General features: G+C 47.9%; 50 protein-coding genes, 1 riboswitch and 1 other annotated feature (2 of these 52 cut by a window edge). Of the genes, 28 read left to right on the top strand and 22 right to left on the bottom strand.

Annotation, left to right across the window (positions count from 1 at the left end; genetic code table 11):
* The 5 genes from tyrA to K0H59_RS15195 all read left to right on the top strand — a co-directional run.
* On the top strand, window positions 1-531 hold the final stretch of the coding sequence (tyrA, locus tag K0H59_RS15215; RefSeq protein ID WP_086903310.1) for a bifunctional chorismate mutase/prephenate dehydrogenase. It extends 609 nt beyond the left edge of the window; only the last 531 of its 1,140 coding nucleotides appear in the window; the start codon falls outside the window, past its left edge; it ends in the stop codon at window positions 529-531.
* A 216-nt stretch (window positions 532-747) separates the two neighbouring features.
* A complete protein-coding gene (hcp, locus tag K0H59_RS15210) occupies window positions 748-2,412 on the top strand; it encodes a hydroxylamine reductase (RefSeq protein ID WP_220053610.1) in 1,665 nt (554 codons plus the stop codon).
* A 50-nt stretch (window positions 2,413-2,462) separates the two neighbouring features.
* Complete coding sequence (locus tag K0H59_RS15205; RefSeq protein WP_220053609.1) at window positions 2,463-3,605, top strand: hybrid-cluster NAD(P)-dependent oxidoreductase; 1,143 nt, start codon at window positions 2,463-2,465, stop codon at window positions 3,603-3,605.
* A gap of 161 nt (window positions 3,606-3,766) precedes the next feature.
* Window positions 3,767-4,102 (top strand): hypothetical protein, encoded by a 336-nt coding sequence (locus tag K0H59_RS15200; protein WP_011623581.1) that lies wholly within the window; start codon window positions 3,767-3,769, stop codon window positions 4,100-4,102.
* A 45-nt stretch (window positions 4,103-4,147) separates the two neighbouring features.
* Window positions 4,148-5,452 (top strand): sodium:proton antiporter, encoded by a 1,305-nt coding sequence (locus K0H59_RS15195; protein WP_220053608.1) that lies wholly within the window; start codon window positions 4,148-4,150, stop codon window positions 5,450-5,452.
* Between the two features lie 146 nt (window positions 5,453-5,598).
* Here K0H59_RS15195 and K0H59_RS15190 read toward each other — a convergent pair whose 3' ends face one another.
* The gene (locus tag K0H59_RS15190) at window positions 5,599-7,599 is read right to left on the bottom strand and encodes a chorismate mutase (RefSeq protein WP_220053607.1); all 2,001 of its coding nucleotides are present in this window, start codon (window positions 7,597-7,599) and stop codon (window positions 5,599-5,601) included.
* 37 nt (window positions 7,600-7,636) lie between these two features.
* Window positions 7,637-7,755 (bottom strand) — a sequence feature (Phe leader region).
* A gap of 176 nt (window positions 7,756-7,931) precedes the next feature.
* Window positions 7,932-9,440 (bottom strand): leucyl aminopeptidase, encoded by a 1,509-nt coding sequence (pepA, locus tag K0H59_RS15185; RefSeq protein ID WP_088210512.1) that lies wholly within the window; start codon window positions 9,438-9,440, stop codon window positions 7,932-7,934.
* A gap of 255 nt (window positions 9,441-9,695) precedes the next feature.
* On the opposite strand from pepA, the gene lptF reads away from it, so the two are divergent.
* Window positions 9,696-10,808: an LPS export ABC transporter permease LptF gene (gene lptF / locus K0H59_RS15180; RefSeq protein WP_011623577.1), complete on the top strand. Its 1,113-nt coding sequence runs from the start codon at window positions 9,696-9,698 to the stop codon at window positions 10,806-10,808.
* Window positions 10,805-11,863, top strand: a complete 1,059-nt coding sequence (gene lptG / locus K0H59_RS15175; protein ID WP_220053606.1) for an LPS export ABC transporter permease LptG — start codon at window positions 10,805-10,807, stop codon at window positions 11,861-11,863. Before lptF ends, lptG begins: the two co-directional genes overlap by 4 nt.
* A 134-nt stretch (window positions 11,864-11,997) precedes the next feature.
* Here lptG and K0H59_RS15170 read toward each other — a convergent pair whose 3' ends face one another.
* From K0H59_RS15170 to K0H59_RS15150, 5 genes are all read right to left on the bottom strand, one after another.
* Window positions 11,998-12,507, bottom strand: a complete 510-nt coding sequence (locus K0H59_RS15170) for an RDD family protein (protein WP_011717856.1) — start codon at window positions 12,505-12,507, stop codon at window positions 11,998-12,000.
* Window positions 12,508-12,546: 39 nt separating this feature from the next.
* Entirely contained in the window at window positions 12,547-12,804 is a 258-nt protein-coding gene (locus tag K0H59_RS15165) for a DUF2960 domain-containing protein (RefSeq protein ID WP_011626864.1), read from the bottom strand.
* Between the two features lie 37 nt (window positions 12,805-12,841).
* Window positions 12,842-13,192, bottom strand: a complete 351-nt coding sequence (locus K0H59_RS15160) for a DMT family protein (protein WP_037415674.1) — start codon at window positions 13,190-13,192, stop codon at window positions 12,842-12,844.
* Window positions 13,192-13,686: a GNAT family N-acetyltransferase gene (locus K0H59_RS15155; protein ID WP_220053605.1), complete on the bottom strand. Its 495-nt coding sequence runs from the start codon at window positions 13,684-13,686 to the stop codon at window positions 13,192-13,194. Before K0H59_RS15155 ends, K0H59_RS15160 begins: the two co-directional genes overlap by 1 nt.
* Before the next feature lie 118 nt (window positions 13,687-13,804).
* Window positions 13,805-15,298, bottom strand: a complete 1,494-nt coding sequence (locus K0H59_RS15150; RefSeq protein WP_392447210.1) for a carboxypeptidase M32 — start codon at window positions 15,296-15,298, stop codon at window positions 13,805-13,807.
* Window positions 15,299-15,379: 81 nt separating this feature from the next.
* On the opposite strand from K0H59_RS15150, the gene K0H59_RS15145 reads away from it, so the two are divergent.
* From K0H59_RS15145 to K0H59_RS15125, 5 genes are all read left to right on the top strand, one after another.
* Window positions 15,380-15,946, top strand: a complete 567-nt coding sequence (locus K0H59_RS15145) for a DsrE family protein (RefSeq protein ID WP_011717853.1) — start codon at window positions 15,380-15,382, stop codon at window positions 15,944-15,946.
* 122 nt (window positions 15,947-16,068) lie between these two features.
* Entirely contained in the window at window positions 16,069-16,704 is a 636-nt protein-coding gene (locus K0H59_RS15140; RefSeq protein WP_088210518.1) for a YqiJ family protein, read from the top strand.
* Between the two features lie 33 nt (window positions 16,705-16,737).
* A complete protein-coding gene (locus K0H59_RS15135; RefSeq protein WP_088210519.1) occupies window positions 16,738-18,516 on the top strand; it encodes a flotillin family protein in 1,779 nt (592 codons plus the stop codon).
* A 156-nt stretch (window positions 18,517-18,672) separates the two neighbouring features.
* Entirely contained in the window at window positions 18,673-19,233 is a 561-nt protein-coding gene (locus tag K0H59_RS15130) for a DJ-1/PfpI family protein (RefSeq protein WP_088210520.1), read from the top strand.
* Window positions 19,234-19,358: 125 nt separating this feature from the next.
* A complete protein-coding gene (locus K0H59_RS15125) occupies window positions 19,359-19,667 on the top strand; it encodes a ribbon-helix-helix domain-containing protein (protein ID WP_088210521.1) in 309 nt (102 codons plus the stop codon).
* Between the two features lie 98 nt (window positions 19,668-19,765).
* Here K0H59_RS15125 and K0H59_RS15120 read toward each other — a convergent pair whose 3' ends face one another.
* The 3 genes from K0H59_RS15120 to K0H59_RS15110 all read right to left on the bottom strand — a co-directional run bounded on the left by K0H59_RS15120 (window position 19,766) and on the right by K0H59_RS15110 (window position 22,045).
* A complete protein-coding gene (locus K0H59_RS15120; RefSeq protein ID WP_220053603.1) occupies window positions 19,766-20,515 on the bottom strand; it encodes an ABC transporter substrate-binding protein in 750 nt (249 codons plus the stop codon).
* A gap of 118 nt (window positions 20,516-20,633) precedes the next feature.
* The gene (locus K0H59_RS15115; RefSeq protein WP_088210523.1) at window positions 20,634-21,269 is read right to left on the bottom strand and encodes a DUF2913 family protein; all 636 of its coding nucleotides are present in this window, start codon (window positions 21,267-21,269) and stop codon (window positions 20,634-20,636) included.
* A 128-nt stretch (window positions 21,270-21,397) separates the two neighbouring features.
* On the bottom strand, window positions 21,398-22,045 hold the full coding sequence (locus tag K0H59_RS15110) for a peroxiredoxin-like family protein (protein WP_220053602.1): 648 nt from the start codon (window positions 22,043-22,045) through the stop codon (window positions 21,398-21,400).
* 287 nt (window positions 22,046-22,332) lie between these two features.
* Here K0H59_RS15110 and K0H59_RS15105 point away from each other — a divergent pair, with 287 nt between their 5' ends.
* Window positions 22,333-23,220, top strand: a complete 888-nt coding sequence (locus K0H59_RS15105) for a hypothetical protein (RefSeq protein ID WP_220053601.1) — start codon at window positions 22,333-22,335, stop codon at window positions 23,218-23,220.
* 309 nt (window positions 23,221-23,529) lie between these two features.
* Entirely contained in the window at window positions 23,530-24,825 is a 1,296-nt protein-coding gene (locus K0H59_RS15100) for a DUF1254 domain-containing protein (RefSeq protein ID WP_088210526.1), read from the top strand.
* 80 nt (window positions 24,826-24,905) lie between these two features.
* Here K0H59_RS15100 and K0H59_RS15095 read toward each other — a convergent pair whose 3' ends face one another.
* The 3 genes from K0H59_RS15095 to K0H59_RS15085 all read right to left on the bottom strand — a co-directional run bounded on the left by K0H59_RS15095 (window position 24,906) and on the right by K0H59_RS15085 (window position 30,413).
* Window positions 24,906-26,207, bottom strand: coding sequence for a DEAD/DEAH box helicase (locus K0H59_RS15095; protein ID WP_011717843.1), 1,302 nt, complete (start codon window positions 26,205-26,207; stop codon window positions 24,906-24,908).
* Window positions 26,208-26,556: 349 nt separating this feature from the next.
* Window positions 26,557-28,125, bottom strand: coding sequence for a PAS domain-containing methyl-accepting chemotaxis protein (locus tag K0H59_RS15090; RefSeq protein ID WP_088210527.1), 1,569 nt, complete (start codon window positions 28,123-28,125; stop codon window positions 26,557-26,559).
* A 473-nt stretch (window positions 28,126-28,598) separates the two neighbouring features.
* Window positions 28,599-30,413 carry an aminopeptidase P family protein gene (locus tag K0H59_RS15085; protein ID WP_220053600.1) on the bottom strand — a complete coding sequence of 605 codons (1,815 nt, stop codon included), beginning with the start codon at window positions 30,411-30,413 and terminating at the stop codon, window positions 28,599-28,601.
* Between the two features lie 361 nt (window positions 30,414-30,774).
* Between K0H59_RS15085 and K0H59_RS15080 the strand changes: the two genes are divergently transcribed.
* A complete protein-coding gene (locus K0H59_RS15080) occupies window positions 30,775-31,566 on the top strand; it encodes an ROK family protein (protein ID WP_011717840.1) in 792 nt (263 codons plus the stop codon).
* Between the two features lie 492 nt (window positions 31,567-32,058).
* A riboswitch (cyclic di-GMP riboswitch) is annotated at window positions 32,059-32,147 on the top strand.
* 108 nt (window positions 32,148-32,255) lie between these two features.
* Window positions 32,256-34,862 carry a glycosyl hydrolase family 18 protein gene (locus K0H59_RS15075; protein WP_220053599.1) on the top strand — a complete coding sequence of 869 codons (2,607 nt, stop codon included), beginning with the start codon at window positions 32,256-32,258 and terminating at the stop codon, window positions 34,860-34,862.
* 70 nt (window positions 34,863-34,932) lie between these two features.
* Here K0H59_RS15075 and K0H59_RS15070 read toward each other — a convergent pair whose 3' ends face one another.
* On the bottom strand, window positions 34,933-35,403 hold the full coding sequence (locus K0H59_RS15070) for an FKBP-type peptidyl-prolyl cis-trans isomerase (protein WP_220053598.1): 471 nt from the start codon (window positions 35,401-35,403) through the stop codon (window positions 34,933-34,935).
* Window positions 35,404-35,624: 221 nt separating this feature from the next.
* On the opposite strand from K0H59_RS15070, the gene K0H59_RS15065 reads away from it, so the two are divergent.
* Complete coding sequence (locus K0H59_RS15065; RefSeq protein ID WP_220053597.1) at window positions 35,625-36,953, top strand: short-chain fatty acid transporter; 1,329 nt, start codon at window positions 35,625-35,627, stop codon at window positions 36,951-36,953.
* Window positions 36,954-37,085: 132 nt separating this feature from the next.
* Here the strand turns inward: K0H59_RS15065 and K0H59_RS15060 are convergent, their stop codons facing one another.
* A complete protein-coding gene (locus K0H59_RS15060) occupies window positions 37,086-37,565 on the bottom strand; it encodes an HPP family protein (protein ID WP_220053596.1) in 480 nt (159 codons plus the stop codon).
* Window positions 37,566-37,816: 251 nt separating this feature from the next.
* Between K0H59_RS15060 and K0H59_RS15055 the strand changes: the two genes are divergently transcribed.
* Window positions 37,817-38,425 (top strand): TetR/AcrR family transcriptional regulator, encoded by a 609-nt coding sequence (locus K0H59_RS15055; RefSeq protein WP_220053595.1) that lies wholly within the window; start codon window positions 37,817-37,819, stop codon window positions 38,423-38,425.
* An 8-nt stretch (window positions 38,426-38,433) separates the two neighbouring features.
* Here the strand turns inward: K0H59_RS15055 and K0H59_RS15050 are convergent, their stop codons facing one another.
* The 4 genes from K0H59_RS15050 to K0H59_RS15035 form a co-directional block, all read right to left on the bottom strand.
* The gene (locus K0H59_RS15050) at window positions 38,434-38,952 is read right to left on the bottom strand and encodes a DUF1294 domain-containing protein (RefSeq protein ID WP_220053594.1); all 519 of its coding nucleotides are present in this window, start codon (window positions 38,950-38,952) and stop codon (window positions 38,434-38,436) included.
* A complete protein-coding gene (locus tag K0H59_RS15045) occupies window positions 38,930-40,174 on the bottom strand; it encodes a DUF418 domain-containing protein (RefSeq protein WP_220053593.1) in 1,245 nt (414 codons plus the stop codon). Before K0H59_RS15045 ends, K0H59_RS15050 begins: the two co-directional genes overlap by 23 nt.
* A 143-nt stretch (window positions 40,175-40,317) precedes the next feature.
* Window positions 40,318-40,755, bottom strand: a complete 438-nt coding sequence (locus tag K0H59_RS15040; protein ID WP_220053592.1) for a nucleoside deaminase — start codon at window positions 40,753-40,755, stop codon at window positions 40,318-40,320.
* 114 nt (window positions 40,756-40,869) lie between these two features.
* A complete protein-coding gene (locus tag K0H59_RS15035) occupies window positions 40,870-41,364 on the bottom strand; it encodes a hotdog fold domain-containing protein (protein WP_220053591.1) in 495 nt (164 codons plus the stop codon).
* A gap of 237 nt (window positions 41,365-41,601) precedes the next feature.
* On the opposite strand from K0H59_RS15035, the gene K0H59_RS15030 reads away from it, so the two are divergent.
* Complete coding sequence (locus K0H59_RS15030) at window positions 41,602-42,516, top strand: DUF368 domain-containing protein (RefSeq protein ID WP_220053590.1); 915 nt, start codon at window positions 41,602-41,604, stop codon at window positions 42,514-42,516.
* Window positions 42,517-42,716: 200 nt separating this feature from the next.
* Window positions 42,717-44,315, top strand: a complete 1,599-nt coding sequence (locus K0H59_RS15025) for a hypothetical protein (protein WP_220053589.1) — start codon at window positions 42,717-42,719, stop codon at window positions 44,313-44,315.
* 77 nt (window positions 44,316-44,392) lie between these two features.
* On the opposite strand, the gene K0H59_RS15020 is transcribed toward K0H59_RS15025, so the two are convergent.
* Genes K0H59_RS15020 through K0H59_RS15010 form a run of 3 tightly spaced genes read right to left on the bottom strand, consistent with a single transcriptional unit; the run spans window position 44,393 to window position 46,792 of the window.
* A complete protein-coding gene (locus K0H59_RS15020) occupies window positions 44,393-45,073 on the bottom strand; it encodes a transcriptional regulator (RefSeq protein WP_088210539.1) in 681 nt (226 codons plus the stop codon).
* A gap of 40 nt (window positions 45,074-45,113) precedes the next feature.
* A complete protein-coding gene (locus tag K0H59_RS15015; RefSeq protein ID WP_220053588.1) occupies window positions 45,114-46,388 on the bottom strand; it encodes a serine dehydratase subunit alpha family protein in 1,275 nt (424 codons plus the stop codon).
* 20 nt (window positions 46,389-46,408) lie between these two features.
* Complete coding sequence (locus K0H59_RS15010) at window positions 46,409-46,792, bottom strand: Rid family detoxifying hydrolase (RefSeq protein ID WP_220053587.1); 384 nt, start codon at window positions 46,790-46,792, stop codon at window positions 46,409-46,411.
* A gap of 256 nt (window positions 46,793-47,048) precedes the next feature.
* Here K0H59_RS15010 and K0H59_RS15005 point away from each other — a divergent pair, with 256 nt between their 5' ends.
* The 8 genes from K0H59_RS15005 to queC all read left to right on the top strand — a co-directional run.
* Entirely contained in the window at window positions 47,049-48,320 is a 1,272-nt protein-coding gene (locus K0H59_RS15005; protein WP_220053586.1) for an amino acid permease, read from the top strand.
* A 248-nt stretch (window positions 48,321-48,568) separates the two neighbouring features.
* Entirely contained in the window at window positions 48,569-49,708 is a 1,140-nt protein-coding gene (locus K0H59_RS15000; RefSeq protein ID WP_220053585.1) for a transglutaminase domain-containing protein, read from the top strand.
* Between the two features lie 16 nt (window positions 49,709-49,724).
* Window positions 49,725-50,042 carry a hypothetical protein gene (locus K0H59_RS14995; protein ID WP_220055616.1) on the top strand — a complete coding sequence of 106 codons (318 nt, stop codon included), beginning with the start codon at window positions 49,725-49,727 and terminating at the stop codon, window positions 50,040-50,042.
* The gene (locus tag K0H59_RS14990) at window positions 50,039-50,338 is read left to right on the top strand and encodes a heavy-metal-associated domain-containing protein (RefSeq protein WP_220053584.1); all 300 of its coding nucleotides are present in this window, start codon (window positions 50,039-50,041) and stop codon (window positions 50,336-50,338) included. Before K0H59_RS14995 ends, K0H59_RS14990 begins: the two co-directional genes overlap by 4 nt.
* 768 nt (window positions 50,339-51,106) lie before the next feature.
* Window positions 51,107-53,344 carry a hypothetical protein gene (locus K0H59_RS14985; protein WP_220053583.1) on the top strand — a complete coding sequence of 746 codons (2,238 nt, stop codon included), beginning with the start codon at window positions 51,107-51,109 and terminating at the stop codon, window positions 53,342-53,344.
* 9 nt (window positions 53,345-53,353) lie between these two features.
* A complete protein-coding gene (locus K0H59_RS14980; protein ID WP_220053582.1) occupies window positions 53,354-55,054 on the top strand; it encodes a toxin-antitoxin system YwqK family antitoxin in 1,701 nt (566 codons plus the stop codon).
* Window positions 55,055-56,232: 1,178 nt separating this feature from the next.
* Window positions 56,233-57,114 (top strand): 6-carboxytetrahydropterin synthase, encoded by an 882-nt coding sequence (locus tag K0H59_RS14975; RefSeq protein ID WP_220053581.1) that lies wholly within the window; start codon window positions 56,233-56,235, stop codon window positions 57,112-57,114.
* 64 nt (window positions 57,115-57,178) lie between these two features.
* On the top strand, window positions 57,179-57,671 hold the 5' portion of the coding sequence (gene queC / locus K0H59_RS14970; protein WP_220055615.1) for a 7-cyano-7-deazaguanine synthase QueC. 170 nt of this gene lie beyond the right edge of the window; the window shows 493 of its 663 coding nt (coding positions 1-493); its start codon is at window positions 57,179-57,181; the stop codon falls past the right edge of the window.

Genomic DNA, 57,671 nt, shown 5'->3' with positions numbered 1-57,671 from the left:
ATGTTTGGCCCCGATGTCGGCAGTTTGGCTAAACAGGTTGTGGTGGTGTGCCATGGCCGCGAAGCCGATAAATACCAATGGCTGCTAGAACAAATTGGGATTTGGGGCGCACGGATTGTCGAAGCTGAGCCAGAGCGTCACGACAATGCGATGCAGCTGGTACAGGCGATGCGCCACTTCTCGACCTTTGTGTATGGCTTGAATCTTTGCAAAGAAGAGGCGGATATAGAAACCCTGCTGCAATTTAGCTCACCTATCTATCGCTTAGAGCTCGCCATGGTCGGGCGTTTGTTTGCCCAAAGCCCAGAACTCTATGCCGATATTATTTTTGCCCAGCAGGATAGCCAGCATGCGATTGGCGATTATTTGGATAACTATCGCGAAGCATTAGAACTGTTAAAGCGGGGCGATAGGGACGCGTTTATCAGCCAGTTCCAAACGGTGGCAAAATGGTTTGGTGATTTTGCACCTCAGTTTCAGCGTGAAAGCCGCATGATGCTGCAATCGGTCAGTGATATGAAAACAAACTGATAATGAATGAGTTAGCCATAAAAATGCCCATCTTTGATGGGTATTTTTTTAGGTTTTTCAGGCGGGCGTTATTGTGTTAATTAGCAATTACTGAAGGTGATCTCTCTCTAAGATTTCGCATTCGAGCCAAGAAAAGGCTATCGCTTATTTACGGTTTCGGTAGACTTATTTTAAACATGCAAAAATAAAGCATGAATTTAAATTAGGAGTCTATCCATGTTTTGTATTCAGTGTGAGCAAACTATTCGTACCCCAGCTGGCAACGGTTGTAGCTATGCCCAGGGCATGTGCGGCAAATTGGCCGCGACCTCGGATCTGCAAGACTTGTTAATCTATATGCTGCAAGGTGTTTCAGTGTATGCGACTAAGGCGCGTGAACTGGGCGTCATTAACTCTGAGGTGGATACCTTTGTTCCTAAAGCTTTTTTCTCGACCCTAACCAACGTCAACTTCGATGACGAACGCATCATCGCCTATGCCAAGCAGGCGGCTGAGTACCGTGAAAGTTTAAAAAATGCCTATGAAGCGGCGTGTGAAGCTGCGGGTAAACAGGCAGAATCGCTCCCCCCTGTGGCGCAATTTGTGTTGGGCACCAGCAAGCCTGAAATGTTGTCTCAAGCACCAGTCGCCTTACTCAATAAAGATAAAAATGAAGTCCACGAAGATATCCTTGGGCTGAGACTACTGTGCTTATATGGCCTTAAAGGGGCGGCGGCTTACATGGAGCACGCCCGTGTTTTAGGTAAAACCGATGCTGAGATTGCTGGTCGCTTCCATGAGATTATGGCGTTTCTCGGTGAGCCTAGCGTCGATGCCGACAAACTGTTCACCACGGCCATGGATATTGGTCAACTAAACTACCATATCATGGCGATGCTCGATGCGGGCGAGACCGAAGCCTTTGGTCATCCTGAACCGACTGTCGTCAACACTAAAGCCGTTAAAGGCAAAGCGATTCTGGTATCTGGCCATGATATGAAGGACTTAGAGCTTATCCTCGAGCAAACGGCGGGCAAAGGCATTAATGTTTATACCCATGGCGAAATGCTGCCCGCGCTTGCGTATCCCGCCTTTAAAAAATATGCCCATTTAGTGGGGAACTACGGCAGTGCTTGGCAGAACCAGCAAAAAGAATTCGCTAATTTCCCCGGCGCCGTAGTGATGACCTCAAACTGTATTATCGACCCGAATGTGGGCCAATATAGCGACCGTATCTTTACTCGCAGTATCGTGGGTTGGCCTGGTGTGACCCATGTAATTGGGGACGATTTTTCAGTTGTGATCGACAAGGCGCTCGCACTCGATGGCTTCCAATACGATGAAATTCCTCACAATATCACCATCGGTTTTGCCCGAAATGCCTTAATGGCCGCAGCACCGACGGTGGTGGAAAACGTCAAAAACGGTTCTATCAAACACTTCTTCTTAGTCGGTGGTTGTGATGGTGATAAGTCGGAGCGGAGTTATTTCACCGATTTAGCGAAATCGGCGCCAAAGGATTCCGTCATCCTGACCTTAGGTTGTGGTAAGTACAAATTCAACAAGCTGGAATTTGGTGATATCAATGGTATTCCGCGCTTACTCGACATTGGCCAATGTAACGATGCCTATTCGGCTATCCAGTTGGCTATCGCGCTATCACAAATCTTTGAATGCGATATCAATGAATTACCATTGAATCTCGTGCTTTCATGGTTTGAGCAAAAAGCCATTGTCGTGCTGCTGACGCTGTTATCGCTCGGGGTGAAAAACATCCGCACCGGCCCAACGCCGCCAGCGTTTTTAACGGCCAATCTTGCCAAAATTTTGGAAGAAAAATTTGGCCTGCGTAACACCACCACAGTTGAAGCCGATCTGAAGACCATGCTGAACGTGGCCTAGGCCGATTGATGCATGGAGTCACTGCGGCTTTGCGCTAAAGCCGCAGTGTTATGGATACAAAGACGATGAATATCAGTACTATGCAAAATATCATGCCAAGTCCCGTTTTATCTTCTGCGCCTGCAAGTGTTGTGGGTTTTAGACAGTTAGTGTGTGTGGAGCGCTGGAACGAAACCGCCGATGTGGTGAGTTTTCGCTTTCAAGCCGGTGAGCCGATGAAGTTTGATTATAAGCCGGGGCAATTTATGACCTTAGTGCTAGAGATCAACGGTGAGCAGGCTTGCCGCAGTTACACCTTGTCCTCAACCCCTTCGCGGCCTTATTCCTTAATGTTAACCATTAAGCGAGTCGATGGCGGACTTGTGTCGAATTACTTGATTGATCATTTACAGCCGGGGCAAACGGTACGAGTCCTACCGCCAACGGGGCAGTTTAATCTGTTTGATATTCCTGCCAAAAAATACCTATTTTTGAGTGCAGGCTGTGGGATCACTCCCATGTATTCGATGTCGCGTTATTTAACCGACAGCCAAATGAATGCCGACATTGCTTTTGTACATAGTGCTCGCACCCAGGCCGATATTATTTTTAAAACCTCATTAGAGACCATGGCTACGCGCCATCGAGATTTTAAGCTGCGTTACCTTGTGGAGGATGTCACCGCTGACAAGGCTTGGCATCCCGAGGCGGTATTGCATGATATCGGCCGTTTAAGTGCCAATAATCTACGAGCTTTAGTCCCCGATTTTGCCGAACGAACCGTGTTTTTGTGCGGACCAGAGCCTTATATGCAGGCGATCAAAACGATTCTTGCTGAGCTTAACTTCGATATGACTCAGTTGTATCACGAGAGTTTTGCCACAGCGGTGAAAGAGGCGCAAAGCCGCGTTAAACAGGCAGAAATGCAGACTGAGGCTCCTGTGAGTGGCAGTAACAGCTTTATGTTATCCATTGGCGATAAAAAGCGGGCTTTAACGGCCGAGCAAACCTTGCTTGAGGGGATTGAAGCCGAAGGCTTACCTATTATTGCAGCCTGTCGTTCGGGCATATGCGGCGCGTGCAAATGCCAAGTGCTCGAAGGGGAGACTGAGTCCACAAGTCGCATGACCTTAACCCCTACCGAAATCGAAGCCGGATATGTATTAGCTTGCTCGACTAAACTCAAGTCGGATGTGACGCTGTCTTTGACTTGACACTTGCCTCTGAAGGGTATCGGTCGCTTCAAAAAATTGGTGATTAAAAAACTCGCGAGGAAATATTTTTGCGCCTTAGTTGCGATTATGTCTGCGAGAACGTAAGGTTAAAGACGAGGGCGGAGTAACGCCCTGTCCCATCGTCTGGCTGGAGTCTCTCAATGACAACGACAACCACATATGCCGCAAAAATTGAAGATCGCAGCTTAGGCCATTTGCTTTACGCCTTAATGTCAGGCTTTCCGCTGTTATTGCTGCCAGTATTGTTGAGCCTATTTATCAACTTGTCTCAACGACATACGCAAGGTAATGCCTTGCTGGCATCACATCTACGCTGGCAACGTCACTCCAATGTGATATTTCTTGGTCTGTTAGTATTGGGCTATTGTCTGCCCATCACTTGGCTCAGTCTTTCGATTTATCTCTTTGGTATTATTTGGTTTTGCCATCGGATTATTAAAGGCTGGCTAAGTCTGTTGGATGGTTTAGAAGTCTAAAACTTGTGCTAGAGTCTCTTCATCTTAGGGTGATTAGAGACTCTTATGACTAGTTATCAAATTCTCTGTATTCTCTGTGCGTTAGCCTTAGTCACGTCTGTGGCATCTTCGCGTTTGCATAAGCTGCAAGAAACCGTCGCCATTACCGCATTAGCCTTAGGAATGAGTCTGTTGCTATTACTGGGCGGTAAAGCGCTTGGCGGCCATGTTTATGGTTACTTTGTGGCAGGGCTGGAGAAGCTCGACTTTCAGGCGCTATTGCTCAATGGCATGTTAGGTTTTCTCTTATTTGCCGGGGCATTGCAGATCCGCTTAAAAATCTTAAGGCATCAGAAATGGGAAATTCTTATTCTTGCCTTTGTCAGTACCTTGCTCTCGACTTTTATCGTCGGTGGTTTGCTTTATTACATCGCTCCCATGCTGGGATTACCCTTGGCCTTAAGCCATTGTTTGCTCTTTGGCGCCTTAATTTCACCGACAGATCCGATTGCCGTGTTAGCCATTCTGAAGAAGATGGGCGCGCCCGAAGATATTGCTATTCAGGTAGAAGGGGAGTCGCTCTTTAACGATGGTATAGGGCTGGTGATTTTTGTGGCCATCTCCCATCTGGCTTTTTCAACTGAGCCGCTGACCTTTTCGCAAATCTCGCTATTGTTTGTCCAAGAGGCGCTCGGTGGCGTCGTTTATGGCGCCGTGCTCGGCGTATTGTTGCACCATTTCTTTCGTTACTGTGAGGAAGAAACCCAGTTGATGCTGGTCACTTTGCTGATCCCGACGGCGGGTTATGTCATAGCCGAAGTATTAGGGGTGTCGGGGCCGCTGGCGATGGTCAGTGCTGGGATTATTATCGGTAACTACAGCGTGCCTAAGTATTTTGTGCGCCATGAGCGGGTGAAACTCTACACTTTTTGGTCGCTGATTGAATCCTTCTTTAATGCGCTGCTGTTCCTTCTGCTCGGATTATTACTCTTGCTCGTCACCTTTAAGGCGCCATTATGGTGGTTTATGTTAGTGGCCATTCCTCTGGTATTAACGGCGCGGGCGGTGAGTGTATTTTTGCCCTATATCGGATTTAGGTTGGTTAAGTCTTACAATCCCTATGCCGAGTCGATACTCATTTGGGGCGGGCTCAGAGGCGGTTTAGCCTTGGCCATGGCGATGAGTTTACCCGAGGGCGTGATTATCGATTCACAAAGCGGTGTCGAGCTGCGTGAGCTTGTGCTCGTGATGACCTATGCCGTGGTGGTGTTTTCAATCCTAGTGCAAGGCTCGAGTATGACGGGGTTAATTCGCCGCAGTAATGCGGTGGCAAAAGATACCAATAGCCTGATTGCACCTGAGCGGACCTAGGTTAGCAGGGGTTAACCTTGAGGGTAAAACCAAACCCTAAGCTCTAATTCTACAGTTCTAAATCCACAGCTATAAATTCTAAGTTCTAAACAAAACAGCCACGATATTCGTGGCTGTATGTTCCTCAGTATCCTTATACGCTCAAATTAGCGATATAACTCCCTCACGACTTCGGCCATCAATGCTAATGAATCATGTTCTTTATCTTCTTCGAGGGGGCAATTCAGCACTAGACCATCGGCTTTTAGCTGTTTAATCCCTTGAGTTTGCAGTGGTAGCGCATCTTCGCTGATGGCATAACAAGGGTTAATCACAATGGGGAGATGACTATTGGCCTTAATTTGGATAAGGCTTGCTAAATCCAAGGTGGGTAAGTTGGCATTGTTATAGGTACGAATGCCAGAGTCAGATAGGATAAGCTGTTGGTTACCTTGACTTAAAATCGCCTCCGTTGCCGCCATAAACTCCTCATAACTTGCCATATCGTTACGTTCGAGGAATAGCGGGATCGGCAAGGTGCCTGCCTGAGTGAGTAAAGCCTGATTAAACATTTGTTTGCCCGTTAAGAACAACATGTCGGCATGACCAGTCGCCAATGGCATGTCCGTCGCCTGTTCGATGGCGATGACACAAAGCAAATCATACTGATGCAGGGTTTGGCGCAGCTTAGGGATGATAGCTTCGGCCGAGGCGAGTGAGTGGCATCCGTCTAAAATTACCGCTTGAAAACCCGCTTCTTTTAGCTGTTTTACTCTGCGCTCAAAGGCGGATAAGGCGGCCTGTGACGACTCTAGCAGCAGGCTTTTACTCAGCGTGATCTTGGCAATGGCACCAATATGGCCTGCGCCAATGGTAAAGGGGCCGCAGTGAATTTCACTCGCCTGCGCCTTGTACGCCTTACTGAAGCGATAGGGAGACGGATCAAGGCTCATCGTACTTATCACCTCAGCTTTTGAGGTGCTCGGCTCGATAAGTAATTGGCTATTACTGAGTTGTGTCGGTTTGACGGTTTCACAGGGGTAACATCCTAATACTTTGATAAAACGCGTGATCCTCTCGAGCTGCTTGAGCCCTTGCTGCATGGCTTCGCTGGAGATATTGGCATCGATATCCAGATAGAACATTTCTTCCCACGGCGTGCCAGGAATAGGGCGAGATTCAAGTTTGCTCATATTCAGCTGATGCGCCTTGAGCACCAATAGGGCTTCAACCAAGGCGCCAGCCTTTTGGCCAGTGGCCATAATCAGGGTGGTTTTGGCAGGCAGTTGCTCGGGTACGGCTACGGCTTTTCGAGCCACCACGATAAAGCGACTCTGGTTAATTTTTTGGTTCGCAAGACCCGACTCAATCGACTCGAGTTGGTACAGCGCGCCACCTTCAGTGCTACCAATTGCAGCGGCGCTATTGTCGGCAGATTGATTGACCTTCTCCATTGCTTCGGCGCTGCTTGAGCAATATTCCAGTCTTAAGTCTTTGTGCTGGCTCAGATAACGGCTGCACTGACTGATTGGCTGCGGATGGGCGTAGACGGTTTTGATATCACTCAGTTTGCTGCCCGGTTTGCCCAACAAACAATGGCTGACTTCGATAGTTGTCTCGCCAACGATGGAGAGGCTCGTATGTTGCAGCACGTCATATACTTCGTTGATTGAGCCGGACGAAGTGTTTTCAATCGGCAAAAAGCCATAGTCGGCGTGGCCTGACTCAACCGCTTGGACAATCTCATCGAAACTTTGGCAGCCTAAGTCGAGCATCTCAACCTGACGACGTTGGCAATAGCGAGAGGCGGCTAGGTAAGAGTAGGAGCCGCGGGCGCCAAGGTAAGCGATACAGTATTGTTGTTTTTGCGTTTCTGGATTGGCGCGGCCGTGGAGATAAGCCTGCTGGTTGAGGACTGAGTCTTCGATAATGCTTTGATAAAGTGAAATCACGTAATGGGCATCTAAGCCTTTTTCTCGGCCAGCGGTGACTAATCTTGCCAGCAGTTCTTTTTCCCTTTGGGTGTCGCGAATGGGTCTCACATCCACTTCTTTACTGCGGGCCACTTCAAGGCTTAGGCGTCGACGTTCGGCGAGTAACGAGAGAAGCTCATTGTCGAGGTGAGTAATTTGTTCTCGCGTTTGATTTAAAGGCTGTGGTTTTTGCATTCTGACCTCATTTGCCACCGTATTATCGAGCGTTTAAGACGAAAAAGCCTCCCAGTGGGAGGCTTTGGATTTTTACTTTCGTTTTTACACAGTAAATCCGCCTCCTAGAGTGGGGGTGTAAAAAAGAAAGTAAAAAAAGCTGCGGTATTTGTTTTCATAGGGAGTAAAACTAAAGGGCGAGGGCGTGGCTGTCAATCAAAAATTATTCAATCGCGGTTTTCTTTCCTCTTAGTGTTGCTAGGCTGTAATTATTCCTGGGCCAATCCTCATTTCGCCTTCGAGCCAAATAAAAAAGGCGAAGAAATTCTTCGCCTTTTCAGTGTTGTTAGCGATTACTCGCCTAATTCTACGCCAGCTCGATTGATCAGGAACTGAGTCAAAATTGGCACAGGGCGACCGGTTGAACCTTTACTCGCGCCGCTGTTCCACGCAGTACCCGCCACGTCTAAGTGAGCCCAGTTGTACTTCTTGGCGAAACGAGACAGGAAACAAGCCGCGGTAATCGCGCCCGCTGGACGACCACCTAAGTTGGTCATATCGGCAAATGGGCTATCGAGCATATCTTGGTACTCATCCCACAGAGGCATGCGCCATGCGCGGTCACCACTCTGCTCACCTGCATTGAGTAGCTCGTGTGCCAGAGGGTTGTGTGATGAGAACAGGCCTGAGGCATGTTTGCCTAAGGCAATCACACAGGCGCCCGTCAGTGTTGCCGTGTCGATAACTAGCTCTGGGTCGAAACGCTCAACATAGGTTAATACGTCACACAGTACCAGACGGCCTTCGGCGTCGGTGTTGAGGACTTCAACGGTCTGACCCGACATTGTGGTTAAAATGTCACCTGGGCGATAAGCATTGCCCGATGGCATGTTTTCACAACCCGCGAGAATACCGACGACGTTGATGGGCAGCTTCATATCACAGATGGCTTTCATGGTGCCGATAACACCCGCAGCGCCGCCCATGTCGTATTTCATTTCATCCATGGCTTCGCCTGGTTTTAATGAAATACCGCCTGAGTCGAAGGTTAATCCTTTACCAATCAATACGATAGGTTTCTCTGTGCTATCGACTGCACCCTTGTATTCCATCACTGTCATAATGGATTCATTGGCACTGGCACGGCCAACGGCAAGGTAAGAGTTCATGCCGAGTTTCGCCATTTGCTCTTCGCCCACAGTCGTGACATGCAGGTTTTCGTGAACTTCGGCCAATTGGCGAGCTTGAGAGGCTAAATAGGCTGGATTACAGATATTTGGTGGCATGTTAGCCACATCGCGGCATAAATGCATACCGGCAGACACGGCCATGCCGTGCTCAATCGCACGCTCACCTAAGGTTAGTTCGCGGCGAGTTGGGACATTAAACACTAACTTGCGCAGCGGACGACGGGTCTCACCTTTACGGGTTTTGAGCGCATCGAAGCTGTATAAACTGCTATTGGTCGTCTCGACTGCTTGGCGAACTTTCCAATAGGTATCGCGACCTTTCACGTGTAACTCGGTCAAGAAGCACACGGCTTCCATTGAACCCGTTTCATTTAAGGTGTTGATGGTTTTAGTGATGATCTGCTTGTACTGGCGCTCGTCTAGTTCTCGTTCTTTGCCGCAACCGACTAACAGCACTCGTTCACTCAATACGTTAGGAACGTGGTGCAGTAATAACATTTGGCCAGGCTTACCTTCTAAATCGCCGCGACGCAGTAGATTACTGATATAACCTTCGCTAATCTTGTCTAATTGCTCGGCGATGCCGGATAGACGGCGGGGTTCATAAACACCGACAACGATGCAGGCTGAGCGTTGTTTTTCGGGGCTACCGCTCTTTACGCTAAACTCCATGAGCACTCCTAGATTCTTAAAGACAAATTTTTATATTTATTGGATAATGTCTGCTTGTCCCGAAAAGGGCCTAAGTTATTACTCCAAAGGTGATTTATTCTCGGCACTTGAGTCACGTTTTTGTGAAATATCCGTGACATTTATCGTTTGCCAGGAACCCCTGAAGCTGGTCAGAAAACTACCAAAAGTAAACAGTTTACATGAAAGTTAGTCTGTTACCAGCAAAAAGATAAGTTTAGAGACCGGATCCTACCTGTGATTGTATTTAGATACCTTATTCGAGAAGTTTTAAAGGCGCAAATTGCAGTACTTTTCGTACTGTTAACTATTTTTATTAGCCAGCATTTCGTGCGCATATTGGCCGACGCCTCAGACGGTGAATTTCCTGCCTCTCTTATCGCTACCTTGATAGGCCTCAACTTACCCTATCTTGTTGTTCTCGTTTTACCTTTAAGTTTGTTCCTTGGGATCCTCATGGCCCACGGCCGCATGTATGCCGAGAATGAAATGGTCATTCTCCACGGTGTTGGCGTAAGTGAATGGTATGTTACCCGAGTTACTTTGATCCTCGCCGTTATCAACATGTTGTTTACTGGCTATTTATCCCTCTATGTCGCGCCTTGGGCCGAGGAGCAACAAAACCAAGTGCTCGAAAAAGCTCAATCCGAAGCGGGACTTGCCGCATTAGTGCAGGGGCGTTTTCAGGCGAGTCCTAACGGCCGTGCTGTGCTGTTTGTCGAGCGTATCGGCAAGGATAACGACTTGGATAAAGTGTTTGTGGCCCAGTTGCCCGACCCCAATGACGAAATTGGTTTAACCAACGTGGTGGTGGCGAAGGGCGGACGGGTACTGGAAGATCAGAACGGCTCGCAGCAATTACAGCTCAATGATGGAGTGCGCTATCAGGGCAGCCCACAACAGAAAGACTACCAAATGATTGAATTTGGTGGCTATAAGATGCAAATCAAAGAGCAACAGGTCGATGAGCGTCGCCGTAAACTCTCTGCCTTACCGCTCACTGAATTGATGAAAGTCGAAGGACCTGAAGCCGTGGCTGAGTTCCATTGGCGTTTAGCGATTCCGCTGGCGATTCCTATCATGACACTTATTGCCGTGCCGCTGGCGCGAGTCAATGTGCGCCAAGGTAAATTTGCCAAAATGCTCCCGGCAGTACTGTTATATCTTGGCTACTTTGGCCTGATGGTCGCGGGACGTAAAGCCTTGCAGGATGGGGTGATCCCACAATATTTAGGCATGTGGTGGATCCATTTGTCGGCACTCATTATGGGGATTTTACTCCTAGGAAAAGACAGACCCTTATTTGCTCGTTTATCGACGGCAATGGCGCGTAAAAAGGTGGCCGCATGAAGATTTTAGACCTTTATATCGCCAGAGTTTTATTAAGCACTTCGGCGCTGTGTTTGCTGGTGCTGACGGGCTTGTCGGGCATCATTAAGTGGGTTGACCAGCTGCGCTTAGTGGGGCGTGGTTCCTACACTATGATGGATGCAGGCATTTATGTGTTATTCCTTGTGCCTCGCGATATTGAAATGTTTTTCCCGATGGCGGTGCTGTTAGGCGCCTTGATCGGCATGGGGATGCTGGCCTCGAACTCTGAGCTGGTGGTGATGCAAGCCTCAGGGATGTCGCGGTTGCAGATCACCTTATCTGCGATGAAAACCGCAGTGCCATTGATGTTGATGGTGATGGCATTGGGTGAGTGGGGCGCGCCAGTGGCCGAGCAAAAGGCCAATGAACTCCAAGCCATTAAACTCTCCGGCGGCAGTTTGATTAAATCCCACCGAGGCATTTGGGCTAAAGACGGCGATTTGTTCGTGAATATTGGTGAAGTCGCCGATATTGATAAGCTGAATAATATTACTTTGTATAAGTTTAACAGTGAGTTAAAGCTTACGAATGTGGTGTATGCTAAGAGTGCTTTATTCAGTAAGGACAGCTGGCATCTTATGGGTGTGAAGCGTACTGACTTAAGCTATGACGAAGTGAAGCTCGAACACTTAGACGAAGATATTTGGCGCTCAAGTCTCACGCCCGACAAACTCAGCGTGGTATCGGTCAAGCCCGAGGCCTTATCGATTCGCGGCTTAATGGGTTACTTAGATTACCTTAAAAACAACAGCCAAGATCCAAGCCGTTACGAATTAGCCCTCTGGCGTAAGGTGATGCAGCCTGTGACGGTCGGGGTGATGATGCTGGTGGCCTTATCCTTTGTGTTTGGACCACTGCGGACTGTGACTATGGGGGCGCGGGTGTTGCTTGGTGTGGTTGCTGGGTTTAGCTTCTATATCAGTAACGAGATCTTTGGTCCCATGAGTATGGTGTATGAGTTGCCGGCCTACGTGGGGGCCATCGCGCCGAGTCTGCTATTTACTGGCATTGCCTTCTACTTTATCCGGCGGTGATACACACGGGCAATAAAAAACGACGCCATGGCGTCGTTTTTTATTGGGGCAATGTTAGCTCAATCACGGTTGTGAGGCTTAGGTGCTAGGTTTAAGCGCTATGGTTTAAGCGCTATGATTTAACCGCCTGTAGTTTATGCACCATGCCAATTGCGCATTTGGTTGGCTTCCTTAGAAAGAACAACCACTTCAGAGCGGGTCATCATATCCTGTAGTGCGAGTTTATCGTCGTTTATCAGCACCCACAGATTACCAATCCCGAGTAATGACCAGACGATGCGTGCATAGGCGGTGATAAGGCTTAGATTTTGGCCATTAGGATGTTGGATCTTAAGGCGCCAGGCGCGCATCCCGAGAGTTTGACCACCCTTACTCCAAAAAAGCGCATAGAAAGTGCCTACGCAGAGCACTAACCAGAGTTGATAAATCCCATGGTAAATCGGCGTGCCATTGAGGGCGTCGGACACATGTTCAAAGCCATTCATGCTAATCAGGCCCGAGGCTGTGAGTCCGAAGAAAATACCAAAGCCGATGGCGCCAGCAAACATATACACGGCTACTGCGAGCAGCAGGTCATAGATCATTGCCCCTAAGCGGCGGAAGAATCCTGCTCGGGGAAAGTTAGCATGTTCAGCGTTTAACATCTGCAATCCTAATTCTAAATGGATAAATGGCGATAAGGCTTAGGCCTCGGGTTCTTCATCGCGTACAAAGTGGATATTGCTAAACCCAAAGCGCGCAAACTCGACCTTGCGATAGTCTTTTTCAGCCTTGGCACCTTTGCGTGAGGTCATGGCAATTTGTTGTTCCATTGCGAGAAACTTGGTTAAGTCAATTCCTTCGGCCTCGGCCACGGCTTCATATAAATCGCGGTGTTTATCATAACTAAAGGCGATGGTTTTCGTCTCACCTTTGAAGGTGTAAGTCACTTGACGCGCCATGGTTTTCTCCTGAAAAAGTCCTGAAATAAGTCTGGAATTAGTTAAATTCGCTTCTAAAAATAAAATACACCGCACCGAGGATACACAGGCCCGCCCAGAGATAGTCGAGTTTGAGTGGCTCCTTCATATAGAAATAGGCGAAGGGCACAAACAAGCTTAAGGTGATGACTTCCTGCAGGATTTTTAGTTGGCCGACATTCATCACTGTGTAGCCGATGCGATTAGCGGGCACTTGCAGTAGGTATTCAAATAGGGCGATGCCCCAACTGACTAAGGCGGCAATAATCCAAGGCTTTGAACCTAAAGATTTTAAATGCCCATACCATGCGAAGGTCATAAAAATATTGCTAAGACAGAGTAAACCAATAGTCGTTAGGGTGGGGTTCATCATTCTTCTCGATGATTAAGCTTATAAATCATATACATTGCATCGTCGGTATAGCTGCCAAGGCATTTCTCTATGGCCTTAGGTTTAAAGCCCATTTTACGCCAGTAGCTATCGGCACCTTGTACCGCGACCAGAGAGAGGGAGCTCAAGTTAAAACGATCCGCGAGCTGCTTTAAGCGCGTTAGGGCCTTGGAGCCAGCGCCTAAACCCTGAGCCTTTACCGAGATGGCTATATCGTGCAGATATAAGGTATCGGCCTTAGGTAACTGAGTGATGGGCTCATACAGTGCTGGAGGCATATTGGTGGTCCAAGGGTGGGCGAGGCAATAGCCCACCACCGACTCATTCACCTCAAACACAAAGCAGGATTGAGGTGAGACGTGCCACTTGCTTTGCAATACATGCAGGGGTTCAGGATCCAGTTGGGAGTAACATTCTTCCTGGATCTGTAAAATAGCATCCCAATCCTCTGAGGTGATTGCACGCAGTAACATGGTCGACCTTTTTCCGTCCAAAACAGTGTGAATAAATAAGTTGGGGATTATATACCCAAATCGCAGCAAAAGCTTTGAAACTCGGCAGTGCAGCGATTGTCTGGGCGGTTTACCGCGCTTATCCCAAATAACGTTGCTTCAAATGTTTAGCAAGATATTGGCTATTGAGCGGCTCGCCAGTGGCTTGAATGATGAGCTCATCCGTTGTCAGTAATGAGCCTTTGGACCAAATGTGGGTGCCAAGCCAGTCAAATACTTGGGATAACTGCCCATTATCGATAAGGTTTTCAATCGGGCCTAAGCTTCGCTCCAGCGCAAAACGGCATTGGGCGGCATACATGGCGCCTAAGGTATAACTTGGGAAATATCCCAATTCACCCACGGCCCAATGGATATCCTGCATACAACCATCGCGATAATTACCATCGGTATTGATCCCAAGCAGTTGTTGCATCTGGCTTGACCAAAAATCGGGAAGGTCATCCACACTCAGGCTACCGTCGATAAAGGCTTTTTCGGCCTCAAAGCGCAATAGAATGTGGCAAGGGTAAGTGACTTCATCGGCATCGACACGGATAAGCCCCGGATTGACGCGGGTATAGTGTCTTGCCAAGTCTTGGGCGCTGAACTCGCAGCCCAAATGCTGTTTAATCAGTGGTTGTAATTGGCGTAAAAACGCGGGATTGGCACCGAGCTGCATTTCACAAAATAAGCTTTGGCTCTCATGGACGCCCATGGAGCGAGCCAATCCTGCGGGCTGACCGCGCCATGGTTTCGGTAAGCCCTGTTCATAACGGGCGTGGCCAGTTTCATGCACTATGCCCATGATAGCGCTGCTAAAATCGGCTTCATTATAACGCGTCGTGATGCGTACATCGCTTGGCACTCCACCACAAAATGGGTGGCTGCTGATATCGAGCCTGCCATGGTTAAAGTCAAACCCTAAATAGGCCATCACCGCTTGGCCTAGGGCTTGCTGTGCCTTGATTTCGAAGGGGCCGTTAAGGGTAAGCTTGGGTTCACTGGCTTGTTTTGCCAGCACATCTTGGATAAGACTGGGTAACCACGTTTTTAAGTCGCCAAAGGTCTGTTCGAGCTTTGCGGTGGTCATGCCGGGCTCAAATTTATCGAGCAGGGCATCATAGGGGGAGATGTTAAGCGCCTGCGCGCGAATTAAGGCTTCTTCCCTCGCGAGGGAGATCACTGCTTTTAGATTCGGTTTAAAACCTTGCCAATCATTGTTTTTGCGTTGCTCGCGCCAGGCATTTTCACACTGGTAGGCCATTTTCGTTTTGGCCTGTACCAGCTCTCCCGGCACTAAGGTCGCCTGTTGATACTGATATTGCATTTCCCTCAGATTGGCCTGTTGTTCTGGGCTCAGCGCCTCTTGCGAGGCTTGTGCGAGGTTATCGCCAAGCTCTGGCGCCGTTTTAAGGCTATGGATATGTAACGCCAGCTCTGCCATGGCATCGCCCCGTTCACTGCCGCCACCGAGGGGCATAATGGCGGCCTGATCCCAATCACCTAGCGCACTAAAATGTTCAAAATGTGAAATTCTCTGGAAATGGGCCGTGAGTTTATCGTAACTTGGCGTAGGTTCTTTGGTGTTCATAGCGGTATCCATAGACTCAATCTTAAGGTGCTGTCGTTATCTATTAGCACGAAAAAATAACAATAACAGGATGATAATATCATGCAGCCAAAATCACATCACACTAAAACCCTTAAAGCCATGACCATGGCGCTGTTGGTCGGTTTATCCAGTGCCGCCCATGCCGGAGCCGAGAGCTTTGCGCCTGGAACCGCCATCCCCGAATTTGGTGAAGTGGCTAAGGTCGAAAGCACCCTTGCTATCCCTGCGGGGATGAAGTTTAAGGTGGCATTCGATATGAGTAAGGCGGCCGATGTCGGCCAAGTGAATCGTCAGCTCGACAGCCTTGCTCGTTTTATCAATATGCACGTGGCTGCTGGCGTTAAAGAAAGCGATATTGAGCTAGCGATGGTGGTGCATGGCAGTGCCGTTGGCGATTTAGCCGATGATAGCTTTTATGCCAAGCAACACAACGGTGCGCAAAACCCCAATAAAGCCTTAGTGAAAACCTTAGTGGCCCACGGGGTGAAGTTTTATATCTGTGGTCAGAGCGCCGCTTATTTTGACTTACACAACGCCTCTTTGTTACCGGGTGTCGATATGGCCCTGTCTGCGATGACGGCCCATGCGATTCTAGCGCAGCAAGGATTTAGTCAAAATCCGTTTTAGGGTAAATTTTTTGTTTGGAAACTTTTTTGTTTGGAAACTAGGCTCGCCTTGCTATTCTGTCGCTCGTAAGTTGATAATTACAGTGAAGTAAATGGAATGCTGTATCGTTCAAGGAGATGACTATGTGGGCGTTTTTAGTTGAACAGCCTAACCTACCTTACACTATTGCCTTCGCCTGCGTGCTTGTCCTTGGTGTGTTTGAAGCCTTAGCCCTAGTGATAGGGTTAAGCATGATGAGTGCGCTCGACCAATGGGTGCCCGCCGATGTGGATTATGATGCCGAGATTGGCGGTACTGGCCTGACGGGGATTGCGGGCTGGTTGTGTCTAAATCGATTACCCTTACTTATCTGGTTTGTGCTGGCACTGACCAGCTTTGCGATTGTCGGTTATATTGCAAATTACCTGAGCCTGCTCTTCACGGGCGTCTTGTTACCCCAACTCTTTACCTTACCGATTGCCGTGGTTGGCAGTGCGTTTGCCTGTCGCTATCTCGGGCGGATATTGGCTGAACTGCTCCCTAAGAATGAGTCTACCGCCATATCCCTTGATGATTTAAGCGGTTATGTCGGCACTATCACCTTAGGCTGCGCTATGAAGGGCATGCCATCGGAAGCCGTGGTGCGCGATAAACATCAACAAAAACATTATGTATTAGTCGAACCCGAAACCTCGGGGATCGAGTTTGCCAGCGGCACGCAAGTGGTGCTGCTGAAACGAGAAGGAAGAGTCTGGTCTGCGACTCGCTTTGATAATTAATTTTCCAAAGCCATTAACGAAAAAGGAAAGCAAATGGATGTGTTAAACGATGTAACCAGTTCGAGCAACTTCGTGTTGTTAGTTGCCGGAATGGTATTGATTGGCCTGATTGTGATTGGTCTGATTTTCGCCAAGTTATATAAACGTGCAACGAAGGAAATGGCCTTTGTTCGTACGGGGTTTGGTGGTGAAAAAATTATTAAGGACGGCGGCGCAATCGTCTTACCCGTGCTGCATGAAACCATCGCGGTAAATATGAATACCCTGCGTATCGAAGTGGAGAAAACCCAAAAAGATGCGCTGATCACTAAGGATAGAATGCGCGTCGATGTGAAGGCAGACTTCTATCTGCGTGTGGCACCCAATGCCGAAGGCATTTCAATGGCGGCACAAACCTTAGGTACCCGTACCACGCGCGTGGAAGAGCTGAAAAAGCTGATGGAATCTAAGTTTGTTGACGTGTTACGTGCGGTCGCGGCGGAAATGACCATGACCGAAATGCACGAGCAGCGCGCCGATTTTGTCCAGCGGGTGCAGAATAACGTCGCTAACGATCTCGAGAAAAACGGGCTAGAGCTCGAATCCGTTTCTTTGACGGGTTTTGACCAGACTGATCTGCAATTCTTTAATGAAAATAACGCATTCGACGCTGAAGGTCGTGCACGTTTAGCCAAGATTATCGAAGAAAAACGTAAAGAAACCAACGATATCCAGCAGGAAAATCGCATCAAGATCGAGCAGCGTAACCTAGAGGCTGAAAAAGAATCGCTAGAGATTGAAAAGGCCGAAGAAGAAGCGCGTCTGGTGCAGCAACAGTCGCTCGAATTTAAGCGTGCCGAGCAAAAAGCGGAAATTATTAAGCAAAAAGAAAACAAGTCCCGTGAAGAACGCGAAGCCGAGATTGCCAAAGAGCGTGCAATCGAAACTGCGGAAATCGAAAAGACTAAAGACATCGAAACCCGCGAGATTGAAAAGCGCAAATCTATCGAACAGGCCCGTATTCAACAGCAACGTGATATCGAAGTCGCCGAGCAGGAAAAACACATCGCGGTAGCCGCGAAGTCGGAAGAAGAGTCTGCCGCCCGTGCCCGCGCCGCTGAAGCGGAAAAAACCAAGGTAGAGAAAGAAGAAGCGGTTATTACAGTGCGCCAAGTGGCTGAAGCGAATCGTCGTAAAGAGATTGAAGTAATCGATGCTCGCAAAGAAGCGGAGCGCGATGCGGTGGGCGTGACAGTACAAGCCGAGGCGGAAAAACGTGCCGCCGAAGACAGATCGAGCGCGATTCTGATTGAAGCCCGCGCCAGTGCCGATGCCAAGAAGCTGCAAGCCGAGGCCGACGAGAAGGTCTATGCGGTTGAAGCTGCGGGTAAACAAGCTCTGTACGAAGCCGAAAACGTGCTGCGCGATGAGCAGATTGCACTGCAAAAATCCCTCGCTATCTTAAAAGCACTGCCTGAGATTGTCGCGCAGGCAGTTAAACCGCTGGAAAATATTGAAGGCATTAAAATTCTTCAAGGTTATGGCACTGGTAATCAACTGGCATCGGGAGCTGATGGCGCGGTCGCGCATCAAGGCGGTATCGCCGAGCAAGTAACCAGCGCCGCGTTAAACTACCGTGCCAATGCGCCAGTGGTGGATGCCATGCTGCGGGAGTTAGGTTTAGTGCAATCTGAGTCTGGCACCTTAAATGACCTACTCAATGGCAATAATGCTTTAACTACCGAAGCCTTAAATGTAGTGAAGTCGGCGAATAGCGGATTAAATGGTTATAGCCAGCAACATACTGTGATAGAGCCAAAGATAAGTAATTGATATTAATGGCTTAGATTAAAGCGCCTGCGGGCGCTTTTTTTATGCCTGAAACCGCAGCGCCAATTTGTAGTATTCCACTATTACCCTAAATTTAATGGTCGGAGTAGAGTGAAATCCGATGTTGCGTTTTCCCTTATCGAATAAAAGGAGTTTCTCATGGCCAATATTTTGATCATCGCTGGTGATTTTGTTGAAGATTATGAGCTAATGGTACCGTTCCAAGCCCTACAAATGGTGGGGCACAGCGTAACGGTTGTCTGCCCTGATAAAGTGGCGGGACAAACCATTAAAACGGCTATCCATGACTTTGAAGGCGATCAAACCTATACCGAAAAACCAGGACACTTATTTGCCCTAAATGGCAACTTTGCCGGTACCAACGCCAGTGATTTTGATGCGCTGCTGCTTCCCGGTGGCCGTGCGCCTGAGTATTTACGCCTAAATCCTGCGGTGATCGCCTTGGTGATGGACTTTGCTGCCCAAGATAAACCCATAGCGGCGATTTGCCATGGCGCGCAGTTACTGACGGCGGCCGATGTGGTACGCGGTAAGAAAGTGTCTGCCTATCCAGCTTGTGCGCCTGAGGTGAAACAAGCGGGCGCCGAGTATTGCGAGATTGAGGTGACGGCGGCAATCACCGATGGCAAGTTAGTCACGGCGCCCGCTTGGCCAGCGCATCCTGCATGGTTGGCGCAGTTTAACAAGTTATTGAATTAACGATATTCATCTAACGTTATTTATGGCATAACAGTTCGGGTAGGGCTTAAGTTGAGTATTCGCTGGGGACTTAAGCTAAGCGCAATGCTAGAGCTTAGCGCAATCGCCGCTTGGGGAGTGATATTGTGTGTGAAATCTATTCCGGTGCCGAACCCGAACTGTTTGAACTCAAAACCCGCTCTATTCGAATAGATGGGGTCGTGACGAGCGTGCGGCTCGAGGCGATTTTTTGGCAGATTATTGAAGAGATTGCCGAAGATGCCGAGCTGAGTGTGGCGGTGTTTTTAACCCGTATTTATCGTGAAGTGTTAACTCGCCACGGAGAAGTGGCAAACTTTGCTTCTTTATTGCGGGTTGCCTGCACCACCCATCTTAATCAGGGGCAGCGTTTGGTGTTAAAACCTAAGGTTGCGCAAAACGCAAAATCCTCTTAAATACCCATCTCATCGTTATGATTTACAAAAACTAAGCTTGTCACGTTATTGCAGAGCTAGTTTCTTGTGAGCTCCTAAAAACATGAGCTTTTTTCGGTTTAGCTGGCAAAGGCTTGGGTGTATTTTTGGATAATTTGTTCCACTTTTCCGTCGGCTTTTAGCTGTGCTATCGCGTGATTGAGTGCGGGCAGTAGATCGGCATGCTCCTTACGTAGCCTGAGCACCAATACGCCATCGGAATGCACCGCCGCCAATCCTACGGGGATCTTAAGCTTGTTCGACCAATATAAGGCGGGATAGTTACCCGAGATAATGGCCGTGATGCGGTGTTTATCCAATGCCTTAATCAGCTCTTGCTCCGAGGTAAAATCGACACGGATAAACTCCTTGTCATCGTGGTACAAATATCCCCTGACGGTACCGATTTGCTTACCTTTAATTTCAGTGACTTCCTTAAAGGATTCGACATTCTCGGGTCTGGTCACCACGTATTCTGTGATGGGCATAATGGGATCGGATTTAACAAATAAGGGGCCAAAGTCTTGATCCGTAAACCAACTTGGGCTGACCACATCAAAGTCTAACTGGCCGGTTTCAAGGGCGTTGTTCGTCCGTTTTGGCGGCAAGGACAGGTTTTCGCCCTCGATATTGGCTAAGGATAAAATCAGTGGGATTAACTCAGACACCATGCCGGGGGCTTCGGGCTGATTCGCAATAAAATAGGGATACCAAGAATAGGAGCCGGTGATGTTGTACTTGAGTAGTTGGGCAAAGGAAGGCGGTGTAAACAACAGAAGTAATAAAACGGCGTGCGCTCGCCAACGACAGAGAATACGTCCTTTAACCATCTTATCCTTCACTCCTTGGTTGAACGAGCTTGGCGGTGACTGCGCTATATCTTACCTAGTCATTGTGAAAAATTTGTTATCTATAGCGCAGTTTCCCTATTCAAGCAGCTTTTTGGGCTTAAGCCAAGAGTAGGCACAGGGCTGGCAGCTGATTGTGCGGGTAAATTTGAAAGGTCTTATGGTGTTTAATCAGGCTAGTTTTCTTATTACCTTGGCTTATCAGCAAACCATGGGAGAGGGCGATTTGAGTCAACAGCTGCTCATCGGCGCGAACATAAAAGTTGATGGGTTTGATAAGCTGATTGTCTTGAATATGTTGAGTAAACTCTTTTACATCAATAACTAAGCTCGATTGGCCATCGGCGTCTAGCTTAAGCTTGGTGTTAATTTCGGTGTCAGTAAACACTAGCCATTCGAGCTGGGTTAACTCGGCAATCATAGCGTTTAATGCTGTACCTAACTCCACGTGCGAGTTTTCAACGCTCTGATATTGATGAACAATTCTTTCCAATAACCGCTTAAGTTCGGCGCCAGCACCTTGGCTGCGCGCCATACGGATCCATGCCGTGAGATCGTCGGCCACCAGTTTCGAGAAACGCTTCTCTTTGAGCGCCTCAACCATCCAGTTACACAGAAAATGACTCTCCTGCGCGGCTGTTCGTTGGGCTTTTTTAGCTTGGGCTGAGGCGGTTAAATCGGCAAGACCCGCGCGGGCGAGTTCGAGTACGGCTTGGTTATAGGTTTGAGAATTCATTGTGGCTCCGCCGCGGGCTAAAGGATTGATCTAATGGAACGTGTGGTATCGATTGCGGCCAAGCTAGTTTAGCAAAGCAGCCGCTAAATCGATAACGATTCTTAGCGACTGCTTAGATGATGGATAGATTATTCTGTCGTACCCACGAGGCTGGCGGCCGTTAGAATCAACTTAGGCGCGGGTCTCACTTTGTAGTTGGGATTCACATATTGGAAATGGATTAATCCTTGGGTATCAGCGATATAAATTGCTGGTACTGGCAGAACTAAGCGCTTATCGCCTTCGGGTGTGGTCCACAGTGGGTTATCCAGTTTTAAGCGACTCAGGTAAGTATCTGTCACTTGTTTACTGGTGTAAAAGGCAAGACCAAAGGCTTGCGCTGCCTGCATTTTTTCATCGGAAAGCAGCTGATATTTAAGTTCGTTTTTAGCGGCTGATGCCCTTAATTGTGCGGGTGTATCGGGTGAAATACCCACCAGTTGAAAGCCCATGTCGATAAGCTTAGGTTCGATGGCTTTAAGCTGGCCCATCTGGTTATTGCAAAACGGACACCAGCCGCCACGGTAAAAGAAGAAAATGGTTGGCTTTTGTACCGTTAATTTCGCTAAATCAACACTTTGGCCATTCATGTCTTGCAAAGTGATTGCGGGGATTTGCTCGCCATTGAGTAATGGGCTCACCGAATATTCATCCTTGGCGATAGGTTGGGCTAACGTGGTAAAACTGCCGAGTAATAGGCTGGTGGTCAGTAAAAAGCGCTGTAGTAGGGACTGCATCAGTCATCTCTCCGTGTTATTTGGTTATTCTTTTTAATCAAGCTATTGAGCTAGGCTTGTGTCTTTGAGCCGGTCTAGGTTGTGGTGACTCAGATAAGAACGGCTAAAGGGCCAATTTATTGCAGTTTTAGTGGCACCTTTTATTAAGGAGAATGAATTAATCGTCAACGTGGTGGTGCGCTGTGGTGTGACTCAAGGGTGTGGTGGAGAAGCATGTAGTGATACTATTGCTTGCATGTTTATAGGTTACAGAGCAATTCACTCAATTTTTCAATAGGAAGCAGTAAATGGATAAGGGATTATTTAACGCATTAAAGAAAGTCTATTATAAAAAGTCCTACCGCAAAGATGAGCATGGCTATCAGCAAAGAATCGATAATGGCGATGTGTTTGATGTTGATACGGGAACCTCTATCTACTCCTATCAAGGCCTATCTGATACCGAAATCGCATTGATTGAACAGAGTGGCTATCCGGTTAACGACAGGGTTAAGCTGAGTCATGATGATGTGGTGCTCGGCTATAAAGCGATACTAAAGCAGCCTAATCTTTCCCTCGAAAATTTACTGGCGGCCTATTTATGTGGTTTTTCGAGTTTCCCCCGTGGTCGACAGCCCATACTCAGCTATCTGTTTGCTAAGTCGCTGCCAGAACATACGATGGCAACGGATAGTGACATTTGTCCTGTATGTTCAATCAAAGCTGTTAATTGGATTGAGCAGGGGCAAGAAATCTTTTCCTGTTACGCTGGCAGTGTGTGGAACGAGCGCTGGGCGCACAAACTCATAGAATTACAAGAATTTTTTACGCTGGCGCCTTGTAAGCCTAGTGCCGAGGATGTGGCCATCTTCAGTGCTTTAATTGAGGCAATTCGTCAGGCTCCTGTGGATGAAACACCCGGAAAACTCGAGCAAAGGGTGAAGAAAGCCAAGATTATCCCTAAATTTAATAAGTACAGTTTCCGTGGTCAGCTGATGGTATTGGCAGAGCTTGGCATCATGCCAAATTCCTATGTTGCGCCGCTCTATGAAGCATTTACGCCATTTGAAGCGATCTGCAATATCAAATATCCCGGCAGTATCCGCTCCGATATCATCTTACCGCTTGCGGGCTGGCGCGGCGAAAATCCCATTGATGAGGCTCGACTTAAGCAATTGTTTGCAAAGTATCTCTAAGTTTATTGTCTTTTCGGTGTTAGGGGCGCAGTTACCGTTAATCGGCGCAGTTTGAGGGGAAGTAGGCTTGAGTACTTGTACAATGGATAAAACGTGAGTTAGAACCGACGGGGTTAATGCGGGAACTCATGTTGAATTTGATAGTGGATTGAACAACTTATATACGCTTGTGATTGAACTTAAACGGGTCTAGGATAAATCTCGAGTAGCGTGACTGGCATTTGTTGGCATCTGGATAGATAAGCTATTGGCTGTTGATAGATGAGCTTGGATTTTTACATAATTTCAAGTCTATACAAGGAGTTGTTGATGAAGAAAGTACTGTTTTCCCTCGCTGCCATCATGGTGAGCCAAGTCGTTTTGGCACAATCTATTTCGGATAAAAATGCTCAGGATGCATTTATCTATGGTTACTCGATAGATGAAGCCTATAAATTTTTCTACGAAACCGCAGTTAAAACCGATACTCCGCTGAACCGCTTCCAAAATATTCGTCATATTGCCGACGATACCTACACAGCGCACCCCACCATTAACAACGATACCCTGCACTTAATGGGATGGTTGGACGTGGCCGCTGAGCCTGTGATCGTGAGCGTGCCCGATATGGATAAAGGACGTTATTGGATCCTCCATACTATGGATATGGGCCATTACACCACCTCCATGATTGGCTCTCGTTTAAGGGGCAATGAGGGCGGCCACTTTATGTTTGCCGCCCGTTCATGGAAAGGCGATGTGCCAGCCAGTGTGGACGAAGTGATTTATGTGGATTCGAATCTGATCAAGCTGATGGGCCGCATTATGGCCGTTGGCAAGGAAGATGAGAAAGTCGCGTTAAATTATATGGATGATTGGAATATCCGCACTTTGTCTGCCTATCTTGGTGTGGCTGGCCCTAAACCTAAGGAGCGCACTTACCCCGATCCCGAGAAGACCAATTGGTTGCAACGGGTCAACTATATGCTCTGCGATGGCGATATGGGCACGGCCGATAAACAATGGTTAGAGCAGTTTAAGGATATTGGTCTGGTCCCCTGTAAGGAGGATTTAACGGCCGTTCAAATCGCTGCCGCTAAGGTCGGTGAAACGTTAGGGATGAAACATATCATCGACTTAGCGCCAAAAATGACCAATGCGGGTAAGTTATTAGGTACACGTGAGCAATTGAGTGACGGTGCGCGCGATCTCTTCGCCGAAGGCACTTACCTTGGTCAGTGGGGATTGCCGCCCGATGAGTCCGTTTATCTGAAGGAGGAAAAGGGCGATGACGGTAAAAATCTCAATGGTTCAAATGGCAAAAAATACCAGATGCACTTTAAGGCGCCCGAGGTGAGTCAATTCTGGTCGTTTACTGTGTATGGATCGGATAATCGTTTAATGGCGCACAATGAGATTAACCGCCACAGCCGCGGCGATCGTACTCTTAAACCCGGCGCCGATGGCATGTATACCATCGAATTGAGCGCTAAAGGGGATGAGAGCAACAGCAATTGGCTGCCGATTCCTGAAAAGGATGCCTACATTATTATGCGGATGTACGGCCCTAATAAGGAAATCCAAGAGGGCAAGTACCCTTTCCCTAAAATTCAAGTGGTTAAGTGATACAAAACCAATCGCTTAGGCCCAATAAAAAAGCGTCCACTAGGACGCTTTTTTATTGGATAGGTGATAGTTCACTCTATTTACTTAAGCTTTTTCGCCTTGCTTGGGGCTTGGCCAACCTTCATTTTCACGCGGCGGCCCTGCATGCTTTTCTCGGCGATGATCTGCTCACTAACGTTGTCGAGTCGCTGTTGTTTCTTAGCAAAACTACGGCGGGTTTGTAGCTGCTTTAACAGCAAGTCGCGGCTACCGACTTCGTATCCGGGCACGGTAATACGACGAATTTTTTGGCCGATTAGCTTTTCAATATCAGCGAGTGTGCGCTCTTCTTCACGGCTCACAAATGAAATCGCAACCCCTGATTTACCCGCGCGGCCGGTGCGGCCAATACGGTGCACATAGTCTTCGGCAAGGAAAGGTAAGTCGAAGTTGACTACATACTCAAGGCTTGGAATGTCTAAGCCGCGGGCGGCGACTTCGGTGGCGACTAATACGCGCACTTTGCCTGAGACAAACTCACGCAGCGCGCGGCGACGGCTACCTTGTGCCTTTTCACCGTGGACGACTTCAGAGGGAATACCATCTAAATTCAATTCTTTCACTAAGGTGTCGGCCGCATCGCGCGTTGCGGTAAAGACCAACACTTGTTGCCAGTTCTTCTTACCAATCAGTTCGGATAAGAGTTCGCGCTTACGGCGCTGTTCAACCGGATACACCACTTGGCTCACGGTATCTGCGGTGGTGTTTTGCTTATCGGCGCTGATCACCTGAGGTTTGACCATCATGTCGTTGGCCAGTTTTTTCACCGCACTCGAGAAGGTGGCTGAGAATAATAGGTTTTGACGCTTCTTATTCACCGCTTGAAGGATTTTTTGAATATCTGCATTAAAGCCCATGTCTAACATACGGTCGGCTTCATCGAGCACTAAAAAATCGATGCTAGAGAGGCTTAAATTACAGGCGGTCAGGTGCTCGAGTAAGCGCCCTGGCGTCGCGACAATAATATCGGCACCACGCTTAAGTTTTTGCGCCTGAGTCTCAACCTTTACACCACCGTAAATGGTTAATACGCTGAAATTTAAATACTTGCTGTAGGCTTCAACGTTGTCGGCGACTTGAGCCGCTAGCTCACGAGTCGGCGTGAGGATTAATACCCGCGCGTTCGATTTTAAGGTCTCGCTGGGATTTTCCACCATCTTTTGCAGTATCGGCAGGGCGAAGGCCGCCGTTTTGCCCGTGCCTGTTTGCGCACTAGCCAGCACATCTTGCCCGCGGCGGATAGCGGGGATCGCTTGCTGCTGAATAGGTGTCATTTTTTGATAACCGCAATCTGAGATAGCGCGTAAAATCTCGGGGCAAAAACTAAAAGATTCAAATCTCATTTTGGATTCCTGTCAGTCACTTATTCAATCATTCAAGCGCATCATTCTATTGTTGAAAGCGCACTCTGCCGCACTTTATTCATTACAACAGCGCTTCACTACAAGAGTGCTTCAAACCTATGCACTTGCTTACGCATTTCCGCCACACAGTATTTTTGCACTTTGTGTAGCAGAAAAATGGCGGGCGCGGAGTATAGCAAAATTTTCGGTTAAAACCTGTACTTTTTAACCCTTTGGGATTTTATAACAATCTGTAAGCGGTTTTAGATGTGGTTGAAACTGTAGAGGGGAAAACCTAGAGGGGGAGTATCGCGCCATCATCTTAGCTGATAATGGCGCGACGGGAGTACTAGCCAAAGGCGCGGCGTAGACCGAGGGCCTTTTCGGCATTGTGTTTTAAATGGTTAGCGGCATCACCTATTTGATGGGTGGCGGCGAGGTTTTCGCTGCTGGTTTGGGTGATGGAGTGAATGTTGTTAGTGATTTCATGTACCACTTGGCGCTGTTGATCGGCGGCCACCGCGTTTTGCTGAGCAAAGGTGTGGATCTCGCTCACCTCTTGGTAAATGGTGTTCACGTTCTCGGCGGAAGTTTGAATATCGTTAGCACATAGCTCGGCATGCTGACGGCTCTGTTCCATCTCCTTCGCCCAGGCATTTAGCATGCTGAACATCTTGTCGACGCTCTGGGAAATACTGTTGGTCGACAATTGAGTGCGGCTCGACAGCGCGCGTACTTCGTCGGCGACAACCGCAAACCCACGGCCTTGCTCGCCTGCGCGAGCCGCCTCAATCGCGGCGTTGAGGGCGAGTAGGTTAGTCTGCTCGGCAATCGAGTCAATCTCGCCCATGGCGCTGGCCACCCGTTCGGCTTCCTTATTGAGTTGATGGGCATTATTGGCGGCATCGGCCACGGATTTGGCTAATTGCTCAACCTTTTGGGTGTTGGCCTTCATATTGGCGCTGCTTTTGAGGCAGAGATCGTAGGCGGTGTTGATACTGGTCGAGGTCAGTTGGGTATTTTGTGCGACCTCGGCAATGGTTGAGCTCATTTCTTCCATCGCGCTGGCGAGTTGCTCTAGCTGGTTTTTCTCTTGATCTAGGCTGACATAGGTTTGTTCTGTCGTCACCACCAGCTGATCGGCAATCGCATGTAAGTGGTGGGCCTGATCTTGGGTGCGGCCAAGCACGCCGTTCATCTTGGCTTGCAATAGGATCAATTGGAAATCGAGAATCGATGAGGTATCGGCGCCTGAGTAAATATAGCGGCTGATAGAGTCATATTTCTCTTGCATTTCAATCAATTTGGCTGGAATGCGAAAGGCCTCATCGTAGAAGATTGCCAGATTGAGGCTCATTAGAATCGCCCCTGCGAAAATCACTCCCCAACCCCAAAAGTAACCCGCAATCAGTAAACCTGTGGTAGCAACAACGGCGGAGACAAAACGTTTTTGCATTAAGCTGAGTGGTTTAGGGATGGGTTTATTTTGTATTAGTCTGCGATAGATATCCGTGGCTTTGCTGACATAGGCCGCCTGCGGCTGAATACGCACCGACTGATAACCTATGATAGTCCCATTCTCAAACAGGGGAGAAACAAAGGCATCGACCCAATAGAAACCGCCATTCTTACAGCGGTTTTTGACTATGCCTCGCCAGGATTGGCCGGATTTCAGCTTTTCCCACATTTCTTTAAAGGCGGCGCTGGGCATATCTGGGTGACGCACCTTGTTATGAGGCTGGCCGATCAATTCCTCGGGCTTATAACCCGAGACTTCGGCAAAGCGTTGATTAACGTAGGTAATAATCCCACGGGTATCTGTGGTAGAAATCAATTCGTCTTGCGGTGTGAGGCGGACTTCCTGTGCGTTACTGTGGAGTTGGCTGGTTTTACTGCGGCTAGGGTTACTCTGGCTCATTTAGTGTGTCCATTCAGGGCCGATACGACTTTTGGGGTAAATGTAACTGGTAAAACGGGTGCCAGCTCTCATTGGAGTCGGCTTATTATGTGATAATGGTATCATTTTTGTGTGGGTATTGGAGAGCGGTTTTTAGCTTTACCCGCAACAAAAGTAATGATTTTTAAATTTTGTAAGTTTCTGCAAATATTGCATTTTTAATTCGCTTTCAAACGAGTGTTTATCCTGTTTAAAAGCAAATTTTAGAGTTTTGTATAAGGTCTGTTTTTAGCTTATGCCTGGCTAAAGCGGTTATAAGTTCATTTGCCTAAATAGTGGTAGGAGCTTAGGTGAAAAACATCAGCCTGACTATTGGACTAATGTCGTGATTTAGCTTGTCAGAACAGTAACATCATAGGTGGAACGGGTCTTGAAGCGACTCTAAATAAAAAGCCCAAGCGTTGGCTTGGGCCTTAGTTTTGTGCCACTTAACGTTAGATGGCTTTTGTGACCTTTGTTAGCCACTCAAGCTCACTGCCCGACATTAATGGCGATAAGGTGTTAAACACTTTCTGATGGTAAGCATTAAACCAGTCGATTTCGCCTTGGGTTAACAGGCTCTTATCGATAAGGCGAGCATCCATTGGGATCAGCGTTAAGGCATCAAATTCATACATTTCACGCTCGGCGCCCTTTAAGGCTTCGCAGTGTTGCACTACCACTAGGTTTTCTAAGCGGATCCCAAAACTGTCGGCGCGGTAATAACCTGGCTCGTTGGATAACACCATGCCAGGCATTAGGGCGATGGCATTGAGGTTTTTACCGATACGCTGCGGACCTTCGTGCACGCTGAGGAAATGACCGACGCCGTGGCCTGTGCCGTGGTCGTAATCAAACCCATGTTGCCACAGATATTGGCGGGCGAAGGCATCGAGTTGTTGCCCTGTGGTGCCTTTCGGATAGCGAGCCTGATCTAAGGAGATATGGCCTTTTAATACCAAGGTGACCATTTTCTTCTGTTCATCGGTCACTTTACCAATGGCGATAGTGCGAGTGACATCCGTGGTGCCGTCCAGATACTGAGCGCCAGAATCCACAAGGTAGATGCTGTCCATCGTCATCATGGCAGGCGTGCCATTGTTATGGTTGTAGTGGCACATGGCCGCATTGGCGCCAGCGGCGGAAATGGTATCGAAACTTGGCTCGCGATATTGTGGATCTTCTAGGCGGAAGCTCTCTAACTTGTCGGCGAGGGTTGCTTCATCATGCAGACGATGGGCAGCGACCTCGGCATCGAGCCAAGCGAGGAAACGACTCACGGCCACACCATCACGGATATGGCTGGCGCGCATGCCTGCTAATTCGGCGGCATTTTTCTGTGCCTTAGGCAGGGAGACGGGGTCGATACCGGCGATTAATTTAGCGCCAGCATCGCGGGCGATATTTTGCGCCCAAGCGTTGGCAGAGTTCGGATCGGCGAGCAGTTTCACGCCTTGTAAGCTTGCCAAGGTATCGGCAAGTGAAGCTTCGCTCTTAAAGCTCACACCCGCTCCAACGTGTTCCTCAATGCCTTCAGGGAGTTTGTTCAAATCGGTAAATAGCTGCATATCGCCATTGGCGTGAAGTAGCGCGCAGCCGAGCACGACCGGCAGACGCGGCACGTCATTACCACGGATATTGAGCAGCCAGCAGAAGGAGTCTAAAGCGGCGATCAGCGCGACATCGGCGCCCGCTTTTTTGACTAATGCGCCAATCTCGGTCCGTTTTTGCAGACTGGTCTTACCCGCACTCTCATTGCTAAATAACGTGATAGCTGCGCTCGATGGTGCAGGTCGATTTTGCCAGTGTTTATCAATCGGATTCTGTGCGACGGCAACCAGTTCAATTTGAGCCTTCGCTAAGGTCGCTTTGGCGTTTTCAAACCACGCTAAGGTGTGTAAACGGGCATCGAAGCCTACACGTGAACCAGCGGCAAGCGTATCGCATAGCCATTCGATTTGCGGTGTGTCGGTCAGGCTTTCATAACTAAAGAGATTTGCATCCACCTGCAGACGCACTTGCACCGTATAACGACCATCGGTAAAGATGGCGGCTTTGTCTTTTAAGACAATGGCCATGCCCGCTGAGCCAGTAAAATCGGTTGCCCAGTACAGACGCTCGTTATGCTCAGGCACATATTCGCCTAAGTATTCATCCGCGCGCGGGATGATAAAGGCATCTAAATTGGCACTGGCGAGTTCACTACGAATGGCGGCAAGACGGTTAGCAATCTTATTAGGTTGTTGGGATGATGACGATTCTAACGACATAGGGGCTCCAAATATTGGCATTGGCGGCTGACGTAGGCGACCAAATTATAATGCGTAATGCTGGCGAAAAGGATGCGAATTGGCGGCGATTATCGCAAGCTCAATGGCTAAGATGCAAGGGGATGGAATAAAGGATTTTGTATACAATTTTGTTTTTGAAGCATCACTTTGCGGTAACATGGGCTGTGATCTTAGGCGAATTCTCAAATTGAAATGTTATCTTTATCACTCAGTCCTCCCGACTAATTCTTACAAATTAGCTACTTAAGTTTTATTCAATCGCTAATATTGGCCCATTATGCTAACATTTGCCATCTCCGCTCGGGGTCAGAGGGGAGCACATGTATCAGTGGAGTTGGCGATGCAAACATTAACAATAGACGTGGGCGGTAGCAAAGCCCTGTTCGAACTTCAACTCAAGGGGCATACAGAACAATATAAAATCCCCACGGGTGAAGGCTTTAAAATTGAAGATTTAAATGATCAAATCGCGGCGCTGGAACGGGATTATGATTTACAGAACTACCACTTAGCGATCGCTGTACCTGGACTCGTACAACAGAATCGTTTGGTGTCCTGTAAATCTTTGCCCGGTCTCAATGGGCTAAGCTTTGAAACCTTGAAAACCCAAGGCGAACTTAAGTTTATCTGCAATGATATCGACGCCGGTATGCAGGCAACCTGTGATGAAAAATATGCCTGTGAGTTGTTAGTCATGTGTGGCACTGGGATTGGCATGTCGATCGCGTTGAGCGGCAAGGCTTTTACGGGGGCCACGGGAGTCGCTGGGGAGCTTGGGCATTGCCGGGTGATGACGGAGGCGGGGGAGTTTAGTCTTGAGCAACTCGCCAGCGGCGATTCTATCCGCAGCCGTAAGATTGCTACCGCCGATGATTTATATCTCGCTGGTACTTATCTGGGGATGGGGCTAGCGTGGGCGGTCAATCTGTTTAATCCTAATCGGATCTGGTTAGCGGGCGGCATGATGAACAGCGCGCCGTACTACAAGGGGTGTCTCGATAGTTTAAGACGCATGGCCCTGAGTGCACCGTTAGCCGAAATGAAGATTAATCGTGTCGATGATATGGAGACCTTAGTCTGCCGTGGCTTATCGGTGATCTTGGCAAGGGATTACTCGAAGGACGCCGCCTAACGGCATTCGATTGAGGTGCGAATAGACCAAGATTAAGGCGTGATAAGCTCGTTCAGGCTATCAATCTTGGCTTGCTGACGCTGATATTGATTCGGACATTGACTCAGATATTGATTTCGTTTGGGTCGAGAACAACAGCATGCGGCCATCGGATTTGTGTGTTTGCAGTGCACTCTGCATATCACCTTGTTCGATGACCGCATTTTTGTTTGCACGAGTTATCGAGCGGCGTCTTGCATAACCTCTTTCTTAAGACTTTCGATTTATTTTTATTGTCTCTCCTATTGGCAACGCGAGTCGATGATACGACTCTATGGTTTAAGCAATCCTTTTAAATACAATTCACTGCTTATTTTTTGAACTCAATAGTTCTACCTTTCTTTAAAGCCAATCCTGCGTTGATAATCGGTACAATGGCCTGTTTGTTAATATTTAGTTGCAATTTAACGCTATCGCGGCATATGCTAATTAACGTAATGACAACGTTGTCATTAGTGTAAAAGGCAAACCAATCGAAAGATTGGGACGCAAAGCCTCCGGTCTAAGGGTTCGTTTGTACCTATGATAGCGGGGATACCACAGGTTGTTTCTTCATGCTGCCGTTGTACGCACATGGTTTTAAGAGTGTTGTTTCCTGTCTACGCTTTGTTTGCCTTATTGATGCATAACTTACTCAATAGGGAAATCTCATGTTTAAGACTCAAATCTCCACCTCGGCGATGCTGGTGGCCTCGGTGCTGGCCTCCGCTGCCAGTTTTCAAGCCTTTGCAGCGCTCCCCGGTAAACCGACGTTAGGTTGGGGGGAAACCAAGTTTGCCATTATCGAGGTAAATCAAGCTGCCTCAGCCTATAACCAATTAGTGACGGTTAAAGATGCTGCCGATGTGTCCGTGACTTGGAACTTATATAACGGCGACATCGGTAATAAGGCGCAGGTGTTACTCGATGGAAATGTGGCATGGGAAGGCCCATCGAGTGCGGCGGGGACGGCCAATTTCAAGGTCAATAAGGGCGGGCGCTATCAAATGCGCGTGCAGCTTTGTAATAACGAAGGTTGCAGTGCCAGTGATGCGAGGGAAATTTTAGTCGCCGATACGGATGGCAGCCATTTACTGCCACTCAATGCGCCTTTGAAGGAAAACAATCGTCCCTATGCGAATAAATCCGGCAAAGTGGTGGGAAGTTACTTTGTGGAGTGGGGTGTTTATGGACGTAAATTCCCCGTCGATAAGATCCCTGCACAAAACTTAACCCATATTTTATATGGCTTTACCCCGATTTGTGGTGGCAATGGTATCAACGACAGCTTAAAGGAAATCGAAGGTAGCTTTGAGGCATTGCAGCGCGCCTGTGCTGGCCGTGCCGATTTTAAAGTGGCGATTCACGACCCTTGGGCGGCGGTGCAAATGCCGCAGGCGGGGGTGAGTGAGTATTCCGATCCCTACAAAGGCAACTTTGGTCAATTGATGGCGTTAAAACAAGCCTATCCCGATCTGAAGATCCTCCCCTCCGTTGGTGGCTGGACGCTCTCGGATCCCTTCTACTTTTTGGGGGATAAAACCAAGCGCGACACCTTTGTCGCCTCAGTGAAGGAGTTTTTACAAACTTGGAAGTTCTTCGATGGTGTCGATATCGACTGGGAATTCCCCGGAGGCAGTGGCGCTAACCCAAGTTTAGGGAATGCCAACGACGGACAAACCTATGTCACCCTGATGCGTGAACTGCGGGCGATGCTCGATGAGCTCAGCGCCGAAACCGGACGCAGCTATGAGTTGACCTCGGCCATCAGTGCGGGCGGCGATAAGATTGCTAAGGTCGATTATCAGGCGGCGCAGCAATATATGGATTACATCTTCCTGATGAGTTACGACTTTAATGGTGGCTGGACCAATACTGAGCTTGGACATCAAACCAATCTCTATGAGGCGAGCTGGGATCCTAATACCCGTTACACCACGGACAAAGGCGTAAAAGCGTTGCTCTCTCAAGGGGTGACGCCGGGTAAGATTGTGGTCGGCGCCGCTATGTACGGCCGCGGCTGGACTGGGGTGAATGGTTATAGCGGTAACAATCCTTTCACGGGCACCGCCACGGGCAAAGTGAAGGGCACTTGGGAAGCGGGCGTGGTGGATTATCGCCAGATCGCCAAGGATTATATGGGTGCAGGTTGGAGCTATGCCTATGATGAAACCGCCGAAGCGCCATCGGTCTTTAATGCATCAACGGGCGATTTAATTACCTTCGACGATGCGCGCTCTGTTAAAGCCAAGGGCCAATACGTGCTGACCAATCAGCTCGGTGGTCTGTTCGCCTGGGAAATTGATGCCGATAATGGCGACATACTCAATGCTATGCACGAAGGTTTAGGTCATGGTGAGGGCACCACGCCACCTGCGAATAAAGCGCCGATTGCCAATGCGGGAGCTGATATCACGGTAACGGGAACTGCGGATGTCACACTAAACGGCAGTGCGTCGCGGGATCCTGAAAACGGCGCCTTGAGTTATCAATGGAGCCAAGTCTCGGGCCCAAGCTTAAGTATCAGTAATGCGGACATGGCCAATGCTGTGGTGCAACTGAGTGAGGCGGCCTCGGATGTGGTGTATGTGTTTAGCCTGCAAGTCACAGATCCCGAAGGATTATCTTCAACCGATACTGTGACTTTAACCCATAAGGCCGAGACGGCAAACCAAGCGCCTGTGGTGACTGTGCCAGCGAACGTGACGGTTGAAGCGGGGCAATCGGTGAGCATTAATGCGACGGCAACCGACGCCGATGGCGACAGCCTCGCCTACGCATGGACAGTGCCCAGCGGTGTGGTGGCGAGTGGACAAAACAGTGCCACACTGGTGGTGACGGCGCCGACGGTTACCCAATCGACCCAATACAGTTTGAGTGTATTGGTCTCCGATGGTGCCTTAGATGCCAGTGCTGCCTTGACCGTAACCGTGACGCCTAAGGCGACGGGTGGTCAATGTGATGCTACTGACCCCAATGCGGCCAACTATCCCGCCTGGAATGCGACAAGCATTTACAACACAGGTGATACCGTGAGTTATAACCAACTGGTTTGGAAGGCGAAATACTGGACTCAAGGTAACACACCTTCAAGAACCGCCGACCAATGGCAATTGTTGAGTCAGGTCGAGTTAGGTTGGGATGCGGGCGTCGCCTATAACGGCGGAGCAACCACTAGCTATAACGGTCGTCAGTGGCAAGCCAAATACTGGACTAAGGGAGATGTCCCCGGTGTCGCTGCGGTATGGACGGATATCGGCGCGGCGTCTTGCCCTTAGTCGATAGGGATTAAAGACATTAAAAAAGCCCTGCAATGCAGGGCTTTTTATTAAGGGTTACAGCGTCAGATTAATTAATCTTCAGCAGCTCAACATCAAAAATCAGTACCGAACCGCCGCCAATTTTGCCAGTGCTGCGGTTGCCATAGGCCAGTTCGCTTGGAATAAAGAAGCGGTACTTATCGCCTTCGACCATCAGTTGTACGCCTTCAGTCCAGCCTTTAATCACGCGATTGAGTGGGAAGGCTATGGGTTCTCCGCGCTCGACCGAGCTATCGAACACTGTGCCATCAATTAAGGTGCCGTGGTAATGCACAGTCACTGTATCACTCGCCTTAGGATGAATCGTGCCAGTGCCTTGCTGTAACACTTGATATTGCAATCCCGAGGCGGTGGTTTTCACCCCTTCTTGGGTTTTGTTTTGCGCTAAAAACTCATTACCTAAACGGATATTTTCTTGGGCCGCTTTTTGGTTATTCATCGAGGTAAAGAAGTAAAAAATCACCCCAGCAATCACAACAACGGCAAGTAACATTTTCATATTAAGGAGCACCTCAGTCAATTTTGGCCATGTTATCAGTTTTTTAGCCGAAGTGGCTAGCGCCTCGGTTCGGCGCGGTAGTGGACGATTCGCGTTACATTTTCTCACTTTTTTAAAATGGCTAAAGGCTTTATCCCGTTTTAGAGATCGCTTAACCTGTGACATTAGACTCTACAAAAACTCAATAAAAACAGATAAGAAGAATAAACAAGGACAGTCTTATGTTAACCAAAGCGGCAAAACCTCTGGTCAAACTCGTCGACCGTTATTTACCCGACCCTTATATCTTTGTCTTGCTCTTAACCTTAGTGGTGCTGATTTCGGCCGTGGTAGCCGAGCAGAAAACCCCACTCGAAGTCATCAATTACTGGGGCGATGGCTTTTGGGCACTGCTGAGTTTTTCGATGCAGATGCTATTAGTGCTGGTGGCGGGATTTATGCTCGCCAGCTCGCCACCGATTAAGAAATTACTCGATGGCATCGCTGGATTCGCTAAGTCGGCGCCTCAGGCGATTATCTTAGTGACCTTGGTTTCCCTCGCCGCCAGTTGGATTAACTGGGGATTTGGTTTAGTGGTCGGCGCCTTATTCGCGAAGGCTTTAGCGCGTAAAGTGCGTGTGGATTACCGTTTATTGGTTGCCAGTGCTTACTCGGGATTTGTGGTTTGGCACGGCGGCTTAGCTGGCTCAATTCCGCTAACCATTGCCACGGCGGGGCATTTCTCAGAATCACAAATCGGCATTATCCCCACCAGCGAGACCATCTTCGCGAGCTTTAACCTGTTGTTAGTGCTGATTTTGTTTGTGGTGATGCCTCTGGTAAACCGCTTTATGCTGCCTGAAGAGAAAGACAGTATCTATGTCGACCCTAAGGCGCTTGAGGATGGGGGCGCAGACGATAACGCGGCACAGTTGATGGCCAATACGATTCGCCCCGCGGATAAATTAGAAAACAGTCGCTTGCTCGGTTGGAGTGTCGGCGGCGCGGGACTCGTTTACTTAGGCTATTACTTTGCGGTGCAGGGTGGCAGCTTAAATCTTAATCTAGTCAACTTCTTATTTTTATTCCTCGCCATAGTGCTGCATCAAACGCCACGCAGTCTATTGCTGAGTCTCAATGAAGCCATCAAAGGAGGCGCGGGTATCGTTATCCAGTTTCCTTTTTACGCTGGCATTATGGCGGTGATGGTGCAATCGGGATTAGCCCAGAGTATTTCCGAAGGTTTTGTGGCCATCGCCAGTGCTGAAAGCCTGCCATTTTGGAGCTTTATCAGTGCCGGGATTGTGAATATTTTCGTACCTTCGGGGGGCGGACAATGGGCCGTGCAGGCACCGATTATGTTGCCTGCGGCCGAAGCCTTGGGCGCCGATGTGGCACGGGTTGCTATGGCTGTGGCTTGGGGTGATGCGTGGACTAACCTTATCCAGCCTTTCTGGGCGCTGCCAGTGTTAGCGATAGCCGGATTAAAGGCGAGGGATATCATGGGGTTCTGTTTAATGCAGTTGCTGATCACTGGGGTAATTATCAGTATCGCCCTCAGCTGGTTTTAAGCGAAAGCTTATAGGTTTTGATAAAGGGCAATCTCACTTGCCCTTCATTTTTATCCTCTTCTTTATTCTCTTTTTTAGCCACCTCACGCCTAAATGCGTTATCAAGTTAAGGTTTTAGTGTTTTGACCCAGCTTAAAACCATTTCTGCGGATAGGGGCGTCGACACAGCAGATTATGATACAGCCAGCCAAAGGATAGGATCAGCACTAGACCGCTGGCGACCGGCGAATATAAAAAGTCCCACCCTTGCGCGGTCAGCATAATAACCAGTGGGTTTGCTCCAGCAGGAGGATGCACTGTGTGGGTGAGCATCATCAATGCAATTCCCGCCCCTACGGCTAATCCTAAGCTTAGCGGCGAGACGCCTACACTGTGGAGGATGATAAGTCCCATCAGACTGGTCAGTAGGTGGCCGCAGACAATATTTCTTGGCTGTGCCAATGGGCTATCGGGAAGGGCAAATAAAATCACCATAGTGGCACCAAAGGGGGCCATCAGCCACAACAGCTGCGAACTCATTTGCTCCAAGCTTGCTAAGGCACTGATACATAACATGGCGCCTATGCCGGCGAGCAGTGCGGGTTTCAATTGTTGTGGGTTTATCACTTTCATTGTGTGTCCTTTGAGCCCAACTTGGCTATCGCGCAAGGGCTGTGGTTTATATGGTGAATATCAATAACTGCGGCTTGGGGAGGGCAGTGTTGAGTTGCCCGTTGACGCCATCCCATTGGCCGCGTTGCACTTAATTGTGTTGAATCTCTAATGGGTAGACCAATCTGTCTACTTAATATCATTGCACGAGTAGACTGAGTTGTCTACCTGTGAGAAGATACGTTTAAATCCTAATTGCAGAGGAAGGCGATATGCCACAACCCGAAGTGTTGTCAGATATGCCCTTAGATAAACGTCAACAGCTCATCACCACGGCATTTAAACTGTTTTATTTTCAGAGCGTACATGGGGTGGGTATTAACCAGATTTTGCAGGAGTCAGCGATTGCCAAAAAAACCTTGTACCATCATTTTGCGAGTAAGGATGAGTTGGTCGAAGCCGTGGTGCTATACCGCGACCAAGTGTTTTATCACTGGTTAAGCGAGCGAGTGCAGACGGCCGAGGTGGGTAAGGCGGGGATCCGCGCGTTATTTATGGCGCTCGATGACTGGTTTAACCAAAGAGTGCCGCAGCTGTGTGAGTTTCGGGGCTGTTTTTTTATCAATGTGAGTGCCGAATTTACCGATGCTAGCCATCCAGTGCATCGTTTATGTGCCGAGCATAAACAGCGGGTGGCAGATTTAATTGGTCAGCAAGTGGCGGCCTTGGGCTTGTCCGAGGCAAAAGCGGCTTATCTTGTCGATACCCTATGCCTATTGAAGGAAGGCGCCATAGTATCGGCGCAGCTACGCGGCGACACAGGTGCTGCCATGCAGGCGTTAAAAGTTGTCGAGCAATTGATTGAAATAGAAACACATTAGCGTGACGGTTAAATCAATCTATCCATGATACCCGTTTGGATCCCATAACCCAGCAGGGCTAAGTTGGTCACGACCGTGAGCCAAAACAATTGACGAAAGGCGGCTTTGACCGATTTATGCCGCAGTAACTGCTGGGCAAACAGTGCGCCGGGCCAACCCCCGAGGAGAGACATCAGATGTAGGGTGCTTTCCTTGGTGCGCCAGCGACCTTTTCGTGCTGCCGATTTGTCGAAGGCGTAGGCGATAAAGGTACATAAACTCAGCAGCAGGTATAAACCCACAATCGCAAGCGGCAGCATATGCCACCAAGCGGCGCCGATTAGCATGGCCAGAAAAACAAGCGCTAATAATAAAGGCATCGAACTCTGATGCGAGCGCGCGGCTCTGGGTTTTGCCACTTTTGATTTCGTGACTCTTGGTTCTGTGGCTCTAGATTTAGTCACTCTGCGTTGATTCACTCTTTGTTGAGTCGCTCTTCGTTCATGTACTGGAGCGGATGGCGTTTTATTGGCTCTTTTGTTGTTCATTATTCGAGTTCAAATGGCTACTAGCGTTGATGGACTTAAAGGCGAGCTGGCGCCAGAGTTTTTCGAGTGGCCCTTGGTGAAAGTAGCGTAAATACAAGCTTGCCAGTAGCAATTGCAGCAGCGAGTAACCCAGCGCTATCGCCATATAACCGCCCCTGTCGAGGGTTAATAGTAACTCGGGAGCAAAGTGGCGAAAGATAAACACACCGACAATGGATTGCAATATATACAGGCTAAAGGCGAGTTTGCCGACATTTTGCAAAGGCCTTAACACTGTCGAGCGATTTTGGCAGATTTTTACCAATATATGGATGTAAATCAGTGCAGTAGGGATAGCGCTTAGCATGACTATGATGTCCGAAAACATCACCAATGTTGGGTTTTGAGTTAATCCCAGCAGGGTATCTAGGGTAGAGAGTACAAAGCTGGCTAAAACCAGCTTGATTAAGGTGTTACGCTCAAATCCCTGCTCGAAACTACCTTGGCGATAGAGCGCCATACCTAGCAGCATCAGTCCGCCCGTGAACCACATTAAGGTGAACGGAATGACCAGCGCCATGTAACCGACCTGCATGACATGCAGGAACAGTTGATTGGCATAACCCGATGTCCAAGCGCTGTATTGTTCGGTGAATAAGGGCGATTCGCGGGTAAAGAGTTCGTCACTGCCCATGATGCTGATTAAACAGATAACTACTAACGAACTGAAAATAAAAATATTGGCCTTACGTTTTAACTCGGCGATGCTGGCATCTCGGTAGCAGAGTGCTAAAAAGCCGCAGATCCCATAGGTCAGTAAAATATCACCGGGCCAGATAATGATGCCGTGGATCAGGCCAAAGACAATCAACCATTTCAAGCGTGAGCGCAGCAGCGAATAGGCCGCTAAACCTTTATCACTAAACCGTTGGTACTGAATATAAAGCCCAACGCCAAATAAGATGGAAAACAGGCTGATAAATCGCCCTTCAATAAAGAAATTGCTAAAGGCTTCGAGCACTTGGTCTGAGAGTAATGGGATTTGATGGGGCGCATAGCCATAAAAGCTTATCCCCATAAAATAGATATTCATAAAAAATATCCCCAATACCGCTAACCCACGTATGGCATCGAGGTTGGCATTACGTCCAATTGGGATAGGCTGATGGAGCGTGTGAGTCGCATCAATGGTATTTCCCCAAGGATCCTTGGCAGCTTGAGTGATAGGTTTGATAGCAGGCATCCTTTTGCTATTGGGAAAATGAACCGAGTCTGCTCGGCGAGATTGAGTTGATAATACAAGGCGCTAGCTTAACAGGCGCTCAAACCAATGAACACTCAACTAATTAAAGCGTTAGGCGCGTGGATCGCTTTGAAAGCTATTGGCTATTCACCAATATCTTCGTTCCACAGCTGTGGCTTGGCGGCGATAAAATCGTGCATCAACTGTTTGCACTCGTGATTGTCCACCACTGTTACCTCTACACCGCGGGACTGCACATAGGCTTCCGGTCCTTGAAAGGTGACATTTTCACCGACCACCACTTTAGGGATGCCATAGAGTAGTATCGCGCCGCTACACATATCGCAGGGGGAGAGGGTCGAATAGAGCGTGGCCTTTTGGTAATCGGCGGCGGTCAATCTGCCTGCATTTTCGAGGCAATCCATTTCGGCATGCAGCACGGCGCTACCTTGTTGCACGCGTTTGTTATGGCCGCGGGCGACAATTTTCCCGTCGATCACTAATACCGAGCCAATGGGGATACCGCCTTCGGCTAATCCTTGTTTGGCCTCATCAATCGCGGCCTGTAAAAATTCATCCATTTCGATCCCCTGTCTTAGGTTGTTTGGCTTAGCATAGCAGCCTGCAAGCGTTGAGCAAGACAACCTAAGTGGTGATTTCGATTGATGATTAAGCTTGGGTTGATGTGCCTTGGCTTACTTCTGCGGCTTTTCTGAAATCCATAACTTGATATGTCCTTTCACGACCACCACGCCTTGGTTGTCGTAGGCGGTAACGGGCACCAACATATCGCCGGGCGTCCACTGCTCTGGCGTGACTTCGGCAACACATAAAATATCACTGCCCGCCTTGGCGGTGTAATCTAGGCTCATGCCCTTAGGGATCCAACGCAGGTGGGCCGGAATCGATGCTTCGGCCATCACGCCCATCGCCATTTCTAAGCCGTTACAGATGGCGATAACATGCACGGTTTTTATATGGTTATGAACGGCATGACGTTTTTTAATCAGGCAAGCACAGTGGTTAAGGCGCAATTCAGTGATCAGTGGTTTGATGGTGCCAAAATAAGGCGCCATGCGTGATACCATGATGGAGAAGATTTTTTGGCCAAAGGGCCAGCCTTGGGTTTTATGGTAAAGCGCGAGAACCTTATTGGGCTTAGCGTTTGGGGTTTGTGCGTTAGGGCTCATGGTTATCCTTCATCGGAGTGCAAACTTAAGGTGTTAGTCTTGGGCCGCTGATATTTTTAATGCTTAGCGGCGTGTCTGTTTCTTTCTGGTCGGATGAGTGTAACATTGGGATAACATTAAATGCCAGTCGGCCGAATTAAGTAAACTTCATTTCGCGGTTTTTACGCTAACACCGTATAATCACGACAAATTTGTCATCAATGACACTTCATAATGATTTAACTACAAGGACTCACAGTGAAATATTTGCTGACCTATTTTAAGGGAATGGCCATGGGGGCCGCCGATGTGGTGCCTGGGGTTTCGGGTGGCACTATCGCCTTCATTACCGGGATTCTCGATACCCTGCTCGAAAGCGTTAAACGTATTAATCCTTCGCTTTGGGGCGTGATTAAGTCGCAGGGGATTAAAGGCGCCTTTGAACATATCAATGGCGGATTTTTACTGAGTTTGTTAGCGGGGATCCTGACCAGTATTTTTACCTTCGCTAAACTGATTTCTTGGTTGCTGGTGGCCCATCCCATTCCGATTTGGTCATTCTTCTTTGGCCTTATCATCATCTCTGTGGTGCACATGCTTAAGCAGGTGAGTGGTTTTACGCTGGCGCGTTTGGGATTATTCGCCTTAGGGGTTCTGGCAGCTTGGGTGATCACAGTGCTAAACCCTGTATCGGTCGAGGCCAGTTATTTAAATATTTTCTTCGGCGGTGCGATTGCCATTTGTGCCATGGTATTACCGGGGATTTCGGGCAGTTTTATCTTATTATTGCTCGGCTTATATCCAGTGGTACTCGCGGCGGCAAAAAATATCCAAATCGATATCTTGGCCTGTTTTGCCCTAGGCGCTTTGCTGGGGATTTTAAGCTTTAGCCATTTACTCTCGGCCTTGCTGCGTAAATACCATGATGCGACCGTAGTGTTTCTTACGGGCTTGATGCTCGGCACCTTAGGTAAAATTTGGCCTTGGAAACAAACCTTAACTTGGCGTACTAACTCACATGGTGAACAAGTGCCGTTATTGGAGCAAAATATTTCGCCGCTGAATTTTGAACAAGTGACGGGCCAACCTTCACAGCTGATGTTAGCTGTGGTGTGTATGTTGGCGGCCATCGCCTTAGTTTGGGGCTTAGAGAAGGTCGGTAAACGGGACTAAGCCAATCCTGTGGATGATGTGAATAAAAGCAGCGATATTCGCTGCTTTTATGTTTTAAGGCCGATGGAATGTCCTCGACTTTTGGGCAATGTTATTTTGCTGGTCCGTTAAGTTACAATCGCGCCTCAGAGTGCACGCAGTCGATGTTGTGCATCCGTTTAAACTCAGTGAGAGTTTGCAGTTACGATAAGGATATAGTTGTGGAAAAAAAACAGGTTCCCTGGGTTGGCGTGGCGCTAGCCATTTTTGCCTTAGGTCATGTGGTTAACTTAATCATAGATAAACAAGATTCTGAAATATCCCCAGAGTTAAAGCAGCAAATTTCTGACACTATTCAGGCTCACAGAACACCCGCTTCAGCGAATAATGTCTTGATTCATGAGCCAAACAACCGTGAGATTGCCGAGACTTCGCCCAAAATTCCTATGCCTGCAGAATTAGTCGATGTGAGTCAAATCTACAGCAATCTCAATGCATTTGCGGCGCTCAAACGAGACGGTACTGTCGTCACATGGGGGGATGGCGAGTGTGGGGGCGATAGCAATAACGCCGCCGAGCCTCTACTTAATGTAAAACAACTGTATGCGGCAGAGGATACCTGCGGCTTTGCCGCATTAACCCATGACCACAAACTGATCCCTTGGGGAATGGGGGATGAAACTATGCCTTGGACTCGAGGAGTGAGACCTGTACTGCATGATGTGCGCGAATTTGTTGTGGCTAAGGGGCTCTATGCTGCCATTAAGCAAGATGGAAGTGTCGTCAGTTGGTCTTTTGAAGATGCATCAACTGCCGAGCTAGGCTCTGGTCAATACGCCGCGCCTGCGATGACGGGCGTCGTGTCTGTCTCTGTTAACCATGGCGCTTTTGCCGCCTTAAAACGGGATGGAACAGTAGTAACATGGGGGCAGGCGGATTACGGTGGCGACAGTCACGAAGTCGCCTCAGCGCTTAACAATGTGAAACTCCTCTATGCTAACGATAATGCTTTTACCGCTATGACTGCGACGGGCAGATTGGTGTCGTGGGGTAAGGTCAGAGCGGAGCAAAAAGGTCGTGAGCAAGTGGCAAAGCTTAACCAGCTTGCGCCTGCCGTGCAAGTTGTTGCTTCCAAAAATGGCTTTGCAGCGCTGCTGGCTGACGGTAGTGTTTATGCGTGGGGGGAAGGGGAGTTAACTGAGTATGATGTGCCATTCCCTGCCCACTTATCTCGCCCAAATCGTGCCAATAAAGTGATTGATATTTTTGCCAATAATGACGCGTTTGCCGCCTTAACCATCAGCCGTCAACTTATCGTATGGGGCAGTAAATATCATGGTGCTGATACGACGGTCCCTAAAGATAAATTACAAAGCGTGCTTAAGGTTTATCCCTTTGATGAAGGATTTGTCGCGTTACGTAGGGATAATACGGCTATCGCTTGGGAAGGATGGGAATTGGCAGAAAACCAGCTGCGTTATCAAGAGGTCACTCAGGTGAGCAAAGTGGTGACCTATGAACGTGAGTTTGCCTTTTTAAAGCAAGATGGCACTGTAGTTGATGGTCGCTTTGGCCCCAAAACAGACATTACTCAAGCCACGGATATTTTCCCAACGGGGTTAGGCTTTACGGTTAAACGCCAAGATGGCTCGATTGCAGTATGGATGCGGGAAGATCCGGCAGTGACGCTAGATAAGCAAGCCGTTGATTTGAGCCACATGCGGGATATTCGCAGTAATTTGCTGGATGTGATCGCCCTCATGGACGATGGTACGGTACAGGCTTGGGATGTCACAGGTAGAACGAGCAATGTGCTCTAAGCCAATGAGCAATCCCATTTGAAGCTAGCAAGCTAATAAAAACAAAGGGCTAAGATGTTCATCTTAGCTCTTTATCTTTAAGCGAGGCTTTTATCGCTTTCGGCCTGATTGGCTTTAATTTCACGCAAATAGCGGTAAATGGAATGCACTGAAATCCCCAATCGAGTGGCGGCCACTTGGGCGCTATCCTTGAGTTCGAAAATCCCTAACTCATGGAGTTGATTGACAATTTCGCGACTCTTTTGTGAAGGGGAAATCGCGGGATTGGCACGCACCTCGTGGTTAACACTATCGATAGTGCTGTGTAGCGCCTCATCAATATTGCGCGCAAACACCTCGGGCGAACTGGTCAATTCGCTGCCAAGGAGCTGCTCCGGCATCATAGTGCGCAGCACAGATTGCAGCGGCGCATCCATATCGGTATTGATGCACAGTAACCCAATCGGCAGGTTTTTAGGATTACGGATAACAGTGGTTATCGAACGTAAGGTCTTACCGTTGGCACACTTGGTAAGATAAGAGTTGGAAATATCCTGACCCGTTTTGAGCTTAAGCAAGGCCAGGTTAGTGATGGGCGCACCGACCTCACGGCCAGTGACATGACCATTGGCAATTTTGACCACAGAAGGGTGCTTAGCATCTAAGCTGTGCAGCACGACCTCTGTATGTTGGCCATACATGGCGGCAATCCCATCGACGATATTTTCGATGGACTTGAGTATATCCAGATCGCTTTGGGTTAAGTCTTGCAATTTCACAATATTCTTACCTTTTCATCAGCTTACCAGGAAAACCGTCTTATTCAGACATGATGTTAATAATAGTGACATCCGTAGATGACATGCCATTGAGTACCATCTTGCCTATGTTTTTAATGGTTTTCTCAACATCTTTGGCAATGATACCTTGGCCCGAAACGTTTTGGCTGTTGAGCGCCATTAAGAAGGAGCGTACCGCCGCACTCGATGAAGTACTGACCTTCATGGCGCAGGAGGCTTTGGCACCATCACAGACCATGCCCGAGCTGTCGCTGATGACGTTTTGAATCGCAAAGCAGGATTGCTCGAAACTACCGCCCGCTAAATACACCATGGCCATAGAGGCGGCGGCGCTGGTGACCGTATTGCCACAGAATGCCGATAACGGTGGATAGTGGGACTTGATATAAATCGCCCCGAGGTGGCTCATGATCAGCGCACGAGCCAATTTCTCTTCGCTGACTTTATAACACTGAGCGGTGATCACCACTGGAATCGTCGCCGCAATCCCTTGGTTACCACTGCCTAAATTGCTCATGGCGGGCAGATTGGCACCGCCCATACGTGCATCTGAAGCCGCCGCGGTGAGCATTACAATCTTATTGAGTAAGTCTTCGCCGATGATCCCCGCAGCAATGCCGTTTTTCATGGTGCGGCCGACTTCCAAGCCATAGGGTTTGGACATACCTTCATCGGATAATTTACTGTTTAATTCCGAGGCTTTAAGAATAAATTGGATTTCTTCGAAGGGCACTTCTTGGGCGAAGCGATAAATCGATTCAATATTGATATCGACGCCGTCGCAGATTGAGCCTGTAGCCTTGGCTTGGGCGCTATCGGCGGTAAAGACTAACTCACCATTTAAGCGCTTCTCGGCAATCAAGGTATGGCCGCCACAGATTTTCACCATGGCCTCTTGTTCGCCGGCGGTTAAGCTGACGCAGCAATAGATAAATTCGTCGGTCTCGGTACGCTCAACCTTCACTTTACCCGCATCGATAAGGGCCTGCGCCAGTGCCACTTGTTCAGGTGTCACGTTGGCTAAAACTTCTAATCCCGCATCGGCATTGCCTGCAAGCGCGCCTGCGGCTGCGGCGATAGCGAGACCGATTTTTCCTGTGCCGGGCACATAAACGCCCATCGAGTTTTTATACAAGTTATCAGAAACTTGCACCGCAATGGACTCGGGTTCTACCGGTAATAAGGTACGGGCCACGGCCGCGGCATAGGCCGCGGCGATCGGCTCGGTACAGCCTAAGGCGGGTTTAACCACTTGGTTAATGATCTGAATGTATTGCTGCCATAGAGGTTTCATCGGGCTACAACCTTACCAATTTATGCGTGAACGTGGGCGATGGCTTCGACTTCCACTTTGACACCCAGTGGAAGATCTTTTACCGCAAAACAGCTGCGGGCAGGGCAGTCGGCTTTGAAATAGGTTTTATAGACTTCATTAAAGGCGGCAAAGTCACTGATCTCACTCAAGTAACAGGTGGTCTTAAGCACGGTTTCTAGGCTGCCACCACCGGCTTCAATCACATATTTCAGATTCTCAAGGCATTGCACAGACTGTTCGCTGATCCCACCCTCGATAACGCCACCTTTCTCTTTACATACAGGCAGTTGTCCAGAGGTAAAAATCAGGTTGCCATAACTCGTGCCGTGGGAATAAGGGCCAATGGCGGCTGGGGCACGTTCTGCATGAATGATGCTTTTCATTATCTCTCCAATCTGCAAATAAAATTGAATGCTGTCGAATTTCTATGTGCAATATTATTTGCATATTTTGGTTTGGTTGCAATTATTTTTTAATGATTCATGCCGTAAAGACGAGTTTATGCGTCGTTCAGCGGGTTTTGGACCGAATTGTGAGCGACGGCACTTTGTTCAACAAAAGTTGAGTATTTTGTTTGCTGAGTTTGTTTTGTTCAAATATATTTGCAAAAAAATAACATCAACTCGGTTAGGATGAGATATGGATGCAAGGCTAACGACGGCACAATGGAAAGAGGATACCCGCTTCGACAGTACGGATTGGGGCTGGATCATTATGAGTATTGGCATGGCGATTGGCGCCGGGATCGTATTTTTGCCGGTGCAGGTGGGCTTGATGGGCTTGTGGGTGTTCTTGCTCTCAAGTGTGATTGGTTATCCCGCCATGTATTTGTTTCAGCGTTTGTTTATCAATACCTTGGCCGAGTCGCCCGAATGTAAGGATTACCCGAGTGTGATTTCGGGGTATCTGGGCAAAAACTGGGGCATTTTACTCGGCGGCTTGTACTTCATTATGTTGGTGATTTGGGTGTTTGTGTATTCCACGGCCATCACTAACGATAGCGCCTCCTTTTTACAAAGCTTTGGCGCAACTACGTCATTATTGTCTGAAAATCCCTTCTATGGCCTAGCGCTGATCTGCGGTTTAGTCGCATTGGCCTCCCGTGGTGAAAACCTACTGTTTAAGATCTCCACTTTTATGGTGCTCACTAAGCTTGGGGTGGTGGCGGTACTCGGGCTGATGATGGTCGATAAGTGGGATATCAATAACGTTGGTAGCGTGCCCAGCACGGGCGATTGGCTAAAGAATGCGATTGTGATGTTGCCCTTTACGCTGACATCGATTCTATTTATCCAAAGTTTAAGCCCTATGGTGATCTCCTACCGCTCGCGGGAGAAATCCCTTGCCGTTGCCCGCTTTAAGGCGATGCGCGCGATGAACATTGCCTTTGGGGTGCTGTTTGTGGTGGTGTTTTTCTACGCTGTGTCTTTTACCCTCGCCATGGGACATGAGCAGGCGGTACGCGCTTCCCATGAAAATATCTCCGCCTTAGCCATGGTGGCCCAGGGGATGCCAGGGCAAACCTTAAAGCTGCTTAGTCTGACCTTAAATATCTTTGCGGTGATGACGGCGTATTTTGGTGTGTATTTAGGGTTTAGGGAGGCGTGTCAGGGATTGACCATGAATACGCTGCGCCGAGTGATGCCCGAGGAGCGGATCAATAAGTCGTTAGTGGGTTACGGCATCATGATCTTTACCATTTTGCTGTCCTGGGGTGCGATTGTATTAAATGCCCCTGTGCTGAGTTTTACCTCTATATGCAGTCCTATCTTCGGTTTAGTGGGTTGTTTGATCCCGGCCTATTTGGTCTATCAAGTGCCTGCGCTGCATAAATATAAAGGGGTGTCGCTGTATATCATTATTGTTACTGGCTTATTGCTATGTATTTCGCCTCTGCTTGCCTTTAGTTAATGCTTTACCTCCTTTACAAACAGGTATAGCAGTCGTGCTGTACCTGTTTTTTTGGCTTCTATTGAGACAAATTGTCTTAATTTCCCCGCTATTTACTAGGCTGATTGTGCGCTAGTAGTGGTTTTTGTCATGCTGTTCGCGCTGGATGAAATTTGGTGATTGTGCCGGATCGATAACTTTCTATAATCCTTGGCAACTACTTTAGTGGTCTCTTTTTTTCTAATGCTTATCAAACTAAGGAATGCCTAATGCAAAGACGTGATTTTTTGAAGGGTGCAGCCATTCTGTCGGCGGCGGGAACCGTGATGCCAGTGTTAGCGGCGTCGACGCAAACCCATGCGATGACCGATAAAAGCTGTGGTCGTCGCCGATTTACCTTAACCAATACCTATCAGCTCGTCGCGCCAGAAGGCTCTGCGGGCGTGGTGAAGTTATGGGTGCCACTCCCTGAAAACACGGCTTTCCAGCAGGTTGAAAAACTTAACTTTAGCGGGACTTATCAAGATGCCTATATCAGTGCCAATAACCACTATGGCGCTAAAACCCTGTTTGCCACTTGGCCCGATGCCAAGGATAAGATGACCCTAACGCTAGAATTAGTGATAGAAACCCAAGATTGGGAACCCGTTAAAAGTGGCGAGTTAAGCCATTACCGTGCGCCAGCTAAGCCTGAGTATCCTGCCGACGTCGCCATTTATCTTAAGCCAACCAAGCATATGCCAGTAGACGGCATTGTGAAGCAAACGGCGGATAAGATTGTGGGTAAAGAAACCGAGCCGCTCAAGCAAGCACAGTTAATTTACAACTGGGTGAGCGCCAACATGTATCGTGATAACGATGTCATAGGTTGTGGCAGTGGCGATGTAGCCGCCATTCTTGAAAGTGGCAAACTCGGCGGTAAGTGTACCGATATCAACTCAGTATTTGTGGCGCTGATGCGCGCTGTCGGTGTGCCAGCCCGTGAAATGTTTGGTATTCGTTTAGGCCAAGCCATCAAGATGGGCCATTATTCCAAAAAAGCCTTTGGCAGCGCCGATGATAAGGGCTTTGCCGATGTGACTGGTGGTCAACACTGCCGTGCCATGTTCTATCTTGCGGGTTATGGTTGGTTACCTGCCGATCCTGCGGATGTCACTAAAATGCGCCTCACCGAGAAAAAGGAGCATAGCGACCCTGCGGTACAAGCGGTCAATGATTACCTATTTGGTAACTGGGAAATGAATTGGGTTGGCTTTAACTATGGCCGCGACTTTGACTTATTCCCCGTGGCGGAGCAGACTCCACTGAACAATTTTGGTTATCCCTATGCCGAAGTGGACGGCGATCCTGTGAATTACTATGAGCCAAAAGTTTTCGCCTATGAGTACAAGTCAAGCGAGCAGCGCTAAACCGCTGCTTGCCACCATGGCCGCCGCCGTTGTTGCGGCGGTTGCCTCTAGCCTTTGCTGCATTGCGCCCTTAATTTATTTAGTGTTTGGCGTGTCTGCGGCTGGGCTGTCGGGGTTATCGAGCTTAGCTTGGTTACAAGTGCCCATGTTGCTTCTATCAACCGGGCTCATTTTGCTGGGTTTTTGGCGCTTGTACTTTGCGAAAAAGCCGCTTTGCACTGGTACATTTAGCCGAGGACAAATGCTATTCGCCTATTGGCTGACCGTGCCTATTGTGCTGGCGTTCCAACTGTATCCCTTTGTTTTACCTTGGCTACTTGAGGTGTTCGAATGAAGCCACTATTACGTACTACTCTAATGCTCATCGCATCACTGGGGTTTACGCCATTCACTTGGGCGGATAACGTGCAGGTAACACTCGATGTGAAAGGCATGACCTGCCCGTTGTGCGTCACCGTCGTTAATCAGGCGCTGCGCAAAACCGATGGGGTGATCAAAGCCAAGGCAAACTTGAAAACCGAGCAGGCCGTGGTCACAGTCGCCGATGATTTTAACCTCGATAAGTTGATTACCGCCGTCGACGCCACAGGCTACAAAGGCAGCATCAATAAGATCGAAAAGCAGAGCTGATATTGGCTCATTATCGCTTCAGTATTTAATCTAAAAAGCACAACCTAATTGGGTTGTGCTTTTTTGTTTGCGACTCTTAGGTGCTGGATTCTATTAAGCAGAACAATATTAATATCGAGTTTTTCATTCACTCACACTGACATGGTTAATGCTGACCAAATTACTACTTTTGACAGAATGAAGTCTCTAGGTCGCCATACTGGCAATTTCACTGCCAGCAGTAATATGCGATGTAGACCTTGCTCTATTATTGGCGCAAATAAAACCAGTAACTAATTATGAGGGCCTGAATCTTATCGATACCCTTGAGTTAACGCGTTTGAATAAGGAAAGAATCTAATGGCATGCTTACAAGGTGAACACTTGTGGTTAATGGTATCACTATGATTTTAAATATTTTAATTTTTAGATGGATAGCTACGATTTGAGCTTGTAATGGGTATTCTTAGTACTATTAATGAATATATATGATTATTATTTTGTTAACATCGGTGTTACTTTTTGAGATAAGTTCTTCGCTACAGTCGTCATCGAATGTTATTCATTTTAAGCCGTTGTAATCCTATTTGTGGATACTTCGAAGAGCTATTTTTACCGTCGAATTCCTACTGCAGAACAGAGCAAATTGAATTCGAAATCGCGCTCATTTTCCATCAATAATATGCTTCGCTCAAATAGATACCCCGATAAAAATCGCCTCAAAAATGTATTTATGTTCGATTAACGGGCATAATGCGGCGTTTTAATATTCAGTTACAGGGAATAACCATGAAGTATTTGGTTAGCGTAGTTACATGTTTTCTATTATCTGCCTGCTCATTTGGCGATGCCGATGTGGAGTTTAAGCCACAAAAAGGCGATGAGCGCGCGTATCAAGTCTATAGCACTGCCCGCATCTCGGTCGAAGCGGGTGGCCGTACCGAAACGGTGAACACCACATCCCATCAATTACTGCGTTATAAGGTGCTCGAGACGGGTAAAAATAGCCGCTTCGAAGTGCACGTCGATTATATGAAAATGCAAGATGGCCAAGGGAGTGGCGTGAGCAGCGGCGAACGGGCTGAGCGAAATCCCGAAATGCATGCCATTTTCTCTCAGGGCTTTGAATTTACCTTAAATTTAGACGATGGCAGCGTTAAAGAATTTAGCGCATTAAATAAACCCGCCTGGCAAGCCATGCTCGCAGAGCGCGGCCTTGAGCTCGAGCAGGAACTTAAAAAGCTCTTTAGCTCATCGGTTTTTATTAATTCGATACCCGCTGAAGTGGGGGCTGTGGTGATGCTTCCGGCCTATCAAGGCCATGCTAATTCAAAGCTTACCGTGTTAAAGGTCACTGACACCCATGTTCTAGCTCAAGTGGAAAGCGAAGGTGAGCAAGCCAAAATATACGGCCAACTGATGCTTGAGCGCGACCGAGGATGGCTTGTGCAGATGGGGCTAGTGGCTGAGGTGCCCTTTGAGCGTTATGGCTTTAAGGGGACGATGCGCAGCAATGTGATTATGGTGCCTAAGGAGCGTGAGCTGGGCGATCTGTCGCAGCAAGTGGCTTTTGATTACGATTTCCCACCGGGTGAGTATGAAAAACAGCCTGAACTATCATTAGAAGAGGCCAATAAACCCTTAACCCAAGAGGCGGTATTTGCCTACGATGCGGGTTACTTTGACCTTATTGATGACCAACTCAGTCTTACCTATCAGCATGATTTTTCAGGTTTAAAAGCATCGGGAGAGTTTCGTCTAACCGATATTACGGCGCACAGTGCCGATGGCAGCGTTTTACCGCTACAACTCGATAAGATTTATCGCTTTAATTTCGCTGAAAAGGATGGTTTTTATAAATCCGTAGAGCAACATTTGCTCGTCGGTTGGAATGAACCCTCCGAGCTGTTTTCCCAAGTGACTGAGTTTCGTGCTAAGGCCCACTATCAGGGCGCCAAGCTGGTTAAACTGGCATTAACACCCGATCCAAACAAAACGGTGTCTTTGCAGTATAAAGATTTACAGCTGGAATTTGCCCCCATCCCCGATAAGCCTTTTTCGTATGTGCTGACATCACGCGATCCAACCCATAAATCTTGGTTAGCGGGTCGATTTGACGGTGCCGAAGGTGCCATGATGAAGTACCAATCACCGTCGGTAGAAGGGCCTGCTTGGTTAACCGCAGCCGAACGGAATATGTTGGGGTTAGCTGCATCGATGCAATTTGAACCCACTACCTTCTTTAGTTTTCCGGCCGAGCCACAGGCGCTAACCATCTATGTGAATACACCGGATGAGAGTAGCGAGCTGACTAAAAATGTTCGTTTTATTCCGATGATGGATTATATGAAGAACGTCGCTTATCCCCCAGTGGATCAGCGCACGCTTTACCGTGATGATATGTATGCGCGCTACAATGAAGCGCCGCAAGAGACATTAGCTGCGGATCCCGCCTTACTCGAACCCCAAATGGTGGCTAAGTATGGCATAAGCCTACAGTTAAGCGCCGAGCAAGCCGCCGTGTGTTCGTTAACTGTTGTGGATGCGCCCCAAGTTGACGGCCACAGCTTGCAATGGACGCAGATCAAATCCGAAAACAGTATGGCGGAACATCTTGATAGGACTGTTCTATATCAACTCACCAGTGCCGATGGGATCCGTCGTAATTTTTACGATATTAAAGTCAGCAGTGCCTTGAGCTGTAGCGGTACACCCGAATGGCAATCCCTTGCGTATCAACCTAAGCAAGGTTGGCTGATTGATACCACTCAATTACCTGAACTCGATACCACGCAAACCGTGGGCGAGGTGATGCGCCATTATCGTTTTTTAAATGCGCAGAACATTCCACTCGCGCCTTTTATGCCAGCTGAGCGCGACGATTTTTATCAACGGCCGTTACAGCAAGTGCTACATCAAGACCGTTGGTTTGAGCTGCAAGGGCGAGTGCAGGCGATTGAATACCTGAAGGTTAGCGGCGAGCCCGTTAATAAACAGTGGGTTACTACATTCCCAGCCTTGCCTTAAGGAACTGATATGAGAGCCTTATTACTATTATCTGCACTATTCCTGTCGTGTAATGCCTTGGCTGAACGCATCTTACTCGACGAACAATGGCAGCCTAGCGAGGTGCCAGGTGAAGCGATTTACTACCAGAAACAGCTCGCGACTGAGCAAGAGGGCGTGTGGCCAGTCGCGCTTTTTTATGTAGAGACAGATAAACCCGTTTTTAAAGGGACAGTCAACGGCCCCAATTTAGCGGAGAGTGCTATTGTCGGTGATTTCGAATTTTATCACCCCAATGGTCAACTCTCTCGCAAGGGACGTAGCGATGCACAAGGGCGTTATCAGGGAACGCATCTGTATTACTGGGAAGATGGAACACGCTCGGGTGAGTACCAATATCTGAATGGCAGGCTCCATGGTGAGCAAAAACGTTATCACACCAATGGCCAATTACGCGACCATCAATATTATGCGAATGGTGTGGAGTCCGGATTAGCGCAAAGTTATTTCGACAATGGCCAGCTGCAAACACGGGTAACCTATGGCGCTAAGGGGATGGAAGGCTTATATGAAAGCTTCCACAGCAATGGTCAGCCAGAGCAAACCGTGAATATGGTGGCGGGGAAAAGAGAAGGCGAGCGCCTGTATTGGACAAAAGAAGGCTGGTTATTCACTAAAGAGTTTTATCTTAAGGGGAAATTACATGGTGAAGTGTTGGTTTATCATGCTCCTGATGTGCCTCGAGAGATTAAACATTATCAGCATGATAAGCAGGTGGGTATCCAACAACGATTTGATCAGCAAGGGCGATTAACGCAGCAGCAGAAATACGACACTCATGGCCGTGAAATTCAGGATATAACCTATGCGAGTGCGGGCCATGTGACCTCCCAAATAGACACCCAATATCTCGCTAAAGGCCATATTACCAACGAGCAGCGGTTCGATGAGAGTGGAAAGTTAACTTATCAATATCAGCGCGATACCGTAAAAGATTGGAGTCTGCGTCAGCGTTTTAATGCGGCGGGTTCGCTGCTTGAACGAGAAGAGCGAGTTAAGGGGAGCTACGAAGGGGTATATGTTGACGCAGGCTGGAATAGCTCTATCAGGCGGATAAATTACCGTAAAGGCAAAATGCACGGCGCATATCGTGAAGATAACGCTGAAAATGGCAGTTTTGTCACTGGGCAATATCAATCGGATGTAAAGGTCGGAAAGTGGGTGAGCCAAAATCCCGATTCGACGCGTATCGAACAGTTTAATTCGCAAGGGCAGCTCAACGGCGAACAGAGCGATATCGCCGCCGACGGCACGGTAATGTATCGAGCGTTTTATAAAAACGATAAGTTGCATGGCGCTTTTGTACAGCGAGGCTTCGATAAACAACTGCAAGCCCAAGGCCAGTATGTTAACGGCCAGCGTGAAGGTAAATGGTTAGTACAAGACGAGAGCAGTTACAGTGAGGTGAAGTTATGGCACGGCCAATACCAAGCGGGGCACGAAGTGGGCCCGTGGCGAGCCATGTCCGCTAACGGCCACTTATTGGGGACGATGCAGTACGATAACAAGGGCCTTTTGCAAGGGAAAAGCTACAGCTTCAATGAAGACGGCAGCCTACTGCGAAGCGAAGAGTATGTCGATAACCAGTTACACGGCAAGTTGGTTTACTACTTCAACGGCGAAGCCTCATCCGAATACCATTATCAAAATGGTGTCGATGTGGGCCAATAATGTAGGTACTCGCTCAGCTCTAAACTGGCCGAGCCCATTTTTAGGGGCCGCAGTCAGTTTGGATTTGAGCTACACTCTTTCTGCCTAAACCGCCTTCCAATCGAAATATCTCTCTTGAGTAGTCATGTGCGGCTATGTGACCACATCTAAATCAATGCGTGTTTAATTCCAATAATGAGGAATTGAACCCGTGTCCATAAAAAACCACACAGACAAAACACTGCTCAAGCACAGTAAGGTACATAGACCTGCGCAATAGAGAAACTAAGCCACGAAATCCGCACTCTTGCTCCCCCTTCTGCACGGTTTGTATCTTAAATTTTTTCAGTTTTGGTTTATTGCAGTTCGTAGGCGCAACCAGCGTCATTCCTAGGGGGAGTTAAAGGAGCAAAGCTCTGAAATGATTTCGTTGTTGCGCTGTTCGTAGATTTTAAGCAATTGGCAACAGCAATTGTGGACATTGGTAAATCTGTGTGGGCAATCGGTGGACACTGAAAAGAAAAAGGACTTAGCATTTCTGCTAAGTCCTTGTTTTATTTGGTGGGGCGGCGGAACTTGAATTTTTGTCTCACGGCCTTTTAATTCAATGAGTTACGTTGACGTGGTCAGTTTGATGTAACTTGTTATGTAACATGAACTTCCTGCTTAAAAGGGAACTGAACCCTCGTCCGCTTATTCGTTTTTGTGATTTAAAACTATTTTTATAGAAAAAAAGTTCTAAAAAAGTATCACATTTACCCTGAGATTTTATTTTAATGCCAAAAGTTGGTTAAAAGCTATCAAATTAACGATTTTTGAGTAACAGATTGTTCTTTCAGGAAGATGTAACTTGATTCTACTTTTCAATGGGCTGCTATTGAACTTTAACATATGACAGGTTCTGTTTAGGAAACAAAGCTCCTTCAACGTTCAGACTATCGGTTGTGGCTGTTGCGGTCTTTAAAATAGAGCAGTTCTAGAGGGGGAGTTGGCATGATTATTATGGAATGTATCTTTTACTGACATTATTTTTGCTAAGAGGTACATTATGTCTCTGGTCAAAATCTTGCTAGTAGATTTTTAAGACGAAATCGCTTTGATGTGGAGCGTGGCCAAGTTATTGAATTTGATTGATTTACCAAAGCTTTGCTCTCTGGTGCTACAACATCCTAGGGTAAAATTTTCATGGGTAATTTTATATGAAACTGTTTGTAAATGATTTAACAGTAATTGATTCTTCAGTTGTGTACGTTGACCGTGGAGTAGTTGGGGAAAGTTGGATCGTTGATTTACAGTTAACTGGTAACTTGAATGACGAATCAATGGTTTTGGATTTTGGCTTAGTAAAGAAGCAAATTAAATCACTCATCGATCAACTAGTTGACCATTGTTTAATTGTCCCAAGCAGAGCCCCTTCACTTGCTTTTGACAGATCTTCTACAAAAACTTGGGTGAAAAACTCATTTTGCCGTGCAGCAAGTTTTTACGTACAGGGACCTGAACAAGCTTTTTGTTTTATTGATGCATCGTACATTGATGTCGAAACTATCTCTAAGTATTTAGAACAGGCAATTCTGCCTCAATTGCCGTCAAATGTTCAGGAAATTTCTATTAAATTACGTGAAGAACAAATAGATGAACCTTTCTATCACTATAGCCATGGCTTAAAAAAGCACACGGGTAATTGTCAACGTATCGCACATGGACATAGGTCAAGGATAAAAATTTTCAAAAATGGTCAATTGGACAGCCTGTTACAGTCATTTTGGGCTGACAGGTGGAAGGACATTTACATCGTAACTGAAGAGGATATTAACTTATCTAAGCCCTGCGATCCTGCTAGGGAATTAGGTTTTGGTGAAAATGTATACACCAGTTATGAAAGTTTGCAGGGATATTTTGAAATAATCCTTCCACGTGAGAGAGTTGAAGTAGTTAATGTTGACTCAACAGTAGAGCAACTTGCTAATTATATTGCTTCACAGTTAGCAGAGTTAAACCCTAATCAAAAGATAGAGGTCCAAGCATTTGAAGGCGTTGGTAAAGGGGCTATCGCAGAGGCTATGTATATAAAAAATTAGTTCAGTAATGTTTTAATATTGCACTTCCCTAAACGATACGAATGGAGTTCGGTAGCAAATGACGATAAAAGAAAAGGTAGTAGTTATTTACTCTGGTGGTATGGATTCTTTTACTGTGTTGCATAAAGTCCTCCAGAGCGGTTACATACCTTATGCACTAACTTTTGAATATGGTCAACGTCACAATAAAGAGATTGAGTATGCTAGGAAGGTATGCTCGGAATTAAGCGTTGACCACAAAGTAATAGATATAAGTGTTATTAGTCAGTTAATTTCCGGTTCTTCCCTTACGAGGGATAGCGCTATAGATGTGCCTTTAGGGCATTATGCTGAAGATAATATGAAGTCAACAGTAGTCCCTAATCGTAACATGATCCTATTGTCTTTGGCTGTAGGTTATGCAGTGTCTATAGGGGCGACGAAGGTGTATTATGGTGCACATTCGGGGGATCATTCGATTTATCCTGATTGTAGGCCTGAATTCGTTGAGAAGATGAATGCAGTTACTAAAATAGCAAACTACGAGTCCATTGAAATCGTAACTCCTTACCTAAGTG

Source organism: Shewanella sp. FJAT-51649 (genome assembly GCF_019457435.1).
Lineage (GTDB): Bacteria > Pseudomonadota > Gammaproteobacteria > Enterobacterales > Shewanellaceae > Shewanella > Shewanella mangrovisoli.
The sequence above is the reverse complement of the archived record's forward strand: the minus strand, read 5'-3'. Positions and strand labels throughout refer to the sequence as shown.

Coding starts and splice junctions, on each gene's coding strand:
- hcp (WP_220053610.1), top strand. CDS start 748: ATGTTTTGTATTCAGTGTGAGCAAACTATTCGTACCCCAGCTGGCAAC.
- K0H59_RS15205 (WP_220053609.1), top strand. CDS start 2,463: ATGGATACAAAGACGATGAATATCAGTACTATGCAAAATATCATGCCA.
- K0H59_RS15200 (WP_011623581.1), top strand. CDS start 3,767: ATGACAACGACAACCACATATGCCGCAAAAATTGAAGATCGCAGCTTA.
- K0H59_RS15195 (WP_220053608.1), top strand. CDS start 4,148: ATGACTAGTTATCAAATTCTCTGTATTCTCTGTGCGTTAGCCTTAGTC.
- K0H59_RS15190 (WP_220053607.1), bottom strand. CDS start 7,599: ATGCAAAAACCACAGCCTTTAAATCAAACGCGAGAACAAATTACTCAC.
- pepA (WP_088210512.1), bottom strand. CDS start 9,440: ATGGAGTTTAGCGTAAAGAGCGGTAGCCCCGAAAAACAACGCTCAGCC.
- lptG (WP_220053606.1), top strand. CDS start 10,805: ATGAAGATTTTAGACCTTTATATCGCCAGAGTTTTATTAAGCACTTCG.
- K0H59_RS15170 (WP_011717856.1), bottom strand. CDS start 12,507: ATGTTAAACGCTGAACATGCTAACTTTCCCCGAGCAGGATTCTTCCGC.
- K0H59_RS15165 (WP_011626864.1), bottom strand. CDS start 12,804: ATGGCGCGTCAAGTGACTTACACCTTCAAAGGTGAGACGAAAACCATC.
- K0H59_RS15160 (WP_037415674.1), bottom strand. CDS start 13,192: ATGAACCCCACCCTAACGACTATTGGTTTACTCTGTCTTAGCAATATT.
- K0H59_RS15155 (WP_220053605.1), bottom strand. CDS start 13,686: ATGTTACTGCGTGCAATCACCTCAGAGGATTGGGATGCTATTTTACAG.
- K0H59_RS15150 (WP_392447210.1), bottom strand. CDS start 15,298: ATGAACACCAAAGAACCTACGCCAAGTTACGATAAACTCACGGCCCAT.
- K0H59_RS15145 (WP_011717853.1), top strand. CDS start 15,380: ATGCAGCCAAAATCACATCACACTAAAACCCTTAAAGCCATGACCATG.
- K0H59_RS15140 (WP_088210518.1), top strand. CDS start 16,069: ATGTGGGCGTTTTTAGTTGAACAGCCTAACCTACCTTACACTATTGCC.
- K0H59_RS15135 (WP_088210519.1), top strand. CDS start 16,738: ATGGATGTGTTAAACGATGTAACCAGTTCGAGCAACTTCGTGTTGTTA.
- K0H59_RS15130 (WP_088210520.1), top strand. CDS start 18,673: ATGGCCAATATTTTGATCATCGCTGGTGATTTTGTTGAAGATTATGAG.
- K0H59_RS15120 (WP_220053603.1), bottom strand. CDS start 20,515: ATGGTTAAAGGACGTATTCTCTGTCGTTGGCGAGCGCACGCCGTTTTA.
- K0H59_RS15115 (WP_088210523.1), bottom strand. CDS start 21,269: ATGAATTCTCAAACCTATAACCAAGCCGTACTCGAACTCGCCCGCGCG.
- K0H59_RS15110 (WP_220053602.1), bottom strand. CDS start 22,045: ATGCAGTCCCTACTACAGCGCTTTTTACTGACCACCAGCCTATTACTC.
- K0H59_RS15105 (WP_220053601.1), top strand. CDS start 22,333: ATGGATAAGGGATTATTTAACGCATTAAAGAAAGTCTATTATAAAAAG.
- K0H59_RS15100 (WP_088210526.1), top strand. CDS start 23,530: ATGAAGAAAGTACTGTTTTCCCTCGCTGCCATCATGGTGAGCCAAGTC.
- K0H59_RS15095 (WP_011717843.1), bottom strand. CDS start 26,207: ATGAGATTTGAATCTTTTAGTTTTTGCCCCGAGATTTTACGCGCTATC.
- K0H59_RS15090 (WP_088210527.1), bottom strand. CDS start 28,125: ATGAGCCAGAGTAACCCTAGCCGCAGTAAAACCAGCCAACTCCACAGT.
- K0H59_RS15085 (WP_220053600.1), bottom strand. CDS start 30,413: ATGTCGTTAGAATCGTCATCATCCCAACAACCTAATAAGATTGCTAAC.
- K0H59_RS15080 (WP_011717840.1), top strand. CDS start 30,775: ATGCAAACATTAACAATAGACGTGGGCGGTAGCAAAGCCCTGTTCGAA.
- K0H59_RS15075 (WP_220053599.1), top strand. CDS start 32,256: ATGTTTAAGACTCAAATCTCCACCTCGGCGATGCTGGTGGCCTCGGTG.
- K0H59_RS15070 (WP_220053598.1), bottom strand. CDS start 35,403: ATGAAAATGTTACTTGCCGTTGTTGTGATTGCTGGGGTGATTTTTTAC.
- K0H59_RS15065 (WP_220053597.1), top strand. CDS start 35,625: ATGTTAACCAAAGCGGCAAAACCTCTGGTCAAACTCGTCGACCGTTAT.
- K0H59_RS15060 (WP_220053596.1), bottom strand. CDS start 37,565: ATGAAAGTGATAAACCCACAACAATTGAAACCCGCACTGCTCGCCGGC.
- K0H59_RS15055 (WP_220053595.1), top strand. CDS start 37,817: ATGCCACAACCCGAAGTGTTGTCAGATATGCCCTTAGATAAACGTCAA.
- K0H59_RS15050 (WP_220053594.1), bottom strand. CDS start 38,952: ATGAACAACAAAAGAGCCAATAAAACGCCATCCGCTCCAGTACATGAA.
- K0H59_RS15045 (WP_220053593.1), bottom strand. CDS start 40,174: ATGCCTGCTATCAAACCTATCACTCAAGCTGCCAAGGATCCTTGGGGA.
- K0H59_RS15040 (WP_220053592.1), bottom strand. CDS start 40,755: ATGGATGAATTTTTACAGGCCGCGATTGATGAGGCCAAACAAGGATTA.
- K0H59_RS15035 (WP_220053591.1), bottom strand. CDS start 41,364: ATGAGCCCTAACGCACAAACCCCAAACGCTAAGCCCAATAAGGTTCTC.
- K0H59_RS15015 (WP_220053588.1), bottom strand. CDS start 46,388: ATGAAACCTCTATGGCAGCAATACATTCAGATCATTAACCAAGTGGTT.
- K0H59_RS15010 (WP_220053587.1), bottom strand. CDS start 46,792: ATGAAAAGCATCATTCATGCAGAACGTGCCCCAGCCGCCATTGGCCCT.
- K0H59_RS15005 (WP_220053586.1), top strand. CDS start 47,049: ATGGATGCAAGGCTAACGACGGCACAATGGAAAGAGGATACCCGCTTC.
- K0H59_RS15000 (WP_220053585.1), top strand. CDS start 48,569: ATGCAAAGACGTGATTTTTTGAAGGGTGCAGCCATTCTGTCGGCGGCG.
- K0H59_RS14995 (WP_220055616.1), top strand. CDS start 49,725: ATGGCCGCCGCCGTTGTTGCGGCGGTTGCCTCTAGCCTTTGCTGCATT.
- K0H59_RS14990 (WP_220053584.1), top strand. CDS start 50,039: ATGAAGCCACTATTACGTACTACTCTAATGCTCATCGCATCACTGGGG.
- K0H59_RS14985 (WP_220053583.1), top strand. CDS start 51,107: ATGAAGTATTTGGTTAGCGTAGTTACATGTTTTCTATTATCTGCCTGC.
- K0H59_RS14980 (WP_220053582.1), top strand. CDS start 53,354: ATGAGAGCCTTATTACTATTATCTGCACTATTCCTGTCGTGTAATGCC.
- K0H59_RS14975 (WP_220053581.1), top strand. CDS start 56,233: ATGAAACTGTTTGTAAATGATTTAACAGTAATTGATTCTTCAGTTGTG.